This window comes from Microbacterium excoecariae (assembly GCF_011326725.1).
Taxonomy (GTDB): Bacteria; Actinomycetota; Actinomycetes; order Actinomycetales; family Microbacteriaceae; genus Microbacterium; species Microbacterium excoecariae.
Genome location: NZ_JAANCO010000001.1, coordinates 908,667 through 963,535, shown reverse-complemented (window position 1 = coordinate 963,535; position 54,869 = coordinate 908,667). Strand labels below are relative to the sequence as shown.

59 protein-coding genes and 1 tRNA gene (1 of these 60 only partly in view) are annotated in these 54,869 nt (G+C 72.7%); 18 read left to right on the top strand and 42 right to left on the bottom strand.

Annotated features, from left to right (window positions below; all coding sequences use genetic code 11):
• Positions 1-29: 29 nt before the first annotated feature.
• Positions 30-782, top strand: a complete 753-nt coding sequence (locus G8E01_RS04295; RefSeq protein ID WP_240921229.1) for a lysophospholipid acyltransferase family protein — start codon at positions 30-32, stop codon at positions 780-782.
• Here the strand turns inward: G8E01_RS04295 and G8E01_RS04290 are convergent, their stop codons facing one another.
• Positions 783-1,247 carry an OsmC family protein gene (locus G8E01_RS04290; RefSeq protein WP_166316336.1) on the bottom strand — a complete coding sequence of 155 codons (465 nt, stop codon included), beginning with the start codon at positions 1,245-1,247 and terminating at the stop codon, positions 783-785. It lies immediately after the preceding gene.
• Positions 1,248-1,280: 33 nt separating this feature from the next.
• Between G8E01_RS04290 and G8E01_RS04285 the strand changes: the two genes are divergently transcribed.
• Positions 1,281-2,282, top strand: a complete 1,002-nt coding sequence (locus tag G8E01_RS04285; protein ID WP_166316333.1) for an asparaginase — start codon at positions 1,281-1,283, stop codon at positions 2,280-2,282.
• A 10-nt stretch (positions 2,283-2,292) separates the two neighbouring features.
• Here G8E01_RS04285 and G8E01_RS04280 read toward each other — a convergent pair whose 3' ends face one another.
• From G8E01_RS04280 to prmC, 17 genes are all read right to left on the bottom strand, one after another.
• Positions 2,293-5,103, bottom strand: coding sequence for an FtsK/SpoIIIE domain-containing protein (locus G8E01_RS04280; protein ID WP_166316330.1), 2,811 nt, complete (start codon positions 5,101-5,103; stop codon positions 2,293-2,295).
• A 92-nt stretch (positions 5,104-5,195) separates the two neighbouring features.
• Positions 5,196-6,011, bottom strand: a complete 816-nt coding sequence (locus tag G8E01_RS04275) for a PP2C family protein-serine/threonine phosphatase (RefSeq protein WP_338100739.1) — start codon at positions 6,009-6,011, stop codon at positions 5,196-5,198.
• A gap of 126 nt (positions 6,012-6,137) precedes the next feature.
• The gene (locus G8E01_RS04270) at positions 6,138-6,836 is read right to left on the bottom strand and encodes a DUF5684 domain-containing protein (RefSeq protein WP_166316327.1); all 699 of its coding nucleotides are present in this window, start codon (positions 6,834-6,836) and stop codon (positions 6,138-6,140) included.
• 115 nt (positions 6,837-6,951) lie between these two features.
• Positions 6,952-7,707 carry a peroxide stress protein YaaA gene (locus tag G8E01_RS04265; RefSeq protein ID WP_166316324.1) on the bottom strand — a complete coding sequence of 252 codons (756 nt, stop codon included), beginning with the start codon at positions 7,705-7,707 and terminating at the stop codon, positions 6,952-6,954.
• 79 nt (positions 7,708-7,786) lie between these two features.
• Positions 7,787-8,050 carry a F0F1 ATP synthase subunit epsilon gene (locus G8E01_RS04260; RefSeq protein WP_155047754.1) on the bottom strand — a complete coding sequence of 88 codons (264 nt, stop codon included), beginning with the start codon at positions 8,048-8,050 and terminating at the stop codon, positions 7,787-7,789.
• 2 nt (positions 8,051-8,052) lie between these two features.
• Positions 8,053-9,498, bottom strand: coding sequence for a F0F1 ATP synthase subunit beta (atpD, locus tag G8E01_RS04255; protein WP_166316321.1), 1,446 nt, complete (start codon positions 9,496-9,498; stop codon positions 8,053-8,055).
• Positions 9,499-9,522: 24 nt separating this feature from the next.
• Entirely contained in the window at positions 9,523-10,422 is a 900-nt protein-coding gene (locus G8E01_RS04250) for a F0F1 ATP synthase subunit gamma (RefSeq protein WP_166316318.1), read from the bottom strand.
• A gap of 21 nt (positions 10,423-10,443) precedes the next feature.
• Positions 10,444-12,087: a F0F1 ATP synthase subunit alpha gene (gene atpA, locus G8E01_RS04245; protein ID WP_166316315.1), complete on the bottom strand. Its 1,644-nt coding sequence runs from the start codon at positions 12,085-12,087 to the stop codon at positions 10,444-10,446.
• Between the two features lie 56 nt (positions 12,088-12,143).
• Positions 12,144-12,926, bottom strand: coding sequence for a F0F1 ATP synthase subunit delta (locus G8E01_RS04240; protein WP_166316312.1), 783 nt, complete (start codon positions 12,924-12,926; stop codon positions 12,144-12,146).
• Positions 12,926-13,480, bottom strand: coding sequence for a F0F1 ATP synthase subunit B (locus G8E01_RS04235; RefSeq protein WP_205827212.1), 555 nt, complete (start codon positions 13,478-13,480; stop codon positions 12,926-12,928). Before G8E01_RS04235 ends, G8E01_RS04240 begins: the two co-directional genes overlap by 1 nt.
• Positions 13,481-13,513: 33 nt before the next feature.
• Positions 13,514-13,747, bottom strand: coding sequence for an ATP synthase F0 subunit C (atpE, locus tag G8E01_RS04230; RefSeq protein ID WP_166316309.1), 234 nt, complete (start codon positions 13,745-13,747; stop codon positions 13,514-13,516).
• A 43-nt stretch (positions 13,748-13,790) separates the two neighbouring features.
• Positions 13,791-14,567 (bottom strand): F0F1 ATP synthase subunit A, encoded by a 777-nt coding sequence (gene atpB / locus G8E01_RS04225; protein ID WP_166316306.1) that lies wholly within the window; start codon positions 14,565-14,567, stop codon positions 13,791-13,793.
• 191 nt (positions 14,568-14,758) lie between these two features.
• A complete protein-coding gene (locus G8E01_RS04220; protein WP_166316303.1) occupies positions 14,759-15,220 on the bottom strand; it encodes a Cg1360 family ATP-synthase-associated protein in 462 nt (153 codons plus the stop codon).
• Between the two features lie 55 nt (positions 15,221-15,275).
• Positions 15,276-15,728: a hypothetical protein gene (locus tag G8E01_RS04215; RefSeq protein ID WP_166316300.1), complete on the bottom strand. Its 453-nt coding sequence runs from the start codon at positions 15,726-15,728 to the stop codon at positions 15,276-15,278.
• Positions 15,729-15,731: 3 nt separating this feature from the next.
• Positions 15,732-16,895, bottom strand: a complete 1,164-nt coding sequence (locus tag G8E01_RS04210) for an MraY family glycosyltransferase (protein WP_166316297.1) — start codon at positions 16,893-16,895, stop codon at positions 15,732-15,734.
• Entirely contained in the window at positions 16,892-17,593 is a 702-nt protein-coding gene (locus tag G8E01_RS04205; RefSeq protein WP_205827378.1) for an L-threonylcarbamoyladenylate synthase, read from the bottom strand. Before G8E01_RS04205 ends, G8E01_RS04210 begins: the two co-directional genes overlap by 4 nt.
• Positions 17,594-17,606: 13 nt before the next feature.
• The gene (prmC, locus tag G8E01_RS04200) at positions 17,607-18,518 is read right to left on the bottom strand and encodes a peptide chain release factor N(5)-glutamine methyltransferase (RefSeq protein ID WP_166316291.1); all 912 of its coding nucleotides are present in this window, start codon (positions 18,516-18,518) and stop codon (positions 17,607-17,609) included.
• 137 nt (positions 18,519-18,655) lie between these two features.
• Here prmC and cysK point away from each other — a divergent pair, with 137 nt between their 5' ends.
• Positions 18,656-19,594: a cysteine synthase A gene (gene cysK / locus G8E01_RS04195; RefSeq protein ID WP_166316288.1), complete on the top strand. Its 939-nt coding sequence runs from the start codon at positions 18,656-18,658 to the stop codon at positions 19,592-19,594.
• A 26-nt stretch (positions 19,595-19,620) separates the two neighbouring features.
• Positions 19,621-20,184, top strand: coding sequence for a serine O-acetyltransferase EpsC (gene epsC / locus G8E01_RS04190; RefSeq protein ID WP_166316285.1), 564 nt, complete (start codon positions 19,621-19,623; stop codon positions 20,182-20,184).
• On the opposite strand, the gene G8E01_RS04185 is transcribed toward epsC, so the two are convergent.
• From G8E01_RS04185 to argS, 8 genes are all read right to left on the bottom strand, one after another.
• Positions 20,181-21,620, bottom strand: coding sequence for an amidase (locus G8E01_RS04185; RefSeq protein WP_166316282.1), 1,440 nt, complete (start codon positions 21,618-21,620; stop codon positions 20,181-20,183). The genes epsC and G8E01_RS04185 overlap by 4 nt on opposite strands.
• Positions 21,621-21,648: 28 nt before the next feature.
• Positions 21,649-22,728 carry a peptide chain release factor 1 gene (prfA, locus tag G8E01_RS04180; RefSeq protein WP_166316279.1) on the bottom strand — a complete coding sequence of 360 codons (1,080 nt, stop codon included), beginning with the start codon at positions 22,726-22,728 and terminating at the stop codon, positions 21,649-21,651.
• A gap of 10 nt (positions 22,729-22,738) precedes the next feature.
• Positions 22,739-25,015, bottom strand: coding sequence for a transcription termination factor Rho (gene rho / locus G8E01_RS04175; RefSeq protein WP_338100738.1), 2,277 nt, complete (start codon positions 25,013-25,015; stop codon positions 22,739-22,741).
• 218 nt (positions 25,016-25,233) lie between these two features.
• Positions 25,234-26,637 carry a threonine synthase gene (thrC, locus tag G8E01_RS04170; RefSeq protein ID WP_166316276.1) on the bottom strand — a complete coding sequence of 468 codons (1,404 nt, stop codon included), beginning with the start codon at positions 26,635-26,637 and terminating at the stop codon, positions 25,234-25,236.
• A 13-nt stretch (positions 26,638-26,650) separates the two neighbouring features.
• The gene (thrB, locus tag G8E01_RS04165; RefSeq protein WP_166316273.1) at positions 26,651-27,604 is read right to left on the bottom strand and encodes a homoserine kinase; all 954 of its coding nucleotides are present in this window, start codon (positions 27,602-27,604) and stop codon (positions 26,651-26,653) included.
• A 2-nt stretch (positions 27,605-27,606) separates the two neighbouring features.
• Positions 27,607-28,923 carry a homoserine dehydrogenase gene (locus G8E01_RS04160; RefSeq protein ID WP_166316270.1) on the bottom strand — a complete coding sequence of 439 codons (1,317 nt, stop codon included), beginning with the start codon at positions 28,921-28,923 and terminating at the stop codon, positions 27,607-27,609.
• Positions 28,920-30,356: a diaminopimelate decarboxylase gene (gene lysA / locus G8E01_RS04155; RefSeq protein WP_166316267.1), complete on the bottom strand. Its 1,437-nt coding sequence runs from the start codon at positions 30,354-30,356 to the stop codon at positions 28,920-28,922. The genes G8E01_RS04160 and lysA overlap by 4 nt, the downstream gene beginning before the upstream one ends.
• Before the next feature lie 119 nt (positions 30,357-30,475).
• On the bottom strand, positions 30,476-32,140 hold the full coding sequence (gene argS, locus G8E01_RS04150) for an arginine--tRNA ligase (protein WP_166316264.1): 1,665 nt from the start codon (positions 32,138-32,140) through the stop codon (positions 30,476-30,478).
• 35 nt (positions 32,141-32,175) lie between these two features.
• On the opposite strand from argS, the gene G8E01_RS04145 reads away from it, so the two are divergent.
• Entirely contained in the window at positions 32,176-32,916 is a 741-nt protein-coding gene (locus G8E01_RS04145) for an SGNH/GDSL hydrolase family protein (protein WP_166316261.1), read from the top strand.
• On the opposite strand, the gene G8E01_RS04140 is transcribed toward G8E01_RS04145, so the two are convergent.
• The 6 genes from G8E01_RS04140 to G8E01_RS04115 form a co-directional block, all read right to left on the bottom strand.
• On the bottom strand, positions 32,913-33,776 hold the full coding sequence (locus G8E01_RS04140; protein ID WP_205827211.1) for a CPBP family intramembrane glutamic endopeptidase: 864 nt from the start codon (positions 33,774-33,776) through the stop codon (positions 32,913-32,915). The genes G8E01_RS04145 and G8E01_RS04140 overlap by 4 nt on opposite strands.
• Positions 33,777-33,798: 22 nt before the next feature.
• Complete coding sequence (locus tag G8E01_RS04135) at positions 33,799-34,248, bottom strand: BLUF domain-containing protein (protein WP_166316258.1); 450 nt, start codon at positions 34,246-34,248, stop codon at positions 33,799-33,801.
• A complete protein-coding gene (locus tag G8E01_RS04130; RefSeq protein ID WP_166316255.1) occupies positions 34,245-34,469 on the bottom strand; it encodes a hypothetical protein in 225 nt (74 codons plus the stop codon). The genes G8E01_RS04135 and G8E01_RS04130 overlap by 4 nt, the downstream gene beginning before the upstream one ends.
• 78 nt (positions 34,470-34,547) lie before the next feature.
• Positions 34,548-34,620 (bottom strand) — tRNA-Arg (locus G8E01_RS04125).
• Positions 34,621-34,693: 73 nt separating this feature from the next.
• Positions 34,694-35,416 carry a tRNA (guanosine(46)-N7)-methyltransferase TrmB gene (trmB, locus tag G8E01_RS04120; protein WP_166316252.1) on the bottom strand — a complete coding sequence of 241 codons (723 nt, stop codon included), beginning with the start codon at positions 35,414-35,416 and terminating at the stop codon, positions 34,694-34,696.
• Between the two features lie 24 nt (positions 35,417-35,440).
• Complete coding sequence (locus tag G8E01_RS04115) at positions 35,441-36,283, bottom strand: DUF3097 domain-containing protein (protein WP_338100737.1); 843 nt, start codon at positions 36,281-36,283, stop codon at positions 35,441-35,443.
• A gap of 114 nt (positions 36,284-36,397) precedes the next feature.
• On the opposite strand from G8E01_RS04115, the gene G8E01_RS04110 reads away from it, so the two are divergent.
• From G8E01_RS04110 to G8E01_RS04100, 3 genes are all read left to right on the top strand, one after another.
• A complete protein-coding gene (locus G8E01_RS04110) occupies positions 36,398-38,146 on the top strand; it encodes a TPM domain-containing protein (RefSeq protein WP_166316246.1) in 1,749 nt (582 codons plus the stop codon).
• Positions 38,147-38,246: 100 nt separating this feature from the next.
• The gene (locus tag G8E01_RS04105; RefSeq protein ID WP_155047731.1) at positions 38,247-38,984 is read left to right on the top strand and encodes a PspA/IM30 family protein; all 738 of its coding nucleotides are present in this window, start codon (positions 38,247-38,249) and stop codon (positions 38,982-38,984) included.
• A gap of 82 nt (positions 38,985-39,066) precedes the next feature.
• On the top strand, positions 39,067-39,885 hold the full coding sequence (locus tag G8E01_RS04100; protein ID WP_166316243.1) for an arginase family protein: 819 nt from the start codon (positions 39,067-39,069) through the stop codon (positions 39,883-39,885).
• 19 nt (positions 39,886-39,904) lie between these two features.
• On the opposite strand, the gene G8E01_RS04095 is transcribed toward G8E01_RS04100, so the two are convergent.
• Complete coding sequence (locus G8E01_RS04095; RefSeq protein WP_166316240.1) at positions 39,905-40,375, bottom strand: SIP domain-containing protein; 471 nt, start codon at positions 40,373-40,375, stop codon at positions 39,905-39,907.
• A 35-nt stretch (positions 40,376-40,410) separates the two neighbouring features.
• Positions 40,411-40,875, bottom strand: coding sequence for a carboxymuconolactone decarboxylase family protein (locus tag G8E01_RS04090; RefSeq protein ID WP_166316237.1), 465 nt, complete (start codon positions 40,873-40,875; stop codon positions 40,411-40,413).
• 149 nt (positions 40,876-41,024) lie between these two features.
• Between G8E01_RS04090 and G8E01_RS04085 the strand changes: the two genes are divergently transcribed.
• The 8 genes from G8E01_RS04085 to G8E01_RS04050 all read left to right on the top strand — a co-directional run bounded on the left by G8E01_RS04085 (position 41,025) and on the right by G8E01_RS04050 (position 49,227).
• Positions 41,025-41,969, top strand: coding sequence for an alpha/beta fold hydrolase (locus G8E01_RS04085; protein ID WP_166316234.1), 945 nt, complete (start codon positions 41,025-41,027; stop codon positions 41,967-41,969).
• 21 nt (positions 41,970-41,990) lie between these two features.
• On the top strand, positions 41,991-43,505 hold the full coding sequence (locus G8E01_RS04080) for an ABC transporter substrate-binding protein (protein WP_166316231.1): 1,515 nt from the start codon (positions 41,991-41,993) through the stop codon (positions 43,503-43,505).
• A gap of 6 nt (positions 43,506-43,511) precedes the next feature.
• A complete protein-coding gene (locus G8E01_RS04075) occupies positions 43,512-44,462 on the top strand; it encodes an ABC transporter permease subunit (RefSeq protein ID WP_166316228.1) in 951 nt (316 codons plus the stop codon).
• Positions 44,459-45,322: an ABC transporter permease subunit gene (locus G8E01_RS04070; protein ID WP_166316225.1), complete on the top strand. Its 864-nt coding sequence runs from the start codon at positions 44,459-44,461 to the stop codon at positions 45,320-45,322. Before G8E01_RS04075 ends, G8E01_RS04070 begins: the two co-directional genes overlap by 4 nt.
• A complete protein-coding gene (locus G8E01_RS04065) occupies positions 45,319-46,107 on the top strand; it encodes an ABC transporter ATP-binding protein (RefSeq protein ID WP_166316222.1) in 789 nt (262 codons plus the stop codon). Before G8E01_RS04070 ends, G8E01_RS04065 begins: the two co-directional genes overlap by 4 nt.
• Complete coding sequence (locus G8E01_RS04060) at positions 46,104-46,889, top strand: ABC transporter ATP-binding protein (protein ID WP_166316219.1); 786 nt, start codon at positions 46,104-46,106, stop codon at positions 46,887-46,889. The genes G8E01_RS04065 and G8E01_RS04060 overlap by 4 nt, the downstream gene beginning before the upstream one ends.
• Before the next feature lie 51 nt (positions 46,890-46,940).
• On the top strand, positions 46,941-48,014 hold the full coding sequence (locus G8E01_RS04055) for an NAD(P)-binding domain-containing protein (RefSeq protein ID WP_166316216.1): 1,074 nt from the start codon (positions 46,941-46,943) through the stop codon (positions 48,012-48,014).
• 130 nt (positions 48,015-48,144) lie between these two features.
• Entirely contained in the window at positions 48,145-49,227 is a 1,083-nt protein-coding gene (locus tag G8E01_RS04050; RefSeq protein ID WP_166316213.1) for an FAD-dependent oxidoreductase, read from the top strand.
• A 9-nt stretch (positions 49,228-49,236) separates the two neighbouring features.
• On the opposite strand, the gene G8E01_RS04045 is transcribed toward G8E01_RS04050, so the two are convergent.
• From G8E01_RS04045 to G8E01_RS04020, 6 genes are all read right to left on the bottom strand, one after another.
• On the bottom strand, positions 49,237-49,527 hold the full coding sequence (locus tag G8E01_RS04045) for a Dabb family protein (protein ID WP_166316210.1): 291 nt from the start codon (positions 49,525-49,527) through the stop codon (positions 49,237-49,239).
• Positions 49,528-49,614: 87 nt separating this feature from the next.
• Complete coding sequence (locus G8E01_RS12695) at positions 49,615-49,869, bottom strand: glutaredoxin family protein (protein WP_338100736.1); 255 nt, start codon at positions 49,867-49,869, stop codon at positions 49,615-49,617.
• Positions 49,866-50,156 carry a rhodanese-like domain-containing protein gene (locus G8E01_RS04035; protein ID WP_166316204.1) on the bottom strand — a complete coding sequence of 97 codons (291 nt, stop codon included), beginning with the start codon at positions 50,154-50,156 and terminating at the stop codon, positions 49,866-49,868. The genes G8E01_RS12695 and G8E01_RS04035 overlap by 4 nt, the downstream gene beginning before the upstream one ends.
• 97 nt (positions 50,157-50,253) lie before the next feature.
• Entirely contained in the window at positions 50,254-50,352 is a 99-nt protein-coding gene (locus G8E01_RS04030) for a 30S ribosomal protein bS22 (protein ID WP_003792170.1), read from the bottom strand.
• A 132-nt stretch (positions 50,353-50,484) separates the two neighbouring features.
• A complete protein-coding gene (locus G8E01_RS04025; protein WP_166316201.1) occupies positions 50,485-50,685 on the bottom strand; it encodes a helix-turn-helix domain-containing protein in 201 nt (66 codons plus the stop codon).
• A gap of 125 nt (positions 50,686-50,810) precedes the next feature.
• Positions 50,811-51,215, bottom strand: a complete 405-nt coding sequence (locus G8E01_RS04020; RefSeq protein ID WP_166316198.1) for an ArsR/SmtB family transcription factor — start codon at positions 51,213-51,215, stop codon at positions 50,811-50,813.
• Positions 51,216-51,318: 103 nt separating this feature from the next.
• On the opposite strand from G8E01_RS04020, the gene G8E01_RS04015 reads away from it, so the two are divergent.
• Together G8E01_RS04015 and G8E01_RS04010 are read left to right on the top strand one after the other, a co-directional pair.
• Entirely contained in the window at positions 51,319-52,779 is a 1,461-nt protein-coding gene (locus G8E01_RS04015) for a TrkH family potassium uptake protein (protein ID WP_166316195.1), read from the top strand.
• Entirely contained in the window at positions 52,772-53,443 is a 672-nt protein-coding gene (locus tag G8E01_RS04010) for a potassium channel family protein (RefSeq protein ID WP_166316190.1), read from the top strand. Before G8E01_RS04015 ends, G8E01_RS04010 begins: the two co-directional genes overlap by 8 nt.
• A gap of 1 nt (position 53,444) precedes the next feature.
• Here the strand turns inward: G8E01_RS04010 and G8E01_RS04005 are convergent, their stop codons facing one another.
• Positions 53,445-54,140: a potassium channel family protein gene (locus G8E01_RS04005; protein WP_205827210.1), complete on the bottom strand. Its 696-nt coding sequence runs from the start codon at positions 54,138-54,140 to the stop codon at positions 53,445-53,447.
• Between the two features lie 22 nt (positions 54,141-54,162).
• On the bottom strand, positions 54,163-54,869 hold the 3' portion of the coding sequence (locus tag G8E01_RS04000) for a TrkH family potassium uptake protein (protein WP_338100735.1). The gene runs 640 nt beyond the window's last position; only the last 707 of its 1,347 coding nucleotides appear in the window; its start codon lies off the right edge, out of view — the gene reads right to left on this strand; the stop codon is at positions 54,163-54,165.

The following is a 54,869-nucleotide window of genomic DNA, read 5'->3' as shown; positions in this document are numbered from 1 at the left end:
GCGGCATGCGCGCGACGTACCCTGGAGGGATGACCGATTCGACGGGGAACCGCCCAGAGACGCCGAGCTGGGCGTACACCTTCGGCCGCATGGTCCTCGCGCCCGTCGCGCGAGCGCTCTACCGGCCGCAGGTCGAGGGCAAGGACCTCATTCCCCGCGAGGGGCCCGTGATCTTCGCGAGCAACCACCTCTCATTCATCGACTCGATCGCGATCCCGATCGCCGCCGCCCCTCGTCCCGTCCACTTCCTCGCGAAGGCGGAGTATTTCACGGGCGCGGGGCTGAAGGGCTGGCTGTCGCGCACGTTCTTCACGGCCGTCGGGGCCACTCCCGTCGAGCGCGGCGTCGGCCAGGCCGCGATGGACGCGCTCGACCAGCAGAAACGGATCCTCCACTCCGGCGCGGCGATCGCGCTCCACCCCGAGGGCACGCGATCGCGGGACGGGCGGCTCTACAAGGGGCGCACGGGCGTGGCATATCTCGCGCTCGAGACCGGCGCGCCCGTGGTTCCGATCGGGCTCATCGGCACCGACAAGGTCATGCCCGTGGGCCAGAAGCTGCCGTCGCTCCGCGAGCGCGTGACCGTGCGCTTCGGGGCGCCGCTCGACCTCGCACATCACGGCCCGGCGACCTCGGGGCGCGCCCGGCGCGGCGCGACCGACGAGATCATGGCGGCGATCCACGCGCTCTCCGGTCAGGAACTCGCGGGGGTCTACAACGAGCTTCCCGCGCAGGGCACGGTCGAGAAGATCAAGCGGGCCCTGCCGCACGAGCGTCGCTAATCAGGCGACGACGATCTCGGGGCGCACCTCGACGGGGAACGCGACGCTGTTCGCGATGAAGCACCACTCATGCGCGTCGTGGTGCGCGTCCGCCGCGGCCTGGCGCATTCCCTCCTCGGCGATCACCACGCGCGGCCGGAGGACCACGCGCGTAAAGCGCCCCGCGTGGCCCACCAGCTCCATCTCCCCCTCGGCCGCGTCCTCATAGCCCGTGACCACGACGCCGCGCGTCGTGGCCGCGTGCAGGTAGGACAGCAGGTGGCATTCGCTCAGGGCCGCCATGAGCATGTCCTCGGGGTTCCACTTCGCGGGGTCCCCGCGGAACGGGCGGTCGGCCGAGGCCTCGAGCTCGGGCTTCCCCGCCACGCGAATCGAGACGTCCCGCGCGTAGTCGCGGTATCCGCTCGTGCCGGTGCCGCGATCCCCCGTCCAGGTCGTCGTGACGGCGTATCGGTGGGTGCTCATGTCGCCACGCTAGCCCCGTTTAGGCTGGAGGGCGTGCCGACCGCAGAGACGTTTTCCTCCTCCGCCGCCGCCGCCGAGCTCGCCGTCGTCGAGCGCGGCGGCTTCGTCGAGTCCCGCCACGCCGGGTCCGCCATCGTGCTCGCCCCGTCGGGCGAGGTGATCGCGAGCCATGGGGATCCGCAGGCGCTGATCCTGCCCCGCTCCTCGCTGAAGCCGCTGCAGGCGATCGCGTGCGTCACGGCCGGCGCCACGCTGGAGGGCGAGAAGCTCGCCGCCGCGACCGCGAGCCACAACGGCACCGAACGACACGCCGATCTCGTGCGTCGCATGCTCGCGGATGTCGGCCTGACCGAGGACGCGCTTCTCTGTCCGCCGGCGTGGCCCGCCGACAGCGACGCGCGCGCCCGCCTCACGGCCGACCACGGCGAGCCATCGCGCCTGTTCCACAACTGCTCGGGGAAGCACGCCGCGATGCTCACGGCATGCCGCGCGTCCGGCTGGGACACCGCCACCTACCTCGACGCGGATCATCCGCTGCAGGTCCACATCCGCGAGGTGGTCGAACGCCTCACCGGCGACCGGATCGCGGGCTCGGTCATCGACGGCTGCGGCGCCCCCGTGCACGCGATGTCGCTCGAGTCGCTCGCACGCGGCCTGCACCGCGCCGGCACCTCCGCCGAGTCGTCGCCGTTCGCCCTGCACCGCGTCGCCGCGACCCTCCTGCGCGCGGTGCGCGAGAACGGGTGGGTCGTCGAGGGCCCGGGGGGCGACGACACCGCAACAATCGAACGCTTCGGGCTGTTCTCGAAGAAGGGCGCCGAGGGCGTGCAGGTGCTGGTCGCGCCGGACGGCACGACCGTGGCTCTGAAGATGCTCGACGGCTCGAACCGCGCTGGCTCCCTCGTCGCGCTCGCGCTGATGGCCCGCGCCGGCGTGGTCTCGGTGGCGGACGTCGCCGAGGCCGCCGCCGAGCGACCGGGCCTGCGCGTGCTCGGGGGCGGCCGCCCCGTGGGCGTGATTCGCGCGGTCGTGTAAGTCCCGCAGGTCACGGGAGCACGATCCGGCGGGGCGCCTCGCCGCCGCGACACAGCCAGGCCCGCGCCGCGCGCGGGCGGGCGTACGGCGGCAGCTCGCGCTCACCGAGCAGCACCCGCAGCTCCGTGGCGCAGTCCGCGCCGACCACGACGTCGGCCTCGCCGCGGACCTCCTGGAGCAGCGAGAAGCGGCGCTGCCAGCCCTCCTGGTCGCCGACGAGGACGAGCGGGCGCGGGTCCTCGCCCGCGATGTCCGCGAACCTGAGCCCCGGCGCCGTGTCGTCGACGGCGACGACGCGGACGCCGCTCCCCCACGCCGCGGCGAGGTCACGCGCGCGGCGCCCCGGCGCCCGCGCGATGAGGGCGGTCGCGCCCGCCGGGCGCCACGGCGCCGGGACGCGCTCCGGACGCTCGCGCTCGTCGCCCACCGGCGCGGCGAACTGGACCTCGAGCCCGTCCAGGGTGCCCCGCCCGGGGCCCCGGCCCGCCGCGAACAGCGCCCGCTCGCCGCCCGCCGCGACGTGTTCCTGCGCCGTCGGGAACGCGAGCACCGCCCGTCGCGGGAGCAGCTCGGCGGCGCGCGCGAGGGGGCCGACCAGGCGAGCGCCCGTGAGGACCACCGTCGTCCCCGTCTGACCCGCGTCGCGCACGATCTGATCGAGGCGCGCGGCCGCCGCCTGCGCGTACTCGGGCGGAAAGCGCTGCGGGAGGGCGTCGGCATCGTCGACGAGCAGGATGTCGGGCGGGCGAGCTTCGGCGCGCTCGAGCGCGTCCCAGGCCTCTTCCCGCCCCCGCGGCACCTCCACGACCGATCGGCCCGCCGCACGCGCGCGCGTCGCGATGTGCCGCGTGATCGATGTCTTCCCCGACGCCGCCTGCCCGAGGACGACGAGGCCGCGCTCCCCCGGCGCCAGCGCGAGGATGGGCTGGCGCTGCTCGCCGGGGTCGTCGGCAAGTGCGAGCTCGACCCGCCCGCGAGCCGGGGCGTCCTCCGACGGGCGCCAGACCCGCGGGAGGGGCGCGAGGAGGGGCCCGTCGGCCGGAACGCCCCGACCGTCGCGGTCGACGACCGCGCGGACGTCGGCCTCGCGCGTCAGCGCGAACCGCGCGCGCTCCGGGGCCGCGTCGCCCGCGCGCCGGACGAAGCCGACGCCGCGGAACCGGGCGGTTCCCGGCAGCTCGGCGGCCGCCTCCGTGCCGATGATCTGGGCGCTCTCGCGCCGCTCGGCGACGCGCAGCGCGATGCGGAGCGGGGCGTTCGCGAGCAGCGCGTCGCGCACCGTGCCGGACGCGCGCTGCGTCCCGAGGATCATGTGGATTCCGAGCGCGCGTCCGCGCGCGGCGATGTCGGTGAACACGGCGTGCAGGTCGGGGTGCTCCTGCAGGAGCGCGGCGAACTCGTCGACCACGATCACGAGACGCGCGAGGCCGGCCCGGGGATCGTCGACGTCGCGGGCGCCGGCCGACGCGAGGGCGCGTTCTCGCCGCCGGATCTCCGCGCCGAGACCCGCGACGGCCCGCCGCGCCCCTGTGCCGTCGAGGTCCGTGACGATGCCCGACACGTGCGGGATACCCGCGAGGTGGGCGAAGGCCGTTCCCCCCTTGAAATCGGCGAGCAGGAACACGAGGTCGCTCGCGGCGTGCGCCGCGGCCAGCGCCGTGATCCACGTCGTCAACAGCTCGCTCTTGCCCGCGCCCGTCGTCCCCACCACGACGGCGTGCGGGCCGTCTCGCACCAGATCGACGGCGACGACGCGGGCCGCCTCCCCCGGGACCGCGTCGCCGAGACCGATCGCCGCGCGCAGGCCCGCCGGCGCCGCATCGCGGTCGTGTTCCTCGGCGTCCAGGCGCGCGACGTGGCGCGCCGCGACGGGGCCGTCGGGCAGCGCGTCGTCCGCGACGACCTGGCGGCCGGCGAGCGCGCGGGCCACGTCCTCCGCCTGCGAGCGACCGATGCCCTCGAGCGCGAGCTCGACGTCGCCGTCGTCGGCGACGAGCCGGCCGACGAGACCGTCGCCGACCTCCACGAGGGTCCGGCACGCGTGCGGCACGGCGTCGCCCCGGTCGGCCCAGGCGATCACGGCCGCTCCGTCGGACCCGGCCGCCTCGCCCGCGCGCACGAGGACGAGGCCGGGGGCCTGCCCCTCGCCCCAGTGCGGCAGGCGCCTCGCCCAGGCCTCGTCTCGCGGCGCCGCGCAGAGCCGCAGCGCCTCGGGAGGGTGCCGCAGAGCGAGCTGGACGACGTACGCCCGCGCGACGGCGCGCGCGAGGACCGCCGGGCCGCGCACGCACACTCCTCCGCGCCAGTCCGCGACGACGGGTGCATCCTCGAGGGCCTGCGCGCGGGACCGCAGGGCCTCGCAGCGCTCCCCCTCGCCGCCGGTCACCCGCACGACGCTGCCCGTCGCCCCCGTGCCGAGCACGAGGGCGCCCGGGCGGCGCCAGGTCGCGCCGTCCTGCGCGGCGGCGCGCCACGCGTCGGGCGTCGCCTTGCGGAGCAGGCCACGCTCGTCGTCGTGTCGCCGAGAGATCTCGGCCGCCGCGCGCTCGGCCGCCGCCTCCAGCTCGCGGAGGGCGCGCGAGCGCGCCCTCCGCGCTCCGCGGGCCTGGTCGGCGAGACTAGCCAGGGCGATCGCCGGCCCGAGCGCCGCGAACCACAGCAGGTACGCCGAGCCGAAGACCTGCCACATGACGACGGCGCCGACGACGGGAACGAGGGACGCGATCAGAGGAAACGGTCGCCGGCCCGGCGGATCCGGGAGATCCGGTAGCACAATCGGCTCGGCGAGGCGCGAAGTCAGGGGCGAGGGCTCGGACGGCATGCGTCCAGTTCATCGGTGCCCGCGCCCGGGCACGCGGCGCGCGGCGCGCGGTGGGGACAATCCCCGCGATATTCGGCGTGGGGACGAGGCCGTCAGGCCTCGGATGCCCCCGCGAACTCCTCGACGTCGACGACGATGATCGAGACGTTGTCGCGGCCGCCGTTCTCGAGCGCCGCGGTCATCATCTGCTGGACGGCGTCGGCCGGATCCGCGTGCTCGTGGAGAAAGTGGAGGATGCCGTAGTCCGTGAGCTCCTTCGTCAGCCCGTCGGAGCAGATCACGTAGCGGTCGCCCTGCTGCACGTCGACGCGGACGTAGTCGGGGGTGACGGCCTCGGTGGGGCCGACGGCGCGCGTGATGACGTTGCTGTACGGGTGGGTCTCGGCCTCCTCTTCGCTGAGGCGGCCCGCCGCGACGAGTTCCTGCACGAGGGAGTGATCAGTCGTGACCTGCATGAGCTGGTCACCGCGCTGCAGGTACACGCGCGAGTCGCCCACGTTCAGCGCGACGAAGGTGGGCCCGTCGTCTGTCTCGTCGAGATAGATCCCGGTGAGCGTCGTGCCCGTGCCCTCGTCCGTCGCGTCCGGGTGGTCCGTGATGTCGTGCACGGCGAGCGTCAGGGCCTCGTCGATGGCCTCGGGAGACACGGCGCCCCGTTCGGCCACCGGCCCGAGCCGCCCCACCACGCTCTGGCTCGCGATCTCGCCGCCCACGTGGCCGCCCATACCGTCGGCGACGACGAACAACGGGAAGTGCGCGAGGAACGCGTCCTGATTGTTCTCGCGCTTGCGCCCGGGGTCGGTCTGGCCCGCCCAGCGAACAGCAAGCGGCGTCCCGTCCGCGAGCGTGACCGAGTGACGGTGCGTCTCGGGTCGCTCAGGCGCGGCGGGGGTGATGTCGTCGGGCACGGGGGGCCTTTCGGGGCGCTTCGCACCGCGGACCGCGCGGCGCGTCTACTCAGTCTATGTGCAGAACGTGCGGAACACGGCGAGGACCCCACCGACCGGGCGTCGGAGGGGTCCTCGCCGTTCGCGCTACTGCTGAGGCGGGGCAGGCGGTGCCGGGGGCGCGGGCGGTGCCGGGGGCGCGGGCGGTGCCGGGGGCGCCGGCGGTTGCGAGCCCGCGGGCGGCTGCTGCGCCGGCGGCTGCTGCGCCTGCGGCGGCGCGTAGCCGGGCTGCTGCGGAGCGTACCCGGGCTGGGCGTAGCCCGGCTGGGCGGGCGAAGCGACGGGCTGGGCGGGGATTCCGCTCCACGCCGTGCGGTCGCCGAGGAAGCCGTTCGTCGACCAGGAGGCCGCCGGGACGCGATAGGCGTCCCAGCGCGAGCTGTCGAAGGCCATGATGCCAAGCCACACGATCGGCAGGAAAATGTAGAGCACGACCCACGCCGGCTGCTTACCGAGCTTGAGGCCAATCCGGTACGCGGCCATGGCGGCGAGGACCGCGACGAAGAGCGAACCGATCCATCCGATGTAGTTGATGATCGGAATCACGCCGGCGAACGTGAAGAAGGTCAGCCACGGGTTGATGTCGCCAAGCTTGAAGAAGACCATGCCGTTGTAGAACGGCACCCAGGCGCGCCACCGGCCCTCGACGCCGGCCTTGTCGAACAGCTTCATGAGGAACCACGCCGTGAGCACGTAGCCCAGCGCGGCAAACAGAAGCGATCCCACGATGACCGCCACCATCACCGCGGCGAATGCGCCGCCGTACGGGTCGTAATACGGATCCATGATCTTTCCCCCTCCGATGGAACGCGCCCGCGCGCGTCTCTGGGTTCCAGACTAGCGATCCCGGCGCGGGCGGCGCGAGGGGATTGCCCCCGCCCCGCCGCGGCTCGCGCGCCCCTCAGCGCTCCCCCGCGACGAGGAGCGTTTCGCCCGGCGCGCCCGCCCGCAGCGCGAACCCGTGCGCGGCGCCCCACGCGACGAGCTCCCCGAGCGTTCCCACGCGCGCGGCCGTCTCGGCCAGCGCGCGCACGAACAGCCCCTTGGTCTTCTTGTTGAAGTGGTTCAGCGCGCGCACCGCGCCGCCCGGGCCCTCCTCGACGACGCGCACGAAGGTCTGCTCCGCGCCGGCCGGCACGGGGGCAAGGTCGCGATAGGCCTCTGACCGCAGGTCGACGACGGGCCCTGCGAGGCCGCGCAGGCCACCCGACGCGGCGTGCGCCCAGTGGCGCTTCGCCGGCGGCAGACCGGGCAGACGATGACCCGCGGAGAGGCGGAACGCGGGCAGCGGATCCGCGGCTCCGACGGGGCCGAGGAGGGCGGTCTGGATGAGCACGTGGTCGGCGAGCCACGCCCGCGCGCGTTCGGACAGCCCGGGCGCGTCGAGCGCGTCGTACAGGACCCCCGTGAAGCGGTCCATCGCGGGCATCGTCGGCGACGTGCGCAGGCGCGCGTTGGGCTCCGCGTCCTCCGCCTGCCGGGGCGTCAGGCGCAGAGCCCGCGCCATCTCGGCCGGATCCGCCGCCAGCGCGGCCAGCCCCGCGACCGCCTCCTCGCGCTGGGGCGTCAGCGAGGGCAACGCAAGAGCGCCGAGATCCAGCGGCGCGCCGGATCCGCCCGGGCGCTTGGTCTCCGAAGGCGGCAGGAGGATCTTCACGGGGACGAGGTCCTTTCGTCGGGGCACACACGAGCGGGGCGGGGATCTGTGCGATCCCCGCCCCGCTCGTGAGGGTGAGTCAGGCGACCAGGCGCGCCTCGCCGGCCACGATGTTGAGGTCGTTTCCGATCTCCATCGAGACGAAGCCGTCCGACGCGTCGGCGATCACCTTCGTGCCGTCGGCCTGGGTGATGCGGACCTGGCCCTCGGCGAGGACCGCGAGCGTCGGCTCGTGACCGGCCATGAAGCCAATCTCGCCCTCGACCGTCTTGGCCACCACGAGGGTCGCCTCGCCCGACCACACCTCGGCCTCCGCCGAAACCAGGCTCACGTTGAGCGCCATGATCAGGCGTTCTCCTTCTGGATCCGCGCCCAGTTGGCCTCGACGTCGCCGATGCCACCGACGTTGAAGAAGGCCTGCTCGGCAACGTGGTCGAAGTCGCCCTTGACGATCGCGTCGAACGACTCGATCGTCTCCTTGAGCGGGACGGTCGAACCCTCGACGCCCGTGAACTTCTTCGCCATGTACGTGTTCTGCGAGAGGAACTGCTGGATGCGGCGTGCACGCGACACGACGATCTTGTCCTCCTCCGACAGCTCGTCGACACCGAGGATCGCGATGATCTCCTGCAGCTCCTTGTTCTTCTGCAGGATCTGCTTCACGCTCGTCGCGACGCGGTAGTGGTCCTCGCCGAGGTAGCGGGGGTCCATGATGCGGCTCGTCGACGTGAGCGGGTCGATCGCGGGGTACAGACCCTTCGACGCGATCTCGCGCGACAGCTCGGTCGTCGCGTCGAGGTGCGCGAAGGTCGTCGCCGGGGCCGGGTCGGTGTAGTCGTCCGCGGGGACGTAGATGGCCTGCATCGACGTGATCGAGTGACCGCGCGTCGAGGTGATGCGCTCCTGCAGGATGCCCATCTCGTCCGCGAGGTTCGGCTGGTAGCCGACCGCCGAAGGCATGCGACCGAGCAGGGTCGACACCTCGGATCCCGCCTGCGTGAAGCGGAAGATGTTGTCGATGAAGAGGAGAACGTCCTGCTTCTGCACGTCGCGGAAGTACTCGGCCATCGTGAGTCCCGTCAGCGCGATGCGCAGACGCGTTCCCGGCGGCTCGTCCATCTGGCCGAACACGAGGGCCGTCTTGTCGAAGACACCCGCCTCGTCCATCTCCGCGATCAGGTCGTTGCCCTCACGCGTGCGCTCGCCGACACCGGCGAACACCGACACGCCGCCGTGGTCCTGCGCGACGCGCTGGATCATCTCCTGGATGAGGACGGTCTTGCCGACGCCCGCACCGCCGAACAGGCCGATCTTGCCACCCTGCACGTACGGCGTGAGGAGGTCGATCGACTTGATGCCGGTCTCGAACATCGTCGTCTTCGACTCGAGCTGGTCGAAGTTCGGCGCCTTGCGGTGGATCGGCCAGCGCTCGGTGACCTCGAAGGTCTCGCCCTCGGCGAGGTTCAGCGGGGTGCCCGTGACGTCGAAGACCTTGCCCTTGGTGATGTCGCCGACCGGGACCGAGATGGGCTCGCCCGTGTCGCGCACCTCCTGGCCGCGGACCATTCCGTCCGTCGGCTTGAGCGAGATCGCGCGGACCATGTCGTCACCCAGGTGCTGAGCGACCTCAAGCGTGATCTCCGTGGACTGCTCGCCCATCGTGATCGTCGTCTTGAGCGCGTTGTAGATGTCGGGCAGCGAGTCGTGGGGGAACTCGATGTCGACGACCGGGCCCGTGACGCGCGCGACGCGCCCGACGACCGCGGTGGTCGTGTCAACCGTGGTGGTCATGAATTTCGTCTCTTTCCTGGGGTTCTAGGACGCCAGAGCGTCCGCGCCGCCGACGATCTCGGCGATCTGCTGCGTGATCTCGGCCTGGCGCGCGTTGTTGCGCAGGCGGGTGTAGTCGGTGATGAGCTTGTCCGCGTTGTCCGACGCCGACTTCATCGCCTTCTGCGTCGCGGCCTGCTTGGCAGCGGCCGACTGCAGGAGCGCGTTGAAGATGCGGCTACGGATGTAGACGGGCAGGAGCGCGTCGAGCACGTCGCCGGCCTCCGGCTCGAACTCGTACAGCGGGTACGTCTCTCCCGATGCCTGGTCGCCCGAAGCATCTGCCTCGACGACCTCCAGAGGCAGCAGGCGAACCGACTCGGGCGACTGCGTCATCATGCTGACGAAGCGGTTGTAGACCACGTGGATCTCGCCCACGCCGCCCTCCGCCTCGTCGGCCGAGTACGCCTCGATGAGGGCGTCCGCGATCTCGGTCGCCGTCTGGAAGGTCGGCGTGTCCGCCTCCCCGACCCAGTCGGCCGCCGCGGTCATCTGCCGGAACTGGAAGTAGCCGACCGCCTTGCGACCGAAGAGGTAGAAGACGACCTCCTTCCCCTCCGATCGCAGCAGCTCGGCGAGTTCCAGCGCCTCCTTGATGACCTGCGAGTTGAACGCGCCGGCCAGGCCGCGGTCGCTCGTGAGCAACAGCACGGCCGAGCGCGTCACCTGCTCCGGCTCCCGCGTCAGCGGGTGGTCGATCGAGGTGTGCGTCGCGACGGCGGACACCGCTCGCGTGACCGCGCGGGAGAAGGGCGACGACGCGCGCACGCGCGCCATCGCCTTCTGGATCCGCGAAGCCGCGATGAGCTCCATCGCCTTCGTGATCTTCTTGGTGGTCTGAGCAGAAGAGATCTTCTGCTTGTACTCCCTGAGTTGTGCGCCCATGATGCGTCTTCCTCGCGGGCGTTACGCCTTGCGGCCCTTGACGATCTGCTCCTGGCTAACGTCCTCGTGACCCGCGGCGGAGACCTCCTCGTGACCCGGCGCGCCGATGCCCTGGGCACCGCTGGCCTGGAACTCCAGGACGAAGGTGTCGATCGCCTTCTCCATCTCGGCCACGACGTCGTCCTCGAGCTTGCCCGACGCGCGCAGCGCGTCGAGAACCCCGGTGTTGCGTCGCATGTAGTCGAGCAGCTCGCGCTCGAACCGCAGGACGTCCTCGACCTCGATCGTGTCGAGCTTGCCGTTGGTGCCGGCCCAGATCGAGACGACCTGCTCCTCCGCCGAGTACGGCGAGTACTGCGGCTGCTTGAGGAGCTCGGTGAGGCGGGCGCCGCGCGCCAGCTGGCGGCGCGAGGCGGCGTCGAGGTCGGACGCGAACATCGCGAAGGCCTCGAGCGAACGGTACTGGGCGAGCTCAAGCTTGAGCGTTCCGGAGACCTTCTTGATGTGCTTCAGCTGCGCGTCGCCACCGACACGCGAGACCGAGATACCCACGTCGACCGCGGGGCGCTGGTTCGCGTTGAACAGGTCGGACTGCAGGAAGATCTGGCCGTCGGTGATCGAGATCACGTTCGTCGGGATGTAGGCCGAGACGTCGTTGGCCTTCGTCTCGATGATCGGCAGGCCGGTCATCGAGCCCGCGCCCAGCGCGTCCGAGAGCTTCGCGCAACGCTCGAGGAGGCGCGAGTGCAGGTAGAACACGTCACCGGGGTACGCCTCGCGTCCCGGCGGACGGCGCAGGAGGAGCGACACGGCGCGGTAGGCCTCGGCCTGCTTCGTCAGATCGTCGAAGATAACGAGGACGTGCTTGCCCTGGTACATCCAGTGCTGGCCGATCGCCGATCCCGTGTAGGGCGCGAGGTACTTGAAGCCGGCCGGGTCGGACGCGGGGGCCGCGACGATCGTCGTGTACTCCATCGCGCCGGCGTCCTCGAGCGCGCCCTTGACGGAGGCGATCGTGGAGCCCTTCTGACCGATGGCGACGTAGATGCAGCGGACCTGCTTCTCGGGGTCGCCCGACGCCCAGTTGTCCCTCTGGTTGATGATCGTGTCGATCGCGATCGCCGTCTTGCCCGTCTGGCGGTCGCCGATGATCAGCTGGCGCTGCCCGCGGCCGACGGGGATCATGGCGTCGATCGCCTTGATGCCGGTCTGCATCGGCTCGTGGACGCTCTTGCGGTCCATGACGCCGGCGGCCTGGAGCTCGAGCTCGCGGTCGCCCTCGATGCCCGTGATCTCGCCGAGTCCGTCGATCGGCGCGCCGAGCGGGTCGACCACGCGGCCGAGGTAGCCCTCACCCACCGGGACCGACAGGACCTTGCCCGTGCGCGTGACCTGCTGGCCCTCCTCGATGCCCGAGAACTCGCCGAGCACGATCGTGCCGATCGAGTGCTCGTCGAGGTTCTGCGCGAGGCCGAGCGTGCCGTCCTCGAAGCGGATGAGCTCGTTCGCCATGACGCCGGGGAGGCCCTCGACGTGAGCGATGCCGTCGGCCGCGTCCGTGACGGTGCCGACCTCGCTCGCGCCAGAACCGGTGGGCTCGTAGGCGGAGACGAAGTCCTTCAGCGCGTCACGGATGACGTCGGGGCTGATGGTGATGTCTGCCATTGTCTTCCTTCGTTGTGCGGGGCCTCGTGGGCCCCCGTGCTTCCCGGGGGAAGCGTTCAGCCTGCGAGCCTCGACCGGAGATCGGCGAGGCGGGACGAGATGCTGCCGTCGATGACGTCGTCGGCGATCTGGACGCGGATGCCGCCGACGACCTCCGGGTCCACGACCGCGTTGATCGTGACCGGCGTGCCGTACGTGCGGGACAGCGAGGACGCGAGGCGATCCCGCTGCGCATCCGTGAGGGGCGTCGCCGTGTGCACCGTGGCCACCGAGCGGCCGCGCTGGGCGGCGACGATCGCGATGGCCCGCTCGAGCGCCTGGCGGACCCTGCGCTCGCCCGGCTGCTCGACCACCGAGCGGGCGATCAGCAGGGCGCCGGCGCCGACGGATCCCTGCAGGATCCGCTCGACGAGGTCGCCCTTCTTGCCCGCGTCGCCGAGTCGCGCGCCGAGCGCGAGCTCGAGCTCGGGGTTGTCGGCGATGACGCGCGTGACCTGGAAGAGCTCGCCCTCCACGTCGGCCGTGTCGGCCTGGGCGGCGGCACGGATCGCGAGCTCCTCGATACCGGCGACGAGGTCGGCGGCGCTCGACCACCTTTCGGCGGCGACCGCGACGAGAAGAGAACGGGCGGAATCGGACAGGGATCCGAAAACGCGCCCCACGAGCGCGGTGCGGGCACCGGGCTCGGCAGCGTGATCGGCGAGCGCGCCGCCCAGTGCCGGCGATTGGCCCGCGGCACGCGCGGCGGCGAACAGCTCGCGCGCCGTGTCGAGGTCGACCGGCGTCGTGGCGAGCGCGGACGCGCTCGCCACGAGCGCCTGAGTCGTCGCGCTACCCACTACTTCGCCGCCTTCTCGGATGCCTCGAGATCGGCCAGGAAGCGGTCGACCACGGCCTGCGCCTTCTGGTCTTCCGTCATCGACTGACCGATGACGTTGCCCGCGAGGTCGAGGGCGAGCGTGCCGACGTCGCCGCGGAGCGACACCATCGCCGCCTGGCGCTCGGCCTCGATCTGCGTGTGCGCAGAGGCCACGATCCGCTCGGCGTCGGCCTGGGCCTGCGCCTTGGCCTCCTCGACGATCTTCTTGCCGTCGACGTGCGCGGCCTCGCGGATCTCGCCCGCCTCGCGGCGCGCGTCGGCGAGCTGCTGCGTGTACTCGGCCAGCGCGGCCTCGGCCTGCCGCTGGGCCTCGTCGGCCTTCTCGATGTTGCCCTCGATGGCCGCCGAACGCTGGTCGAGCACCTTGTTCAGCCGCGGAAGCGCGACAAACACCACGACGCCAACGATGATGACGAAGCACACCGCCGACCAGATGATGTCGTATACCGCCGGGAAGAGGGGGTTCTGCGTCGCCCCCTCCTCAGCCGCGACAGTGACAAGAGCGTTCAGCATCCTGTCTCCTTACTTGTGGGTCGCGGGAAGGGATTAGCCGAAGATGAACGGCGTGGCGATGCCGATGAAGGCGAGGATCTCGATGAATGCCACACCGATGAACATCAGGGTCTGCAGGCGGCCGGCGAGCTCCGGCTGACGCGCCGTCGACTCGATCGTCTTGCCGACGACGATGCCGAGGCCGATGGCCGGACCGATGGCCGCGAGGCCGTAGCCGATGGTCGCGATGTTGCCGGTGATCTCGGCGAGAACCGTCGTAGCGTCCACTGGTTATTTCCTTTCGTAGGGCGAACAGCCGGGCGGCTGATCGTCAGTGCTCTTCCGCAACCGCGAGCTGGATGTAGACCGCGGTGAGGATCGTGAAAACGTACGCCTGGAGGAAGGCGACGAAAATTTCGAACAGGGTGAAGGCGAAGCCGAGGGCGAGCGAACCCACCGAGAGCGGCGTCAGCCAGTTGAAGCTGAGGAGGAAGAAGTGCGTCGCCGCGAAGAACAGCACGAGCATGAGGTGCCCGACCATCAAGTTCAGCAGGAGTCGCAGCGTGAGCGAGACCGGGCGGAACACGAAGGTCGAGATGAACTCGATCACCGAGATGATCGGGACGAGATAGCCCGGGACCCCGCCAGGGACCAGCGAGTTCTTCATGAACCGGCCGAAGCCGTGTCGGCGGATGCCGGCGTAGATGAAGGTCACGTACGCGATGACGGCGAACAGGAGGGGGACGCCGATGACGCTCGTACCGGCGATGTTCATTCCCGGGATCACGCCCGTGATGTTCATGAAAAGGATGCCGAGGAACATCGCCGTGAGCAGCGGGACGAAACGCTTGCCATCCTTGCGACCGAGGACCTGGAAAACCACGCTCTCGCGCACGAACCCGAAGAGCAACTCGAGCAGTTGCTGGCCGCGGCCCGGGACGACGCGCATCTTGCGCGTGCCGAACACGAGGATGATCACCAGGACAGCGGTCGCGATGACCTGCGCCAGGTTGATCCGCGTGAACTCGAAGGGAGTCCCCTCAAAAAGGATCGCCTCGGGGAAGAACTCCCCGATCGAGGGCGGGTGGAACTCGACCTCGTCGGCCATCGGTGCGATCGTGCTCGCCTGAGTCAACGCATGGCTCCAGCTTCTCGCGCAGACCCGGGGGACTGCGTGGGTATGTGGTGGTGAGAGGGCGTTCGCTGCGATCCCGGCGCCTCAATGTGCCGGTCGTATCCGCAGGACCAAGGACAGCCTACCAAAGATGGTCGGCGTGTTTTGACAGCGTGTAGAAGTCGCTACGCGCGATCGTCCTCGTCGCCCGGTAAGGACACGTCGCTCGCGGCGGGGATCCGCATCTTGGCGATGACGATGACGTCGGCGACGAGCGAGGCGACGGCGGCGGCGACGAGCGCGCCGTACAGGACGCCGGGGACGACCCAGCCCATCCCGAACAGCACGTTGAGCGCGACGATGAGGACGACGAGCTTCAGGAGGAAGACACCCATAAAGACGCCGAAGAAGATGACGGGGTAGTTCGGCGAGCCGAAGTAGCGGTTGGCGAACAGGATGCTCGCGGCCGACAGCGCGGGGAACGCGAACCCGATGACGGCGCCCGCCAGCCCGCTGAGCAGCCCGGCGGATCCCGCCACGGCGAACCCGATCCCGGCCGCGCCGACGAGGATCACGGCGCACGCGATCGCGCTCCACACGAGGACCGATCGCATGATCGGGTTGCTGGATACGGGCGAGGGGGCCATCGCGGTCTCCTGGGCGGGTGTCGTGGAGCGGCGGGGCGGGTCGTGCCCTGCGCTCCTAGGAGCGTATCCCGTGCCCGCCTGTGGATGCCCTGACGCGCACCGGGACCCGGAGCCTGCCGGCGATCGCGACGTCCACCGCGAGGCTCGCCACCGCGACGGCCACGAGGGGCCAGAAGAACGCCTGCGGCACGACGGGGAACAGGCCCACGACGACCGCGAGGATCGCGGCGAACAGCAGCGCCTTAGCCACGACCGCGGCAAGGCACGCGCCGAACAGCGCGGCGGGGAAGCGTCCCGTCCCCCGCGCGCGCCCCGAGAGGACGAGCGCGAGGGTCGTGGTCGCCGGGAACACGGCGGCGGCTCCCGCCCCGGCGAGCGCGCTCCACGCGCCGGCGGGGCCGGCCAGGGCACCCGAGACGACGGCGCCGACGACCCCCGACGCGACGATCGCGCACGCGCCGATCACCCAGACGCCACCGTTGGGCGTTCCCCGCAGCGAGGGCGCCACGCGTCAGCCCGCCTTCTCGGGCGCGCGCGCGGCGCGCCGCGAGGGCACGAACGCCAGCACGAGGCACGCGGCGATGCCGATCACGCCGAACGCAACGGCGAACCAGTACTCGCCGAACCAGTGCCCGCCGAACCAGTTGGCGCCCGTGAAGAGATACATCAGGAGGACGGTCAGCGAGACGATCGCCGTCCAGGCGTAGAAGATCAGCACCGCGTCGCGGTCCGAGTGCCCCATGTCGAGCATGCGGTGGTGGAGGTGCTCGCGGTCGGGGGAGAACGGCGACTTGCCGCGGCTCATGCGGCGCACGACGGCCAGGCCGAAATCGAGCAGCGGCAGGAGCACGACGATAAGCGGGAGGAGGATCGGCAGGAGCGTCCCGAGGATCTGGGATCGGCCGGTCATGTCCGGATCCAGGGCGGCGGGCGGCAGCTGGCCCGTGATCGCGATCCCACTGGTCGCCATGAGCAGACCGAGCACGAGCGCGCCCGTGTCGCCCATGAACATCTTCGCGGGGTTCCAGTTGATGGGAAGGAAGCCCAGGCACGCGCCGACGACGACGGCCGCGATGAACGTCCCGAGGTTCGCGTAGCTCGTCGCCCCCGCGTCGCGCACGAGGATGTACGAGTAGACGAAGAAGACGCCGTTCGCGATGAGGCAGACGCCCGCGACGAGGCCGTCGAGGCCGTCGATGAAGTTCACGGCGTTCATGACGACGACGATCGAGAACATCGTGAGCAGAATGCTGACCCAGCCCGACCACACGGCGATGCCGCCCACGGGGAGCGCGTAGATCTGGACCCCGCCGCCGATGGCGACGATGCCCGCGGCGAGGAACTGGGCGCCGAGCTTGAGCATCCAGTCGAGGTCCCAGAGGTCGTCGGCCACGCCGACGAGCGCGATGAGGAAGGTCGCGGCCAGGATCGACCAGACCACGCGCGGCTCGACCCAGAAGATGTCGAAGTAGTCGACGGTGCGCGAGACGAGGAAGGCCACGACGATACCGAGGAACATCGCGACGCCGCCGAGGCGGGGCGTCGGGCGCGTGTGCACGTCGCGCTCGCGGACGGGCGGGTGCAGCCGGTAGCGCAGCGCGATGCGCCACACGACGACGGACAGGACGAAGGTGACCGCGGCGGTCAAAAGGATCGTGAGGAGGTAGAGCCTCACTCGCCGGCGTCCTCGCCCTGGTGCGGATCCGGATCCGCCTCGAGCAGATCGCCCAGCACCTCGCGCAGGCGCTCGCGCGAGACCGCGCCCTCGCGGAGGACGCGCACGGCGCGCTCCCCGCGGCCCGGCAGAAGCGACGTCGCGTCGACGATCGTCGACGCGACGCCCGTCGAGACGGGCCCGTCGTCGAGGTAGACGGCGGCGGAGTCGCCGAGCATCCCCCGCGCCGAGTCGACGTCGACCGCGGCGTCCTGGCCCGTGAGGTTCGCGCTGGACACGGCCAGCGGCCCGGTCTCCGCGAGGAGCTCGAGCGCCAGGGCGTGATCGGGCTGGCGCACGGCGACCGTACCGTGCGTCTCGCCGAGGTCCCACGTGAGCGAGGGTTGGGCGGGCAGCACGATCGTGAGGCCGCCCGGCCAGAAGGCCTCGACGAGCGCCGTTACCTCTGCCGGGACCGACTCCACGAGCGCAGCGAGGGCGTCGACCGACCCGACGAGGACGGGAGGCGGCTGCTGCCTCGTGCGCCCCTTGGCGTCGAGGAGGCGCTGCACGGCCGCCGGGTTGAAGGCGTCGGCCGCGACGCCGTACACCGTGTCGGTCGGCAGGACGACGACCTGTCCGCGGGCGATCGCCTGGCGCGCCTGGCGCATCCCGGGGAGCATCTCGTCGCGGTTGCGGCAGTCGAAGACGGGGGACATCACGGACTCGATTCTACGTTCGCCCGCCCGCGGATCCCGTCTCCGCGGGTCGAAGAGCCGTCGTCACGCGGTCTCGACCCGTCAGATCGCGGTGCGTCGCGGCGGCGTCCCACCCGTCGCCCGCCAGGATTCCGCGGATCGCCTCGCCCTGCCACTCGCCGTGCTCGAGGACGAGGGATCCGCCGGGCCGCGCGAGCCGTCGACCCACGCGGCTGATCACGCGCACGACATCGAGGCCGTCCGCGCCGCCGTAGAGCGCGGCCGCAGGATCGTAGCGCCGCACCTCCTCGTCGCGCGGGATGGCGTCGTCCGGCACGTACGGCGGGTTCGAGGCCACGACGGCGACGCGACCGGCGAGGTCGGCGCCGGCGTCCGCGAGGTCGCCGTGGCGCAGGTCGACGCGCGGGGCGAGCGCGTCGACGTTCCGGCGGGTCCACACGATCGCCTCGTCGGAGCGCTCGACCGCGACGACGCGCGCGTGCGGCACCTCGGTGGCCATGGCGAGCGCGATGGCACCGCTGCCGGTGCCGAGGTCGATCGCGATCGGCTCGGGCTCCGCGGCGGCGCGCAGCGCCCCGATCGCGATCTCGGCCAGGAGCTCGGTCTCGGGCCGCGGGACGAAGACGCCCGGACCGACCCGCAGCATGAGGTGACGAAACGGCGCGAACCCCGTGATGTGCTGCAGCGGCTCGCGCGCCGCCCGCCGGCGGACGAGGTCCACGAGGCGCGCGTGCGCGGCGGCGTCCAGGGCGTCCCCGCGGATCGCCGCGGCCTGAACGGATCCGCGCGACGTCTCGGGCCCGAGCACCCACGCCACCAGCATCTCGGCGTCGACGACGGGATCCGGGACGCCGGCGCGGGCAAGGACGTCGGCGGCGCCGCGGAGGGCCTCGCGCAGGGGCACGCGATCGGGGGTGTCGGTCACACCCGCGAGCCTATTGCCCCTCCCCCGATGAAATCCTCCGTCACAGACCGGCCCGCTGCCCCGCGATCCCCCCTAGGCTGACGACAGGTCCGCCGGTTCGCCCGGATCCCTCACCCGAACCCCGAGGAAGGCACACCATGTCCGCGATCCACTCCGACATCACGAGCACGTTCGGCGGCACGCCGCTCGTGCGGCTCAACCGCGTGACCGAGGGCGTCGGCGCGAACGTCCTCGGCAAGCTCGAGTTCTTCAACCCCGGTTCGAGCGTCAAGGACCGCCTGGGGGTCGCCATCGTCGACGCCGCCGAGGCGTCCGGCGAGCTCCCCGCCGGCGGCACGATCGTCGAGGGCACCTCGGGCAACACGGGTATCGCGCTCGCGCTCGTGGGCGCCGCGCGCGGCTACAAGGTCATCCTCACGATGCCCGCCTCCATGTCGAAGGAGCGCCGCGTGCTGCTGCGCGCCCTCGGCGCCGAGCTCGTGCTCACGGAGCCCGCCAAGGGCATGAACGGGGCCGTCGAGGAGGCCAAGCGCATCGTGGCCGAAACGCCCGGCGCGGTCCTCGCCCGCCAGTTTGAGAACGACGCCAACGTGCAGATCCACCGCACGACGACGGCCGAGGAGATCCTCGCCGACACGGACGGCGCCGTCGACATCTTCGTCGCGGGCGTCGGCACGGGCGGCACGATCACGGGCGTCGGCCAGGTCCTCAAGGAGAAGGTCCCCGGCGTGCAGATCGTCGCCGTCGAGCCGACCGACTCGCCGCTGCTTAGCGAGGGCACGGCCGGCCCCCACAAGATCCAGGGCATCGGGGCGAACTTCGTCCCGGCCATCCTCGACCGCGACGTCATCGACGAGGTCATCCAGGCGCCGCTCGACAAGGCGGTCGAGACCGCCCGCGACCTCGCCTCGAAGGAGGGCATCCTCGGCGGCATCTCGGCGGGCGCCAACGTGTGGGCCGCGCTCGAACTGGCCCGCCGCCCCGAGAACGCGGGCAAGAACATCGTCACCGTGATCTGCGACACGGGCGAGCGCTACATCTCCACGTTCCTCTGGGAGCACCTGCAGGACGACTGACCCCTGACAGGACTCGCACCTCTTCTATGGCACTGCACCTCCGCGAGGACCTCGAAGCCGCGCGCCGCCGGGATCCGGCCGCGCGCGGCTTCGTCGAAGTCGCGCTTCTGTATCCCGGCCTGCACGCCATCTGGGCCCACCGCGTCGCGAGCGCGCTCTGGCGGCGCGGCCTGCGCTTCCCGGCGCGGGCGCTGTCCCAGCTCGTGCGCTGGCTGACGGGCATCGAGATCCACCCGGGCGCCACGATCGGGCGCCGCTTCTTCATCGACCATGGGATGGGCGTCGTCGTCGGCGAGACCGCCGAGGTCGGGGACGACGTCATGCTGTACCACGGCGTCACGCTCGGCGGCCGCTCGCTCGAGAAGGGCAAGCGCCACCCCACGCTCGAGGACGGGGTCGTCGTCGGCGCAGGGGCGAAGGTGCTCGGTCCGGTCGTGATCGGCGCGCGCAGCGCCGTCGGCGCGAACGCCGTCGTCACGCGCGACGCGCCGCCCGACAGCGTCCTGCTGGGCGTGCCGGCGAAGGTCCGCGCCCGCGGGCCCCACGAGCGCACCCGCGACCTCCTCAGCGCCCCCGAGTACCAGATCTAAGTCCACAATTCTCCGACAAGTCCGCCCGGATTCCGGGCGGACTTGTCGGAGAATTGTGGATATGGGAGGGGGCCGCGGGCGTCTTCCAGCTGCCGCGCGAGCTGGAGGATGCGCTTCTCGCTGCCCGGGCGCCCGACGAGCTGCACGCTCCACGGCCGGCCCTCGCCGCCGACCGGCACCGTGATCGCGGGGAGCCCCGCGACGTTCACGAAGCTCGTGTGCGGCGCGTAGCTGCACTGGCGGGCGAAGTTCTCCTCCGGGGTCACGCCCGCGTACCAGCCGACGGGCCGCGGCGGCAGGGCGAGAGCGGGCGTGAGCACCGCGTCGAACCCGGCGAAGTCCGCGATCGTGCGCCGCTCGAACGCCGCCTGGCGCTGCTGCGCCGCGAGGATCTCCGCGGCGCCGAGGGCGCGCCCCTCCCGGACCAGCCACGCCGTGAGGGGCTCCGCGAGCGCGTCGAGGTCGCCATCCGCAATCGGGATCCGCGCCGCCGACGCGCGCCACAGCGTGAGGAACATCTCGGGGTAGCCCTCGGGCCGCCACGCCGCGTCGACGACGTCGTGGCCGGCGCCGCCGAGGATCCGGATCGCCCGGTCGAACGCCCCGCGCGCGGCGGGGTGGAGATCGGTCGAGGTCCAGCCGTCCCACGGCGTCGCGAGCGTGACGCCGATCCGCGAGCGCGGCGGATCCTGGCGCGCCGCGGGCGCGAACGGCCCGTCCCCGGGCGGTCGCGTCGCGAAGTGGTGGGGCCCGGCGGCGACGAGCGCGTCGAGGAGGATCGCCGCGTCCTCGGCGCTCCTCGCGATCGCGCCCGCCGTCGAGAGGCCGCCCGGCGTCTCGAGCCCGTTTGCGAACGGGAGCCGGCCCCGCGAGGGTTTGAGCCCGACGACGCCCACGGTCGCCGCGGGGATGCGGATGGACCCGCCGCCGTCGGAGGCCGGCGCCGCGGGCAGCATGCCGGTCGCGACGGCCACGGCCGCGCCCCCGCTCGACCCGCCGGCGCCCGTCACCGGATCCCACGGGTTCCGCGCGGGCGGCGCGACGGCCGACTCGGTGTATCCCGTCAGCCCGAACTCCGGCGTGTTCGTCTTCCCGATGCTCACGGCGCCCGCCGCGTCGAGGGCCGCCGCGAGCGGATCCGAGACCTCCGGCACGTGACCGGCGAACGCCCGGGAGCCGTACCCCGTTTCCACGCCCGCGCGCGCCGTGAGGTCCTTGTCCGCGAGCGGGACTCCCCAGAGCGGACCGGCCGGCGCGCCGCGCTCGAGCGCCCGCGCGCGCTCGAGCGCGCGGTCGCCCATAACGCGCACGAACGCGCCGAGTGCGGCGCCCTCCTCGGCGCGCGCGAGGGCGGCGCTGACCGCCGAGGTCGGCGTGGCCTCCCCCGCGGCGAGGGCCGCGATCAGCTCGGCGAGGGGGCGTTCCGGAAGCACCATGCCCCCAGTCTGCCGCGCGCCGGGCCGCTCAGGCCTGGTCGCCCACGGCGGCGAGGCGCTCGGCCTCGTCGGCCTCGATGCAGCTCGTGATCACGGCCTCGAGCGCGCCGTCCATGACGGCGTCGAGGTTGTAGGCCTTGAAGCCCGTCCGGTGATCCGCGATCCGGTTCTCGGGGAAGTTATAGGTGCGGATCCGCTCCGAACGGTCCATTCCCCGGATCTGGCTCTTGCGCGCGTCGGCAGCCACCGCCGCGAGCTCCTCCTGCTGCTTGGCCAGGAGGCGCGCCCGGAGCACGCGCATGGCCGCCTCGCGGTTCTGGAGCTGGGACTTCTCGTTCTGCATCGACACGACGATCCCCGAGGGGACGTGCGTGATGCGCACGGCCGAGTCGGTCGTATTGACCGACTGCCCGCCGGGGCCCGACGAGCGATACACGTCGATCTTCAGGTCGTTCTGGTTGATCTCCAGCTCGCCCGGCTCGTCCACCTCGGGGAACACGAGCACGCCCGTCGTCGAGGTGTGGATCCGCCCCTGCGACTCGGTGGCGGGCACGCGCTGGACGCGGTGGACGCCGCCCTCGAACTTGAGGTGCGCCCACACCCCCTGCGCGGGGTCGTTCGAGGACCCCTTGAACGCCACCTGCACGTTCTTGTAGCCGCCGAGGTCCGAGGCGTCCGACTCGATGATCTCGGTCTTCCAGCCGCGCGCGGTCGCGTACTGCGAGTACATGCGAAGCAGATCGGCGGCGAACAGCGCGCTCTCCGCACCGCCCTCGCCCGCCTTGATCTCCATGATCACGTCGCGCGCGTCGTCGGGGTCGCGCGGGACGAGCAGCCGACGCAGGCGCTCCTGCGCCTGGGCGAGCTGCTCCTCGAGCGCCGGGACCTCGTCCTGGAACGCCTCGTCCTCCCGCGCGAGCTCGCGGGCGGCCGCGAGGTCCTCCCCCGCCGACACCCACTGCTCGTGGGCGGCGACGATCTTCGAGAGCTCGGCGTAGCGGCGGTTGACGCGGCGGGCGCGCGCGGCGTCGGCGTGCACCGCCGGGTCGGAGAGTTCCTCCTGGACCCGGCGGTGCTCGTCGATCAGCGACTGAACGGATTCGAACACGTGCGGCCGATCAGCGGATCTCGTTGTCGTGGCCGGAGCCGCGACCCCCGCCCGTCGGCATGCTCTTCTGCATCTGCACGAGGAACTCGACGTTGGAGCCGGTCTCCTTGAGCTTCTCGAGGATCACGCCGAGCGCGTGCTGCTGGTCCATGCCGGCGAGCGCGCGGCGCAGCTTCCACGTGATCTGCACCTCGTCGGAGCTGAGCAGCATCTCCTCGCGGCGCGTCGAGGACGCGTTGACGTCCACGGCCGGGAAGATCCGCTTGTCCGCGAGCTGGCGCGACAGGCGCAGCTCGGAGTTGCCCGTGCCCTTGAACTCCTCGAAGATCACGTCGTCCATCTTCGAGCCGGTCTCGACGAGCGCCGTCGCGAGGATCGTGAGGGATCCGCCGTTCTCGATGTTGCGCGCCGCGCCGAAGAACTTCTTCGGCGGGTACAGGGCCGACGCGTCCACGCCGCCCGAGAGCACGCGGCCCGAGGTGGGCGCGGAGACGTTGTAGGCACGGCCGAGGCGCGTGATCGAGTCGAGCAGCACGACGACGTCGCGGCCCAGCTCGACGAGGCGCTTGGCCCGCTCGATCGCGAGCTCGGCGACCGTCGTGTGGTCCTCGGCGGGACGGTCGAAGGTCGAGGCGATGACCTCGCCCTTCACCGAGCGCTGCATGTCGGTGACCTCTTCGGGGCGCTCGTCCACGAGGACGACCATGAGGTGCGCCTCCGGGTTGTTCTGCGCGATCGCGTTCGCGATCTGCTGCAGGACGATCGTCTTGCCCGCCTTGGGCGGCGCGACGATGAGGCCGCGCTGACCCTTGCCGATCGGCGCGACGAGGTCGATGATCCGCTGCGTAAGCTTCTCCGGCGCGGTCTCGAGGCGGAGGCGCTCCTGCGGGTACAGCGGCGTGAGGCTCGAGAACTCCACGCGGCCCGCGGCGTCGTCGACCGAGAGGCCGTTGACCGAGTCGACCTTGACGAGCGCGTTGTACTTCTGGCGCCCGCCCTGCTCGCCCTCGCGCGGCTGCTTGATCGCGCCGACGACCGCGTCGCCCTTGCGGAGGTTGTACTTCTTCACCTGGCCGAGCGAGACGTACACGTCCTGCTGACCCGGGAGGTAGCCCGTCGTGCGCACGAAGGCGTAGTTGTCGAGCACGTCGAGGATGCCCGCGATCGGGATGAGGACGTCGTCCTCGTGGATCTCCGGCTCGAACTCGTCCTGGCCGCCGCGGCCGCGGCCGCGCTTGCCCCGCCCGCGGGCGTCGGCGTTCTGGTCGGCGTTCTGGCGCGAGCCGTTCTGACCGTTCTGGCGCGAGCCGTTCTGGCCGTTCTGGCCGTTCTGGCGCGAGCCGTTCTGGCGCGACTCCCCCGCGGCGTCCTCGCCGTCGCCGTCCTGGCCCGACTTCTTGCGGCGGTTGCGCGAGCGGCTGCGGCGGCTCCGGCCCGAGCCCTCCTGCTCGTCGTCCGCGCCCTCGGATCCCTCGGCGGGGCCCTCGGCGTCGGCCTTCTCGGTCCCGGCGGGCGCCTCGGCGTCGCCGAGCTCCTGCGCGGGCTTGACGGTCGGGGCCACCTCACCGGCGGACTCCTTCTCCGCGGCCGGCGCGGCCTCGGCGGCCGGCGCCTTCTCGGCGGCGGGGGCCGTGTCCTCGGCCGACGTCTTTTCGGACGTTGCCTCGGCGGCCGGGGTGGCTGCCTCGGCCGTCTCGGCGGCCGCGGGCGCCTTCTTCGCGCGGCTGCGGGAGGGCTTCTTCGCCGCCGGCTTCTCCTCGGCGGCCGGCTCCGCGGGCGCGTCGGTCGCCGCGGCGGCGTCCGCCTGCGGCGCGTCCTCGGCCGGCTCCTCGGCCTTCGCCGGGGCCTTCTTCGCGCGGCTGCGAGCCGGCTTCTTCGCCGCCGGCTTCTCCGCCGCGGGCTCGCCCTCGGCGGCGTCGGCCGCGGGGGCCTCGCCAGCCGCTGCGGCCTCGGCGGCCGCGGCAGCGGCCTTGTCGGCCTCGATCTGCGCCTTGGTGCGGCGCGGCGCGCGCTTGCGCGGGGCGGCGGCGGGCGCCTCCTCCGCGGCGGGCTGCTCCGCGGCGGGCGCGGCGGCGGGCTGGTCGGCGGCAGACTCGGCCGTGCCGGCGTCGGCGGCCGCGGCCTCCTGCGCCGCGGCGGCGGACGCCGTCGTGGCGCGGCGCGGCGCGCGCTTACGCGGCGCGCGCTTCGGCGAGGTCGCCTCCTCGGCGGCCCGGATCGCCTGCGCGATGTCGTCCTGGTGCTGCTGTGCGGCGGCGTCGCCGCCGTTCTCGGTGGTGGATGCCACGAGTGCTCCTTGCGTTAGGGATGTCAGAGCCGATCCGCACAGGGAAACGGATCCGCGCCGAGACACGGCGCGGTGACCACCCGGTTGCTCTTCGCGGGCAGAACGCTCACGAGGGACCGTCGGGGATCCGTGCGGGGCTTCGCAGAGTTGCGACGGAGGTGAAAGAGTGTGTGCGACGAGGCACCCTCCGCTGTGCCCTCACTGTATCACCCGGCCGGTCAGCCGAGCGCGCGGTCGCGAATGAAGGCGGCCAGCACCTCCGCGTCGTCAGGGAGCGTGGTCACGTGCTGCGGGGCGTCGAGCATCTCGCGCACCTCCGGCCCGTACTCCAGCTCGATCCCGAGCGCCTCGCGGATCGTCTCCGCGAACTTCTGCGGCTTGGCCGTCTCGAGCACGAGCATCGGCACGCCGTCCTCGACGTGCTCGCGCGCGACCTTCACGCCGTCGGCCGTGTGGGGGTCGATGATCTCGCCGACCGCGTCGTGCACCTGGCGGATCGTCGCGAGCCGGTCGGCGTGCGTCGAGGTCCCGCTCGCGAAACCGAACTCCCCTGAGAGCCGCGGCAGATCGGATCCGATGTCGAAGGATCCGTCCTCGTCCAGCTGCGCCCAGGCCGCCACGACCCGCTCCGGGTCGCGCCCGAACAGCTCGAAGATGAAGCGCTCGAGGTTCGACGCCTTGGAGATGTCCATCGACGGGCTCGAGGTCGCGAGCGTCTCGGCGGCCGCGCGGGGGCGGTACACGCCCGTCGTGAAGAACTCGTCGAGGACGTTGTTCTCGTTCGTGGCGAGCACGAGCCGCGCGAGCGGAACGCCGAGGCGCGCGGCGTAGAAGCCCGAGAGGATGTTGCCGAAGTTGCCCGACGGCACCGTCACGGACACGGCCCGCGGGCCGGACTCGTCGGTCGCGCGCAGCCACGCCCAGACGTAGTAGACGACCTGCGCCGTGATGCGCGCGAGGTTGATCGAATTCACCGCGCCGAGGTGGTTCTCCTGCTTGAACACGACGTCGCCCGCGAGGCGCTTGACGAGGTTCTGGCAATCGTCGAAGACGCCCTCGACGGCGATGTTGTGGATGTTTTCGTCGTCGAGGGAGAACATCTGCGCGCGCTGGAACGCGCTCATGCGCCCCTTCGGCGACAGCATGAACACCGAGACGCGGTCCTTGCCCCGCAGGGCGTGCTCGGCGGCGGATCCCGTGTCGCCCGATGTCGCGCCCAGGATGTTGAGAACGGATCCGCTCCGCTCCAGCTGGTACTCGAGCACCTGGCCGAGGAACTGCATCGCCATGTCCTTGAACGCGAGGGTGGGTCCCTCGGACAGGCCGACGAGGGTCAGCCCGCCGTCGAGCGGCGTGAGCGGCACGACCTCGTCCGGGAAGCCGGCGTACGCGTCGCGCGTCATGCGCTGAAGGTCGGCGCGCGGGATGTCGGTCGCGAACAGGCCGATGACCTCGGCCGCGAGCTCGGCGTAGGAGAGGGCCCGCCACGACTCGAGCGTCTCGGGCGAGACCTCGGGCATCTCGGCGGGCACGGCGAGGCCGCCGTCGCGCGCGAGACCCTCGATCAGCGCCTCGGAGAACGTCATCGGCTCGCCGCCGCCACGGGTAGAGATGTACTGCATGGGGGTCCTCACGTCACGATCCGTCACCGACAGGCTCCATTCTTGCGTCGATCTGGTCGCGCACGGTGCCGCCGAGGAAGTCGACGGCGAGCATCAGGGCGGTCCAGGATCCGTCTGTCGCCGCGCGCGCGACCTCGGCCGCCTCGAGGCGCCCGCCCGGGCCGTCGGCAAGCACGAGGACGCTGGGGCCCGCGCCCGACACGACGGCGGCGAAGCCGCGCTCGCGCAGCGCGCCCACGAGGGCGAACGTCTCGGGCATCGCGACGGACCGCGACTCCTGGTGCAGCCGGTCCTCGGTCGCCGAGAGCAGCAGGTCGGGGCTCTGCGTGAGCGCCGCGATCAGCAGGGCCGAGCGCGAGACGTTGAACACCGCGTCCTCGCGCGAGACCTCGGGGCCGAGGACGCTGCGGGCCGTGGACGTCGACATCGTGCGGTCGGGGACGAACACGACGGGCGCGACGCCGCGGTGGACGAGGAGCTTCTTGTGCTGCGGGGCGCCGTTCTCGGTCCACGCGATCGTGAGCCCGCCGAACAGCGCGGGGGCGACGTTGTCGGGGTGCCCCTCGAGCTCGGTCGCGAGCCGCAGCAGGTCCGTGTCGTTCAGCTCCGCGCGCCCCGCGAGGAGACCCCGCGCGGCGAGGACGCCCGCGGCGACCGCGGCCCCAGAGGAACCCATCCCCTTGCCGTGCGGAATGCCGTTGCGGGCGAGGATCCGCAGGCCGGGCGCCGGCACGCCGACCGACTCGTAGCAGTAGCGGATGGTCCGAGCGATGAGGTGAGACTCGTCGCGCGGGATCTCCTCGGCACCGGATCCCGACACCTCGATCTCGAGCTGACCCGGGGCGAGCGCCGTCACCTCAAGCTCGTCGTACACGCTGAGCGCGAGCCCCAGGGTGTCGAATCCCGGGCCCAGGTTCGCGCTCGTGGCCGGGACGCGCACGTGCACCGTGCGCGGTGCGGTGGTCATCGTCAGTCGCCCTCGACGCGCAGCACGCTGACGACGCGCTCGACGACGTCGGACGCGTCGAGCCGCGCGACCGCGTCGCTGAGCGCCTGCTCGCGCGCGCGGTGGGTGCCGATGACGAGGCGGGCGCGCGAGGCGCCGTCCGCGTCGTGCGACAGCGTCTGCTCGATCGTCGCGACCGAGACGCCGCCCTCCGCGAGCAGGCCCGCGACGGTCTGGAGCACGCCGTGCTCGTCGGTGACCTCAAGCGTGATCTGGTAGCGGGTCGTGATGCGCCCGATCGGCGCGACCGGCTGGTCGCCGCGCGCCGACTCGCCCACGCCGACGCCGCCCGCGATGTGGCGGCGCGCGGCGGAAACGACATCGCCGAGGATCGCGGACGCCGTCTGGACGCCGCCGGCGCCGGCGCCGTAGAACATCAGCGGCCCGGCGGCCTCCGCCTCGACGTAGACCGCGTTGTTGCCGCCGTGCACGCTCGCGAGCGGGTGCTCGCGGCTGACGAGCGCCGGGTACACGCGGACCGAGATCGCCTCGGGCTCGTCGCCCTCGGCGGGGAGGCGCTCGCAGGTGGCGAGCAGCTTGATGACGAAGCCCGCGCCGCGCGCGTTCTCGATCATGTCGGCGTCGACGCCGGTGATGCCCTCGCAGTGCACGGCCTCGAGCGGCACGTTCGTGTGGAACGCGAGGCTCGCGAGGATCGCGGCCTTCTGCGCGGCGTCGTGCCCCTCGACGTCGGCGGTCGGGTCGGCCTCCGCGTAGCCGAGCCGCTGGGCGTCGGTGAGGACCGCGTCGAAGGCGGCGCCCTCCTTGTCCATGCGGTCCAGGATGTAGTTCGTCGTCCCGTTGACGATCCCGAAGATGCGGTCGACGCGGTCGCCCGCGAGCGAGTCCTTGAGCGGACGGATGATCGGGATCGCCGCGGCGACGGCGGCCTCGTACGAGACGGATGCGCCCACCTGGTCGGCCACGTCGAAGATCTCGGCGCCGTGCGTCGCGAGCAGGGCCTTGTTCCCCGTCACGACGTCCGCCCCCGAGCGCAGCGCGTCGAGGATGAGCGTGCGCGCGGGCTCGATGCCCCCCATGAGCTCGATGACGATGTCGCTGCCCACGATCAGCTCGTGCGCCTCAGTCGTGAACAGCTCCCGCGGGAGGGCGACGTCGCGCGGGGCGTCCACGTCGCGCACGGCGATGCCCGCGAGCTCGAGGCGCGCGCCCGTGCGCTCCTCCAGCTCGTCGGCGCGCTCGATCAACAGGCGCGCGACCTGGGATCCCACGGAACCGGCGCCAAGCAGCGCGACGCGCAGGGTGCGGTGATCGATCATTTCTCTCCCTTGGTCGGGGCGGGGGCGGCCAGGCCCGCGTCGCGGGCGAGCAGATCGTCGATCGTCTCGCCGCGCACGATGACGCGCGCCTCGCCGCCGCGCACCGCCACGACGGGCGGGCGCGGGACGTGGTTGTAGTTGCTGGACATGGCCGCCGAGTAGGCGCCGGTGGCCGGGACCGCCACGAGGTCGCCCGGCGCGACGTCGGACGGCAGGAACTCGTGGTCGACGACGATGTCGCCCGATTCGCAGTGCATCCCGACGACCCGCGCGAGCGCCGGATCGCCGTCGCCGGCGCGCGAGGCGATGCGCGCGGAGTACTGGGCGCCGTAGAGCGCCGTGCGCGGGTTGTCGCTCATGCCGCCGTCCACGGCGACGTACAGGCGGGTGGCCGACGACTCGCCCGCGGCGACCTGGACCGGCTTGGTCGTGCCGACCTCGTACAGGGTCATGCCCGCGGGGCCGACCACCGAGCGCCCCGGCTCGAACGACAGCGTCGGCAGCGCGATGCCGCGCGCCTGGCACTCGGCGGCCACGGCGTCGACGATGCCGTCGGCGAGCTCCTCGATGGGCGCGGGGTCGTCGGCCCGGGTGTACGCGATGCCGAACCCGCCGCCGAGGTTGAGCACGGGCACGGGCCCCGACGCGGCGAGGCGCTCGTGCAGCTCCAGCACGCGCGCGGCGGACTCCCGGAAGCCGTCGACGCCGAAGATCTGCGAGCCGATGTGGCAGTGCAGGCCCGAGAACTCGACGTGCGCCAGCTCTCGGATCCGCGCCACGGCGCCCTCCGCCTCCTCGAGCGAGAAGCCGAACTTCTGGTCCTCGTGCGCGGTGGCGAGGAAGGCGTGGGTGTCGGCGTGGACGCCGCTGCGCACGCGTACGAGCACGCGCTGCGGCCGGCCGAGCCGCTCCGTGATGGCGGCGAGGCGCTCGATCTCCAGCGGGGAGTCGACGATGATCGTGCCGACGCCCACCTCGACCGCGCGCTCGAGCTCGGAGGCACTCTTGTTGTTGCCGTGGAAGCCGATCTCGCCGGCGGGCACGCCCGCGGCGAGCGCGGTCTCGAGCTCGCCGCGCGAGCAGACGTCGACGCCGAGGCCCTCGGCGCGCACCCATCGGGCGATCTCCGCCGACAGGAACGCCTTGCCGGCGTAGTACACGCGGGCCGCGCCGCCGTGACGCGCGGCGGCCGCCTGGAACGCGGCGCGGATCCGCGCGGCCCGGGCGCGCACCTCGTCCTCGTCGATGAGGACGACGGGCGTGCCCCAGCGCGCCGCGAGCGCGGTGACGCGGATCCCGGCGAAGGTCATCTCGCCGTCCGCCTCGCGCCGCGCGCCGGCGGGCCAGACGCCCTCGGCCAGGTCGTTCGCGTCGGTGGGAACGGCGAGCCAGGCGGGCGCGAGCGGGTGGGCGGGAACGGGCGAGGTGACCATCGGGGAGGCGGACCTTTACGGGTTCATGACGTGGAGCCTCGGAGGCGCGAGGGCGCCGCCGATGCCCCGAGTCTAGGGGATCCGCGCGGGCGCTTCGGGTCGCGCGCCCGCCGCGCGAATCACATCCGCTCGGGCGCGGTCACCCCGAGCAGCTCGAGGCCGTTGCGCAGCACCTGGCCGGTCGCGTCGTTCAGCCACAGGCGGGTGCCGTGGACGTCGTCGATCTCCTCGTCGCCCTTCGGCGTGACGCGGCACGTGTCGTACCACCGGTGGTACAGGCCCGCCAGCTCCTCGAGGTAGCGCGCGACGCGGTGCGGCTCGCGCACCTCGGCCGCGAACGCGACGACGCGCGGGAACTCCTGCAGCGCCCCGAGCAGGGCCGCCTCGGTCTCGTCGACGAGCAGCTCGGGCCGGAACACGGCGCGCGTCACCCCCGCGTCCGCCGCGTTGCGGCCGACGTTGACAGTGCGCGCGTGCGCGTACTGCACGTAGAAGACGGGGTTGTCGTTCGTCCGCTTGCGCAGGAGCTCCGGATCCAGCGACAGCGGCGAGTCGGCGGGCGAGCGCTCCAGCGAATAGCGCAGGGCGTCCGTGCCGATCCAGTCGCGCAGGTCGTCCAGCTCGATGATGTTGCCCGCGCGCTTGGACAGCCGGGCGCCGTTGATCGAGATGAGCTGGCCGATCAGGACCTCGATGTCCTTCTCGGGGTCGTCGCCGGCGGCGCCCGCGAGGGCCTTGAGGCGGTGCACGTACCCGTGGTGGTCGGCGCCGAGGAGGTAGATCTTGTGGCGGAAGCCCCGGTCGCCCTTGTTGAGGTAGTACGCGGCGTCCGCGGCGAAGTACGTGTACACGCCGTTGCCGCGCCGGATGACGCGATCCTTGTCGTCGCCGAAGTCGGTCGTCTTGACCCACACCGCGTCGTCCGCGTCGTAGACGTGGCCCTGCTCGCGCAGGCGGTCGACGGCGCGGTCGATGAGGCTCGGCTCGCCGCTGTCCGCGGCGTGCAGGATCCGCTCCGAGAAGAACACGTCGAAGTGCACGTTGAACTTTTCGAGCGACTCCTGGATGTCGGCGAGCTGGAAGCCGTACGCGAGGTCGCGCACGACGGTCTCGCGCTCGGCCGGGTCCAGGTCGAGCACGCCGGGACGCTCCGCGGCGACCCGCTCGCCGAGGTCGGCGATGTACGAGCCCGGGTACCCGCCCTCGGGCGTGGGCTCGCCGAGCATGGCGGCCACGACGCTCGCGCCGAAGCGATCCATCTGCGCGCCGGCGTCGTTGATGTAGTACTCCCGGGCCACGCGCGCGCCGGAGGCCTCGAGCAGGCGCCCGATCGCGTCGCCGAGAGCGGCCCAGCGCGTGTGCCCGATGTGCAGCGGGCCGGTCGGGTTCGCGCTGACGAACTCGAGGTTGATGCTGTTTCCGGCCTGCGAGTCGTTGCGCCCGTAGGCGTCCCCCGCCTCGACGATGGTCTTCGCCAGGGCGCCGGCGGCCGCGGCGTCGAGCCGCACGTTGATGAAACCGGGGCCCGCGACCTCGACCGAGGCGATCCCCGGCGTCGACGCCAGCGCCGCGGCGATGTCCTGCGCGAGCTCGCGCGGCTTCGTGCCGAGCCGGCCCGCGAACTTCATGGCGGCGTTGGTCGCCCAGTCGCCGTGGTCGCGGTTGCGGGGGCGCTCCACCGTGATGTCAGACGCGTCGACGGTGAGAGTCTCGCCGGGGCGCTTCGCCTCGGCGATCGACGCGAGGACTTCGGCGAGAGCGGAGGCGAGGGCATCGGGGTTCATAGGGCCCCCATCCTAGAACGACCTAGGCTTGGAGCATGCCCCGGACCGCCGCACGCCTCGCCGCCCTCGCCGCGACCGTGGCCGCCGTCGCGGCCACCGCCGCGTGCTCCCCCGCCGGGACTGGGGCGACAGCCGCCGCCGACGGGCGTGAGCTGTCGGGGGACGGCTCCCCCGCCCTCCTCGTCTTCGGCGACTCGTGGACGAACGGCATGGCCGCCACGAGCGCCGAGAACCGCTACGCCGCGCTCACCGGGGAGGCGCTCGGCTGGAAGACGACGGTCGACGGCGAGAACGGCAGCGGATACCTCCACGAGGGATCCGCCGGCGGCACCTACGGATCCCGGCTCGCGCGCCTCGCCGCGACCGACGACTTCGACGTCATCGTGATCCAGGGATCCATCAACGATCGCAAGGACGCCCTCGCGGGGCTCGACGGGGCGGCGGAGGCCGTGTGGGACGGGTTCGCGGAGCGCTTCCCGGACGCCGAGATCGTGGTGCTCGGCCCCGCGCCGCACGTGCTCCCCGTCGAGGAGAAGATCGAGCGGATCGACGAGATCCTCGCCCGCGCCGCGGCCGCGGACGGCCTCACCTACGTCTCGCCGCTCGCGGACGAGTGGATCACGCCGGCGAACTACGACACCGTGATCGACACCTCCGAGCAGGGCGCGAACCACCCGGGCGACGCGGGGCACGCGTACCTGGCCGAGGTGCTCGCGGACGACCTCGCGGCGCTCTTTCCCGACCTCGTCGCCGTGCCCGTCGAAGCGGCGCGCTAGGACCGCGGCGACACGAGGAAGAGGCCGTCCAGCGCGCCGGGGTTGTGCGCGTGCACGAGGACGAGGAAGACGACGGCGTCGAACAGCAGGTGCACGGTGACGACGTACGCGAGCGAGCGGGTGCGCAGGAAGATGACGGCCTGCAGCAGTGCGAAGGGGATCGTGAGCGCCGGACCCCAGGCGCGGTACCCGAGCTCCCACAGAAACGACACGAATACGACGGCCTGCAGGGCGTTCGCGGCGAGGTCGGACAGGTGGCGCCGGAACAGGACGAACACTGTGCAGATGAAGAACAGCTCGTCCCATATGCCGACGGCGCCGACCCCGACGAACAGGCGCGCGATGAGCCCGGCGTCGTCCACGACGGGCCAGTTTCGGTAGACGCCGCTCTCGACGAAGTAGAACGGCAGGATCAGCCACCCGAGGGCGATCACGGCCGCGAGCCATCCCCACTGCCAGCGCCGCCAGGATCCGCCGCCGCGCCACGGGAAGCGGATCGCGCGATCGCGAAACACGAACCGCGACACGGCGTACGGCGCCGCGACGGCCGCGCCGAGCGCGACGCCGAATCGCGCGATCGACGCGTCGTCGAGCTGGGCCTCGAGCGGGATCGAGCTCGCGATCACGAGCCCGAGCGCGACGAGCGCGAGGTCCCGCGCGAGGCTCGGCCCCTCCCCGCGCGGCGCGGCCGCGACGAAGCCCGCGCGGCCCAGCACGCCGGCGAGGGCAACGCCCGCGACGAGCAGCGCGTATCCCAGGGGGCGGTTCTCGAACGGCAGGAGCGCGACCGCGGCGGCCGCGACGACCGCGGCCGGCCCGAGGGAGGGCGACAGGTGCGGGCGGCGCGCGACGGAGGGCATGAGCCCACCGTACGGGGCCCGATCAGGCCGCGCGGCGTGCCTGGCGGACGCGGAACCAGAGGCTCAGCTCGCGCACCGCGCGGGCGACAAGCGCCGGATCCTCGAGGTTGTCCAGGTCGTCGAAGGTGTTGCGGAAACCCACCGGCGCCGGCGCGGTCGGCGCCGTGATGGGCTCATACCCCATCGTCCAGTCCGCGAACGTGCGGGCGGGAGCGGTCCCCTCGACGAGCACCCGCACGCGGGTGTGACGCGGATCCCGGCTGATGCGCGCCATGAGGGCGCGCACGCCCGCCTCGTCTCCCTCGATGACCTGCACGAAGCTGCCGGCCCGGAACAGGAGCATGCCCGTGATGCCGGCCCGCGCGTTCGCCTCCCGGCTCTGGGCGAGGAGCGCCGCGAGCGCCAGGTCGTCGAACGGCCGCACCGCCACGCTCGAATAGGCCAGGGAAAACACGGGGCCGGAACTCGTCATGCGTCAGCCGCCTCCGCGGAATCGTGCTGCACGACGGCGTCCATCGCCGCGCGCAGGGTCGAGTAGGAGCCGATCAGTTCGGTCAGCACGTCGCGCGCGGCGAACGTGCCGTCGCTTCCGGCGTCGACGCATCCGAGGAACGCCCCGGGCCTGCTGGCGACGTAGAAGCCGTCATCCACCCTGGCCCACACGACATGCGCCGCGTCGCCCTCTTCCGTCATAACCGCCCCCGTCGTCATTACTCGCCCATACGGATCTCGCCCCGGGTCGCATGCACGACCCGGGGCGAGAAATCCACGTGCCCCCGGAGGGATTCGAACCCCCGACCTTCGGTACCGGAAACCGGCGCTCTATCCCCTGAGCTACGGAGGCGGACGAACCGACACTACCAGCCGCGACCGGCTTCGCCCGCATCGGCGCCGGCCCGGGCGCGCCCGGGCGCGCGTCAGCGCGCCACGCGGCGGTACGTCAGGTCGCGGATCGCGCGCCCCTTGTCCAGACCCTTGCGCTCGAACGCCGTCATCGCGCGCCCGTCGAAGCGCTCGGCCCACTCGCCGTCGTAGGCGCGCGCGAACTCGGGAGCGTCGTCCATGACCTCGCGCATCTGGAGCGCGTAGTCCTCCCAGTCGGTCGCGAGCCGCAGCACGCCGCCGTCTCGGAGCGCGCGCCCGACGACCGCGCCGAAGCCCTCCTTGATCATGCGGCGCTTGTGATGACGCGTCTTGTGCCACGGATCCGAGAAGAAGATCCACACCTCGTCAGCCGCGCCCTCCGGCAGGAGGGTCTCGAGCACCTCGGGCGCGTTCGCCTCGACGACCCGGAGGTTGTCGATCCCGGCCCGGTCGGCGTCGAGCATCGTGCGCGCGAGGCCGCCGATGTACACCTCCACGGCGAGGAAGTCGGTGTCGGGTCGGGCCGCGGCCGCGCTGACGATGGCGTGCCCCTGGCCCGACCCGATCTCGACGACGAGGGGCGCCGTGCGGCCGTATTCCTCTGCGGGAATGAACCGCGCGTCGGGGTGCACGGACGTCGAGGCGTGCTCGCGCGGCACGTCGAACCGGTACCGGGGCGACAGCTCCTCCCAGGCGCGCTCCTGCCCCTCGGACATGCGCCCGCCGCGGCGGACGAAGGAGAGCGGCGACGTGCGGTGGGTACCCGGCTCAGACATGCCCCCAGCGTACGGGGCCGCGCCTCAGCTCTCCCCGACCGTCACGAAGTCGATGAGCTCCTCGACGCGGCCGAGCAGCGCCGGCTCGAGGTCGCGGAACGTCGTCACGCGCGCCAGGATCCGCTGCCAGGCGAGGCCGATGTCCTCGGCCGACTCCGCCGGCCAGCCGAGCCCGCGGCAGATCCCCGTCTTCCAGTCCTGCCCGCGGGGCACCACGGGCCACGCCCGGATCCCCACGGCCTGCGGCTTGACGCACTGCCACACGTCGACGTACGGGTGCCCCACGATGCGCAGGTGCGCGCCGTGCGGACCGCGGAGGATCCCCTCCGCGATGCGGCTCTCCTTCGAGCCCGGCACGAGGTGATCGACGAGGACCCCGTAGCGCCGCCGGGGCCCCGGGGGCTCCGCCGCCAGCAGCTCGTCCAGGTGGTCGAGGCCCGCGAGGAACTCGACGGCGACGCCCTCGGCGCGCAGGTCCGCGCCCCACACCTTCTCGACGAGCTCCGCGTCATGCTTGCCCTCGACGAGGATCCGACTCGGGAGCGCGACGCGGGCGCGGTCGTCGGCCGCGGCGAAGGATCCCGACGCGGTGCGGGTGCGGCCCCGCGGCGCCTGGCGCGGGCGCTCGAGGATAACGGGCTCTCCCTCGAGGAGGAAGCCGCCGCCCAGGGGGAACGCGCGGCGGCGCCCCTTCCCGTCCTCCAGCTCGACGGTGCCCGCCTCGACACGCGTGACGGCCCCGCACCACCCGTCACCGACGACCTCGACGACGAGGTCGAGCTCGGCGGGGATCGTCCGGGAGGTCTTCGTTCCGCGCGTGCGCCAGCCGGGGGCGAGGACGTCGGATCCGTATCGGTCGGAGTTCACCCACCCAGGGTAGGCAGGGGCCGGGGCGCACATCGCGCGCCCCGGTGTCGCCGCGTGTCGGGGATGGTTCGTAGGATCGACGCGTCGGCAGATCGCCGCGCGAGGGGGAAACGCATGCGTCGTCTTGTCATCGGGCTGGCCGCGCTCCTGGGCGCGCTCGCCCTCGTCTCCGGGGCGGCCGTGAGCGCGACGGCGACGCCGCCCGTCGCGCTCGGGGCCGGGTACGTCGTCGATGACGCGGGAGTCCTGTCGGCAGACGAGCTCTCGTCCGCCGAGGCGCGGCTCGACGAGCTCGCCGCGGGCGGCGAGGCCGAGCTGTGGGTCGTGTTCGTCGACACCTTCACGGATCCGTCCGACGCCGGCGCGTGGGCCGATCAGACCGCCGAGGCCGGCGGGCTCGGCAGCGGTCAGTACCTGCTGGCCATCGCCACCGAGGGCCGCCAGCTCTACCTGTCGGCGCCGGCCGACGGCGCGCTGTCCGAGGCCGAGCTCGTGGCCATCGAGACCGCCGCGGCGGGCCCCGCCGGCGACGGGGAGTGGGCCCAGGCGGCCGCCGCGGCCGCCGACGCGCTCGCCGATCGGACCACCCCGAATCCGCTGTGGGGCTGGGCGATCGGCGCCATCGTCGTGGCCGCGGCTCTCGCCGTGGCCGGCCTCGTCCTGTTCTCGCGCGGGCGCGCCGCGCGGCGCCGGAAGGCGGCGCAGGAAGAGAGCGCGGCCGAGCTCGCGCGGCTTGAGACCCGCGCGGCCGAGCTCCTCGTCGAGATGGACGACGCGGTGCGCACGGCCGGCCAGGAGCTGGGCTTCGCGATCGCGCAGTTCGGGCAGGAGGCGACCGCGGAGTACGCGACCGCGCTCCGAGAGGCGCGCGACGATCTCGCCGCGGCGTTCGAGATCCGCCAGCACCTCGACCGGCCCGAGGCGACGCCCGGTACCAGGGCGGACGAGCTCGAGCGCATCATCGCGCTCGTGACCGCGGCCGACGAGAGCCTCGACGCGCACGCGGCCGGCTTCGAGCGGCTGCGCGGCATCGAGCGCCGCGCGCCGGAAGTCCTCCGCACGATCGCGGCGGAGCTCGACGAGGCAGGCGCCCTCCCGGGACGCATCGCCGCCGAGGTCGAGCGGCTGACCGCCGCGTACGACTCCCCCGCGCTTGCCGACGTCGCCGACGACGCCGAGGAGGCCCGCGCGCGCCTCGCCTTCGCGCGGGCCGCGCTGGCGGAGGCGCAGAGGCATCTCGACGCGGGCGAGGCCGCCGAGGCCGCGCTCGACATTCAGGACGCCGAGCAGGCGCTCGGCCAGGCCCGTGAGATGGCCGACACGGTGCGCGCGCTGGCCGATCGCCTCGCCGAGGCGGAGCGCCGCGCGGCGGAGGAGGCGCGGCAGGACCGCGCGGAGTTCGCGCGGATCTCCGAGCAGGCGGCCGTGCGGATCCAGAGCGCCGACGGCTACCTGGCGGCGCGGCGCGGGGCCGTGAGCGCGGAGCCGCGCCAGGCGATCGCCGAGGCGCGCCGCGCGCTCGACGCGGCACACGGGCAGCTCGTCGCGGGCGAGACCGACGCGGCGCTCGCCCAGGCCCGACGCGCGCTCTCGCTGGCGGATCACGCGTCGGCGGCCGCGCACCGCGACGTGGCGGGCTTCCGCGCGGGCGGACCCGGACCCTCGGGCGGCGACCAGCTCCTCGCCGGCATCCTCGGCGGCATCATCGGGAGCTCGCTGTCGGGGTCCTCCCGCCGAGGGTCGGGCTGGGCATCGTCGTCGCGCTCCGCGTCGCGCTCGCGTTCCCGTTCGCGTTCCCGCTCGCCCCGAGGCTTCGGCGGGGGCGGCCGGCGCGGGCGATCGGGCGGCGGACGCCGCTTCTGACCCGCCGGCGCGGACCCATAGCCGACGCATAACCGGCGCTCCTAGACTGCGAGTGCCCCCGACAATCCAACGACGCAGGACCCCTTCGAAAGGCGCCACCATGAGCAAGCAGTCCATTTTCGGGCGGATCTCGACGCTGATCCGCGCCAACGTCAACTCGCTGATCGACGAGGCCGAGGACCCGCAGAAGATGCTGGACCAGCTCGTCCGGGACTACACGAACAACATCGCCGACGCCGAGGCCGCGATCGCCGAGACCATCGGCCAGCTGCGCCTGCTCGAGCGCGACGCCGAGGAGGACCGCAAGGCCGCGGCGGAGTGGGGCAACAAGGCCCTCGCGGCGAGCCGCAAGGGCGACGAGCTGCGCGCCGCGGGCGATGTCGCGGGCGGCGACAAGTTCGACAACCTCGCGAAGGTCGCGCTGCAGCGCCAGGTCCAGACCGAGAACGAGGTGCGCGCGGTCGAGCCGCAGATCCAGCAGCAGCAGGTCGTCGTCGACAAGCTCAAGGACGGCCTGAACGGCATGAAGGTCAAGCTCGAGCAGCTGAAGGGCAAGCGCAACGAGCTCGTCTCGCGCGCGAAGATCGCCGAGGCGCAGAACAAGGTGCACGACGCCGTCAAGTCGGTCGACGTCATGGACCCGACGAGCGAGCTGGGTCGCTTCGAGGAGAAGGTGCGCCGCCAGGAGGCGCTCGCGGCCGGCAAGGCCGAGCTGGCCTCGTCGAGCCTCGACGCGCAGTTCGAGTCGCTCGAGGACGTCGGAGAGCTCACCGAGGTCGAGGCCCGCCTCGCCGCCCTGAAGTCGGGGGGCACCTCCGGCTCGATCACCGCGGGCTGAGCTCACGACAGGACGGGCGCCACCCCTATCCGGGCCGGCGCCCGTCTTGTCGTTTTGGCCACACAGGACGGATGATCGGAACATGACTCGGTTCGTTGTCGTCCCGCAGTGGCAGGGGTCCCCGTCGACCCGCGCGATGTCCCTCATTGACGGCGCCGAGGCGATCGCGGGCGATCTGCCCCGCTCCGCCGTCCAGCGCGTCGAGGTGCCGTTCGAGGCTGGCGAGCGCCTCGACACCGGCGTGCGGCGTGCCAGCGCGCTCCGGCGGCTACGGGAGCGCCTCGACGAGGCCCTCGCGGCGGAGCCGGAGGGGCCCGTTGTGACGATCGGCGGCGACTGCGGCGTCGCCGTCCCCGCGGTCGGCCGCGTCGCGGGCGACGACCTGGCCGTGGTGTGGTTCGACGCGCACGGCGACCTCCACACCCCCGACAGCTCCCCCTCCGGCGCCTTCGCGGGCATGGCGCTCGCGGGGGTGCTCGGCCGCGTGCCGGGCGGGCTCTCGCTGGCGCCGGGCGCCGTCGCCCCCTCCCGGGTCGTGCTCGCCGGAGCCCGGGCGCTGGAGGACGCCGAGCGCGAAAGCGTCGCCGAGAGCGGGATCCGCCACGTCGGCACCGACCGGGTCGTGGAGGACCTCACCGCCGCGGTCGCGGCCACCGGCGCGCGCCGCCTCTACGTGCACGTGGACCTGGACGTCCTGGACCCAGCGCACATCGCGGGCGTGCAGGACGCGCAGCCGTTCGGGCTCGCCGCCGCCGCGCTCGTCGACGCGATCGCCGCGGTCCGCGAGGTGGCGCCCCTCGCGGGGGCGTCGGTCACGGGGTTCGCGCCGCGCACGCCGGAGGCCGCGGTCGACGACCTCGGAACCATCCTGCGCGTCGTCGGGGCGCTCGCGCGCCCCTAGCCGTGTCCCGCGAGGGCGCTCAGACGTAGGCCGCGAGCGCGTCGCGCACCGTGATGTGCTCGCGCGCGACGCCGCGCCGCGACGTGAGGTGCTCGACGATGTCGGCCGTCGCGACGTATCCCCCGAGCAGCGTGACGCGGGTCTCGGCCGCGGCGTCGTCGCAGAGCGTCTCGTCGGCGTACGCGATCGCGGCGCGCGTCATGGCCTCGCCGGGACGGCACAGCGCCGCGGATCCGGGCGCGCCGCGCCGCGAGGCGCGGTCGAGCCAGGTCACCTGCATGCGCGCGGGCGCCGCGATGCGGCCGATCCACGACGCGTCCGGCACCTCGACGAATACGCGACCGCTCGCGCAGAGCGGGAGGGTCGCGAGGAGGGTCTCGAGCTCGACGAGCGTCGTCTCGTCGGCCACCACGAGGTACTGCGCGCGCGCGTGACGGCGGGCGCGGCACGCGTCGCCGTCGTGCGTCGGGAGCGAGGTCGGAGCGGTCATGATGCTCCCACTATACGCCCGAAGGAAAGGCTTGCCTAACCGGTCGCGGGCGGGACGGGGTACCGGCCCGCGATGGTGAGGCGGTTGAACGCGTTGATCGAGATCGCGAGCCAGCTCACGCCGACGTACTCGGGCTCGGAGAGCACGCTCCCCACGCGGTGATAGACGTCGTCCGAGACGCCCGCGCGGTGGATGAAGGTGTGGGCCTCGGTCAGCTCCAGCGCCGCGCGCTCGCGATCCGAGAACACCCCGGACTCGCGCCAGGCGGGGAGCTGGGAGACGTCGTCGGCGGAGATGCCGGCGGCGCCGGCGCGCTCCATGTGTACCCGCACGCAGTACGCGCAGCCGTTCAGCTGGGACGCGTGGAGCATGATCAGCTCCTTGAGCCGGTCGTCGATCCCGGCGTCGCGGGCGATGCGCCCCACCTCCCGCGAGAACTCGTCGAGGGCCTTGTAGGCGGGCTTCGCCGACCGGGCCAGGTGCACGCGCGTCTCGGTCATACGAGAACCCTACTCGGACCCGCGCCGAGGGGGCCAAAAATCACTGTGCACGATAGATGCACAAAGAATCAGACTTTGTGATCAAGATGTGAAAGAAATCTTGCGCGACATGTCGCCGGATTTCGCAGCGGCTCGCGCGAGGCTCCACAATGGTCACGCTCCGGGACACCTCCCGGACCCACCCCGAGGATCCCATGGTCACCCCCTCTTCTGCCGACGAGTTCGCCTTCCTGCCGGATCAGGCTCGCGAGCTCGGCGTCGTCGTTGCGCCGGCGTCGCGCGACGCGGTCGCGCTCGGCGACGGCCGGACCCTGTCGGCGCTGCGATACGGCCGGGGAGAGGTGCGCGTCGCGTTCCTCCACGGCGCCGGCCTCAACGCCCACACGTGGGATCGCACGGCGCTCGCGCTCGGCGAGCCCGCCGTCGCGCTCGACCTGCCGGGCCACGGCGAATCGAGCTGGCGCGCGGACGCCGACTATGCCCCCTCCGCGCTCGCACCGGACGCGGCCCGCGCGATCGAGGCCTGGGCGAGCGCTCCGGCCGTCGTCGTCGGGCACTCCCTCGGCGGGCTCGCGGCGATCGCGCTCGCGGCCGAGCGCCCCGACCTCGTCTCCCACCTCGTGCTCGTCGACATCGCGCCGGGCGCGGGGAGCGACGGCGCGGCGGGCCTTCGGGCCTTCTACGAGCGGCTCGCGTTCGACTCGATCGACGACGTCCTCGACCACGCGCAGGCGTTCGGCCTCGGCGGCGACCGGGACCAGGCCCGGCGCGGCGTCCTCCTCAACACGCGCACGCGCGCGGACGGATCCGTCGAGTGGAAGCACCACATGGCGCGCCTGATGTCCCCCGCCGCGCCAGACGAGCGCCCCGCCGCGACAGACCACGGCGCGCTCCGCGACCAGCTCGCGGCGATCGCCGCGCCCGTCACGCTCATCGCGGGCACCCGCGGGTTCCTCGGCGAGGGCGACCTCGCGGCATTCCGCGCCGCCCGGCCCGGCGACGCCGTGCACCTGATCGACGCCCCGCACAACGTGCAGGACGTCGCCCCCACCGACATCGCGCGGGTCATCCGCGCGATCCTTGGACGCGCCTAGGCGCTCACGAAGGGACCCCCGATGGCCTCCCCCGCCCCCCGCCATGCCCGCCGCGCCGCGGCCGCCGTCCTCGCCGCGTCGGCGCTCGCCCTCGCGTCCTGCTCCGCGCCGGGCGACGAGGCGACGCAGGACGCCTCCGGGGCCACGCTCGAGGTCGGCCTCGTCCTCGAGCCGACCAACCTCGACATTCGACACACCGCCGGCGCCGCCCTCGAGCAGGCGCTCATCGGCAACGTCTACGAGGGGCTCGTCGCCCGCTCGGGCGCCGACATCGTGCCCGCGCTCGCGACCGAGTGGTCCGTCTCGGACGACGGCCTCGAGTACACGTTCACGCTCGCCGGCGACGTCACCTTCCACGGCGGCCAGGACATGACGGCGGACGACGTCGTGGCGTCGCTCGAGGCCGTCCGCGGCGACGAGACGGCGATCGGCCACGACGAGCTCGCGGGCGTCGCCGAGGTCGCGGCGATCGACGAGGGCACGGTCCGGGTCGCGCTCGCCGAGCCCGACCAGGGCTTCCTGTTCGCGCTGACGGGCCCCGCCGGGCTCGTGCTCGACGCGGACGACGAGACGGACATGCTCTCGGACGCGAACGGCACCGGCCCGTTCGCGCTGGAGAGCTGGAACCAGGGCGACAGCATCGTCCTCGCCCGCAACGACGCGTACTGGGGCGACCCGGCCGGCGTCGCCGAGGTCGTCCTGCGCTATATCCCGGAGCCCACCGCGCTCGTCGCGGCTGGCCTCGACGGATCCCTCGACGCGCTCACCGGCATCGACGCGGAGCTCGCGCCGCAGCTCGAGGGATCCTTCGCGGTGACGTCGGGGCCGACGACCGACAAGTTCATCCTGGCGTTCAACGAGGAGGCGGCGCCGCTCGACGACGTGCGCGTGCGGGAGGCCCTCCGCCTCGCGATCGACCACGACGCCATCGTCGAGGTCGTCGGCGCCGGCGTGACGCAGTTCGGCCCCGTGCCCGAGCTGGATCCGGGATACGAGGACCTCTCGGACACGATCGCCTACGACCCCGAGCGCGCCCGCGACCTTCTCGCCGAGGCCGGCGTCGAGGACCTCTCGCTCGAGCTCACCATCCCGTCGGCCTACGGCACGACGGTCTCGACGCTGCTCGTGTCGGCCTTCGCCGACATCGGCGTCGAGCTGGAGGTCTCCCCCGTCGAGTTCTCCACGTGGCTCCAGGACGTCTACACGAACCACGACTACGAGCTGAGCTACGTCAACCACGTCGAGCCGCGCGACTTCTCGACGTGGACGGACGCGGACTACTACTACGCGATCGCGGACGACGAGGCGCGCGCGGAGATCGCCGACACCTACGCGGAGGCCATGCGCGAGACGGATCCGGACGCCTCGGCCGCGCTCATCGCCGACGCCGCTCGGCTCGTCGCGGCCCAGCACCCCGCGGACTGGCTGTACACGCGCGAGGACGTCGTCGCGGTCGCCACGGGCGTCGAGGGCTTCCCCACGAGCGAGACCAGCACGCGCCTGCCGCTCGCGGGCGTCAGCGTCGCGGGGTCCTGATCCCCCGTGGCGCGATACGCCCTCACGCGCGCGGCCCTGCTGGTGGTGGGCCTCGCCGTCGCGAGCGCGCTCATCTTCTTCACGCTCCGGGTACTGCCGGGTGACGTCGCCCAGATGATCCTCGGCACGGAGGGCACCCCCGCGCAGGCCGAGCGGATCCGCCAGCAGCTCGGCCTCGACCGCCCGGCGTGGGAGCAGTACGCCGACTGGGTCGGGGCGCTCCTGCGCGGCGACCTCGGCACCTCGCTGGTCACGGGCACGCCCGTGGCCGCCGAGATCGCCGACAAGGCCGCCGTGACCCTCCCGCTCGGCGTGCTCTCGCTCCTCATCGCCCTCGCGATCGCCGTGCCGAGCGGGATCGCCTCGGCCGTCTACCGCCGGCGCGCCATCGGCCAGGCGATCAGCGTGGGCGCGCAGCTGACCGCCGCGGTGCCCGTCGTGTGGGCCGGCATGATGCTCGTGGTCGTCTTCGCCGTCTGGCTCGGCTGGCTGCCCGCGCAGGGCTTCCCGCGGGAGGGATGGGCGGATCCGGAGGCGGCGCTCGCCGCGCTCGCGCTGCCCGCCCTGACGATCGGCGTGGTCGAGGGCGCCATGCTTCTGCGGTTCGTGCGCAGCGCGACGCTCGCCGCGGCGGGCGAGGACTTCGTCCGCACCGCCGCCGCGCAGGGCCGTACGCGCACGCAGGCGCTCGTCCGCCAGGGCCTGCCGACGGTGGGCCTGTCGATCGTGACGGTCCTCGGCCTGCAGATCGCGGGGATCCTCGTCGGCGCCGTCGTCATCGAGCAGGTGTTCGCGCTGCCCGGCATCGGGCGCATGCTCGTCGCCGACGTCGGCGCGCGCGACCTCGCGAAGGTGCAGGGCGAGCTGTTCGTCCTCACCGGCGTCGTGCTCGTCGTCGGGTTCGCGGTCGACCTCCTGCACCGCGGGATCGACCCGCGGCAGAGGGAGCGCTCGTGAACGCCGCCACCCGCCTCCTGCGCATCCCGACGGGCCGCGCCGCCGCCATCGTCCTCGCGCTCGTGCTCATAGTCGCCGCGGTCTCGCTCCTGTGGACGCCGTTCGACCCGCGCACGACCGACGCCTACGCGACGTGGAGCGCGCCGTCGTGGCCGCACGTCCTCGGCACCGATCAGACGGGGCGCGACATCGCCTCGCTTCTCATGGCCGGCGCGCGCACGACCGTGCTCGTCGCCGTCGGCGCGGGGCTCGTCGCGACGATCGTCGGCGTCGTCCTCGCGTCCCTCGGCGCGCTCACGGCGCGCCCCGTGCGCGAGGCGGTCGCTGTCCTGATCGACATCCTCATCGCCTTCCCCGTCCTCCTCATCGCGATGATGATCTCCGCCGTGTGGGGCGGATCCCTGTGGGTCGTCGTGTGGAGCGTGGGAATCGGCTACGGCGTCAACATCGCCCGCGTCGCGCGCATCGAGCTGCGCCGGCTCGGCCACGCCGACTACGTGCTCGCCGCGCGCGCGGCGGGGCTCACGCCCGGACAGGTGCTCGCGCGCCACCTGCTGCCCGGCGCGGCGCCCGTGTTCATCGTCCAGCTGTCGTGGTCGATGGCGGCGGCCGTGCTCGCGGAGGCGGGCCTGTCCTATCTCGGGTTCGGCGCCCCCGTCACGCAGCCGAGCTGGGGCCTGCTCCTCAGCGAGCTGCAGGCCTACATCGCCGTGCACCCCGCCAGCGTGCTCGCCCCCGGCATCGCGATCACCGCGACGGTGCTGAGCCTCAACCTCCTCGGCGACGCCCTGCGCGAGGCCACCGACCCCACCCTCGGCGCCCGGCGCCGCGTGGCGCACGTCCCAGAGGTCGTCGCATGAGCCTCGTCGTGACCGACCTGCGGGTCGAGATAGGCGGCGACGTCGTCGTCGACGGCGTCTCGTTCGCCGTCCCCGACGGCGGGCGCCTCGGGCTCATCGGCGAGTCGGGCTCCGGCAAGTCGCTGACCGCCCTGGCGATCCTCGGCCTCCTTCCGGACGGCGCGGTCGCGAGCGGATCCGTGACCTGGCGCGGGCAGGAGATCCTCGGGATGCCGGACCGGCAGCTCGCGCGCGTGCGCGGATCCGAGCTGGCCGTCGTGTTCCAGGAGCCCTTGACCGCGCTCAACCCGATCCGGACCATCGGCCGCCAGATCGCCGAGCCCCTGCGCATCCACGGCGGCGCATCGCGGCGGGCCGCGCGCGCCGAGGCCGTGCGGCTCGCCGCGCGGGTCGCGCTGCCGGATCCGGAGCGCATCGTCCGCCGGTACCCGCACGAGCTGTCGGGCGGCCAGCGACAGCGCGCGGCGCTCGCGATGGCCCTCGCGGCGGGGCCGAACCTCCTCATCGCGGACGAGCCGACGACGGCGCTCGACGTGACCGTGCAGGCCGAGGTGCTCGCCTTGCTGGGCGATCTCGTCGCGCACGAGGGCATGGCCCTCGTGTTCATCACGCACGACCTGGCCGTGCTCGCGCAGGTCGCCACGCACGCCGTCGTCCTCGCCGGCGGCCGCGCGGTCGAGTCGGGCGCCGTGGCGGAGCTCCTCGCGCGCCCCGCCCACCCCGTCACGCGCGGACTCGTGCGCGACGCGACGGCATCGCTCTGGCGCCCGGAGGGATCCGCATGACCGACGTTCTGCTCGAAGCGCGCGGCCTCGCCCGGGCGTACCCCGGCGACCGGCCGCACCCGTTCGCGCGGCGGGCGCGCGCATGGGCCCTTAACCCGACCGACCTCGCGGTGCGCGGCGGCGACGCCGTCGGCATCATCGGCGAGTCCGGATCCGGGAAGTCGACGCTCGTGCGCCTTCTCACGGGGCTCGACCGGCCGACCGCGGGCACGGTCGCGTTCGACGGGCGCCCCGTCGACGCCGCGGCCTCCGCCCGGTCGCTGCGCTGGCTGCGCCGCCGCACGGGGATCGTGTTTCAGGATCCGCACGGCTCGCTCGACCCGCGCATGAGCGTCGGGCGCATCGTCGGCGAGCCCCTCTGGGCGCTCGACGTGCCCGGCGACCACCGGGCGAGGGTGCGGGAGGTGCTCGCGCGGGTGGGGCTCGACGCCGCCGCCGCGGACCGTTACCCGCACGAGTTCTCGGGGGGCCAGCGCCAGCGGATCGCGATCGCGCGGGCGATCGCGCACCGCCCGGACCTGCTCGTGGGCGACGAGCCGCTCTCGGCGCTCGACGTCACGGTCCGCGCCCAGATCCTCGACCTGCTCGCCGAGCTGCGGCGCGAATCGGGCCTGACGCTTCTCGTGGTCAGCCACGACATCGGCGTCGTCCAGAACCTCTGCGACGAGACGGTCGTCATGCACGCGGGCGCGGTCGTGGAGCACGGGCCGACCACCCAGGTCCTGCTCCACCCGCGCGAGGCCTACACCCGGCGGCTCATCGCGTCGATCCCGACGATCTAGGACTGTTCCATTCACGGGAATGAATCTCGGTCCGGGGCGGTTCCGGATCCCGTGACCACCTTCGCCGACGTCGTCGTGATCGGGGCCGGCCAGGCCGGCCTTTCGGCCGCCCATCACCTCGCGCGGTCCGGCTTCCGCGCCGCGGGAGACGGCGGATCCAGCCCCACCTTCGTCGTGCTCGACGCGGCGGACGGACCGGGCGGCGCCTGGCGGGAGCGCTGGGAGTCCCTCACCGTGGCGACGCTCAACGGCATCTTCGCCCTCCCCGGGGCCGACGCGCCCGCGCTCGATCCGTCCGAGCCGAGCCGAGACGCGGTGCCGCGCTACTTCGCGGAGTTCGAGGCCGCTGAGGGCCTGCCGATCGTGCGCCCCGCGCGCGTGACGCGCGTGGAGGAAGACGGCGCGGGCGGCCTCGCCGTGCACACCGCCGGCGGGCTCTGGCGCGCGCGGGCGATCGTGAACGCCACGGGCACGTGGGACAACCCGCTCCGCCCCTCCCTCCCCGGATCCGACCGCTTCGCGGGGCGACAGCTCCACACGCGGGACTACCGGTCGCTCGAGGAGTTTCGCGGCGCGCGGGTCGCGATCGTCGGCGGCGGGATCTCTGCCATCCAGCACCTCGAAGAGGTCTCGCGCGTGGCGGACACCCTCTGGTACACGCGGCAGGAGCCCGTCTTCGCGGACGGTCCGTTCCGCCCCGAGACGACGGGTCGCGCCACGATCGCGCGCGTCACGGCGGACGCCGAGGCGGGACGGCCGGTCACGAGCATCGTCGGCTACACGGGCCTGACGTGGTTCCCCGCGGCGCGCGCGGCGCGCGATCGGGGCGTCCTCGTCCGGCGCGAGATGTTCGTCGGGATGACCGAGCGGGGCGTCGTCGAGGCCGACGGCTCCGCCACCCGCGTCGATCACGTGCTCTGGGCCACGGGGTTTCGGCCCGCGCTCGGGCACCTGGATCCGCTCCACCTCACGGGCCCCGCGGGCGGCATCCCGGTCCAGGGGACCCGGGTGGCGACGGATCCGCGGATCCACCTCGTCGGCTTCGGCCCCTCGCAGTCGACGGTCGGGGCGAACCGCGCCGGCCGGCTCGCGGCGCGGGACCTCCGCGCGCTGCTCGGCGCGTGAGGCGGATCCGCACGCGGCAGACACCCGGACATCCGGCGAGACGCGTCGAGACGTGAACACCTGGCAGACGCGTCGTGACGGGCTGGTGAAGTGGCCGGGGTACGGGCGCGGGCCTGCCTACGGTGAGAGGGTGAACAACGCGTACGATGTCGCCGTCGTCGGCGCCGGCATCGTCGGGCTCGGCCACGCCGCCGCCGCGCACGCGCGCGGTCTCCGCACCGTCGTGGTGGAGCGCTCGCCTCGCGCGCGCGGAGCGACCGTGCTCGGGTCCGGGCACGTCGGCACGACGCTGCACGTCGACGCGCATCGCGCTCTCGCCGCCCGCACGCGCGAGCTTTTCCTCTCCTACGCGCCGCGGGCCCGGTTCTGGCTCGCGCGCCGCGGCACGCTCGCGGTCGCGACGGCGGACGACGAGCTCGAGGTGCTGCGCGGGGCCGGCGCGGGACGGATCCTCAGCGAGCGCGAGGTGACGGACCTCGCGCCCGTCGCGGGCGCCATCGGCGGCGCGCTCTACCGCGACGACATGCAGCTGAACCCCCGCGAGATGGCGCCCGCCTTCGCCGCCTGGCTTGCCACGGAGGGCGTCGACTTCCGGTGGCGCACGACGGCGCTCGGCGCGGATCCCGGCTCCCTCGCGACCTCGCGGGGCGACATCCGCGCGGACAACATCGTCTTCTGCATCGGGGCCGACCTGGAGTCGCTGTGGCCCGACCTCGCGGCCCGGCACGGCGTGCGCCGCCGGGCCACCGACATGATGCTCGCGACGGGCGTGGGCCTGGAGTTTCCCGTCATCACCGGATCCACGATGCTGCGGCACGAGGTCTTCCGGGAGACCCCCGCGCACGCGGACCTGCTGTCGCGTTTCGAGCGCGAACGGCCGGACATCATCGACCTGGGCGTCGGGCAGACGTACGCGGAGGTGTCGGGGCTCGGCGTGCTCATCGGGGCGGCCCACCGGGACGAGGACGACGCCTGGCCGTTCCAGGAGGAGGTCGCCTTCGACGTCCTCTCGCGCGAGGCGCGGCGCCTGTTCGGCCAGAAGCGGCTCGACGTCCGTCAGCGCTGGCGCGCCGTGGCCGCGGCGGTTCCGGGCGACACCCTGCGCGCCCGAGCGGGCGACGGGATCCACGTGTCCGCGGCGGGCGGCGACAGCGCGATGAGCATGGGGCTCGCCCTCGGCGAGACGGTGCTCGCCGACCTTTACGGCCCGTAGGCCCGGGGCCTAGAGGTGAATGTCGATGGCGGCGCGGGACGACTTGAAGGTGCCGATGAACTCCGCGACGGCGACGTGCGCGGGGTGGGTCGCGTAGACGGCGAGCGCGTCGGCGTCGTCGAAGTCGGCGACGAGCGCGAAGTCGTAGTTGCCCTCGATTTCCACGGCGTTCGCGCCGACCGTCATGGCACGCAGGCCCGGGACGACCCCGACGAGCGCCTCCAGCCGCTGGGCGGCCTCCGTGATCGACGCGTTCTTGTCGTCGGCGTCGACGCCGAACATCACGATGTGGCGGATCATGCGGGCTCCCTCGTCGGAACGGTTTCCCTCATCGTAGGGCGCGTCCGCTCGCCGCACCACGCGGGCGCGCGGGCGGCCGCGTGCCGCTCATCCCCCGAGCGCGCTGCGGAGCCGGTCGGGGGCGACGCGCCAGTGCGCGTGCAGCTGCCCGTCGATCAGCACAACCGGGATCTTCTCCCACCACGCGTCGTAGAGTTCGGGGTCGTCGAGGATCGACAGCTCCGTCACCTCGACGCCGTCCGCGACGGCGTCCGGCAGATCCGCGATCGTGAGGTCGACGACCTCGCGCGCGACGTCGCACAGGTGACAGTCGGGCTTGCTGATGAGCGTGAGCGCGGTCACCGCTCGACCTCGTAGCCCGCCTCGATCCACGCGGCCGTCCCGCCGGCGACGTTCGTGGCGTCGTACCCGCGGGGCTCCAACGCCGCCGCGGCCTGCGCCGAGCGACCGCCGAGGTGGCAGATGACGTCGAACTCCGGGGGAAGCTCGTCGAGCCGCGCGCCGAGCTCGGAGAGGGGGATGTTCACGGCGCCCGGCACGCGTCCGGCAGCGAATTCGTCGGCCTCGCGCACGTCGATGAGAGGGGTGTTCTGACGCGCCTTCAGCTCGGCGACGGTGATCTCCTGCATGCGTCCATTCTCCCGCACGCCGCGGGGGACGGATCCGCCCGGACACAGCGAAGCGCCGGTCCACCGCGGTGGACCGGCGCTTCGCATATCGCGCCAGTTACTTCTTGTTGCGGCGCTGGTGGCGCGTCTTGCGCAGCAGCTTGCGGTGCTTCTTCTTCGCCATGCGCTTGCGGCGCTTCTTGATGACAGAACCCACGTCGAACCTCGCTATGTCTGGGGCTTGGATGCCGGGCACGGACAGGTGCCGGCGTCCGAGTACGGGCACGGCAGAAAAAGTGCCTCGTTCTACCTTACACTGTGCCGCCGCGCGGGCGAACTCGGCGTGCTCTCAGCCTGCGTGCGCCTGCCCCGCGTCGGGGTTCTGCAGCATCTCGGTGACCGCGCTCTCGGGCACGCGGTAGCTGCGGCCGAACCGCACGGCGGGGAGCTCGCCGGCGTGCACGAGGCGATAAACGGTCATCTTCGACACGCGCATGATGTCGGCGACCTCGGCGACGGTCAGAAACCGCACATCGGGCATCTGGGCCATCGTGTACTCCCCCGGGATATTGGTGCTTCCTGTTTACCTTAGGGGCAGATCGAGCCCCGTGTAAACCCGCGTGACGCGTGTGAAACCGCGGATCCCCGCGGGGCCGTCGCCGGCGGCGCGCGCCGCTACGCGCCGAGGCGCTTCAGCGCCGTCTGCACGACGGCCGCCGTCCGACCGAGCGACTCGGCGAACTTCGTCGCGGGCTCCGGGAGCGGCGCGTAGATCGACTGCGTCGCCTCCGCCGCGAGCTCGCTCTCGTCCACGAAGAAGGGCACGAGCCAGTCGTCCACTTCCTCCAGCGGCCCCGGCTCGATCCGGTAGTAGCGGTGCTGGCCCTCCTCGCGGACCGTGACGAGCCCGGCCTCGCGCAGCACCTTGAGGTGCTTGGAGACCGTCGGCTGGCTCACGCTGAGGTCCGCCACGATCTGCGACACACTGGTGCCGCCGTCCGACTGCGGGTCGCGGCGGAGCAGGAGCTGGAGGATCTCGCGCCGGGTGCCGTCGGCGATCACGTCGAAGATGTCGGCCATAGCCGACAGCGTATGGCATGCCGGGCATATTCGACACGGTGCGCGGGCCGCCGCGGCGGTACGATGGCGGCTGTCCCGCAGGCCAACGAGAGGCGCATCCGCGATGCCAGGCACTCCTGCCGCGAACGCCGCCGCACCGTTTCGGCGGATCCCCGGCGCGGTCTGGCACTGGTTCCGGGTCATGACCACGCACTCACCGTCGCGCTTCGCGCTCAGCGTCTTCATCGCCCTGGTGCTGCTGTTCACCGCGCTCCTGTCGCTGCCGATCGCGTCGACGACCCGCGAGGTCACCCCGCTCGCCGACGCGCTGTTCACGGCCGTGTCGACAATCTGCGTCACGGGGCTCACGAGCGTCGACATGTCGGCGCACTGGTCCCCGTTCGGCGACGTCGTGCTCTTCGTCGGCGTCAACATCGGCGGCATGGGCGCGCTCACGCTCGCCTCCCTCCTCGGCCTCGTGATCTCGAAGCGCATGGGGCTGCGCGCCAAGCTCATCGCCGCGGGCGACACGAACCCCCTGCGCGCACACGGCGGCGCGGTGAACGAGTCGCAGGCGGTGCGGCTCGGCGAGGTCGGCATGCTGCTGCGCACCGTCGCCCTGTCGACCGTCCTCATCGAGCTCGCGGTGACGCTCCTCATCTTCCCGAGCGTCGCCGCGAAGTACCCGTGGTTCGACGCGCTCTGGATCGCGCCGATCTACGCGGCCATGTCGTTCACGAACACGGGCTTCACCCTCAACGACGGCGGCATCGCGGTCTTCCAGCACGACTACTTCTTTATGAGCGTGATCATGCTGAGCGTGTTCGTCGGTAGCGTCGGCTTCCCCGTCATCTTCGCGCTCTCCCGCCACATCACGAACCCCCGCAAGGCGACGCTCCTGCGGCCCTCGACCTGGGCCCTGCACGTCAAGCTCACGCTCATCACGACGACGATCCTGCTGTTCGCGGGCGCCGGCACCTTCCTCATCCTCGAGTACGGCAACCCCGGCACGTTCGGGCGCATGAACGCGTGGGACACGATCTTCCAGTCAGTGTTCCTGTCGACAATGACGCGCTCGGGCGGCTTCTCCGTCGTCGACATCGGCGAGCTGTACGGATCCAGCATGGTCGTCGGATCCATGCTGATGTTCGTGGGCGGCGGATCCGCGTCCACGGCCGGCGGGATCAAGGTGACGACGCTCGCTGTGCTCGCGCTCGGCGTGCTGTCCGAGGCGAAGGGTCGGCAGTCCGTCGAGGCGTTCGGGCGGCGGATCCCCTCGGACGTGCAGCGCGTGGCCGTCGCGGTCCTTGCGTGGGGGGCGACGATCGTCGCCGTCGCGACCATCGTCATCGCGCAGATCACGCACGCGCCGATCGCCCAGGTGCTCTTCGACGTCATCTCCGCCTTCGGCACGGTCGGCCTGTCGACCGGGCTGACGGAAACTCTCCCGGACCACGCGCTCTACGTGCTCGCGGTGACCATCTTCATGGGCCGCGTTGGTACAGTCACACTGGCCGCGGCGGTCGCCGCGACCTCCCGCACGCAGCACTATTCGCTTCCCGTCGAAAGGCCGATCGTTGGTTGAGCAGATCCGCAGCGACGCCCCCGTCCTCGTGATCGGGCTGGGCCGCTTCGGCGCCGCCTGCGCCGGGGAGCTCGACCGCCTCGACCGCGACGTCCTCGCGATCGACGCGAACCTCGGCCTCGTGCAGAAGTGGGCCGAGCGCGTCACGCACACCGTCCAGGCCGATGCGCGCAGCCTCGAGGCGCTCAAGCAGATCGGGGCGCAGGACTTCCAGGTCGCCGTCGTCGCCACGGGATCCTCGATCGAGGCGTCGGTGCTCATCACGGCGAACCTCGTCGACCTCAAGGTGCCGCAGATCTGGGCCAAGGCGACGTCGCAGTCGCACGGCAAGATCCTCTCGCGCGTCGGCGCGAACCACGTCATCTACCCCGAGCGCGAGGCCGGAGAGCGCGTCGCGCACCTCGTCAGCGGCCGGATGCTCGACTTCATCCGGTTCGACGACGACTTCGTGCTCGCGAAGATGTTCCCGCCGAAGTTCATCCGCGGCGCCACCCTCGCCGACACGAGCGTGCGCAGCAAGTACAACGTCACGGTGGTCGGGGTCAAGGCGCCGGGCAAGCCCTTCCGGTACGCCGAGGCGAAGACGATCGTCACCAACCACGACCTCATCATCGTCTCGGGCACGAACGAGGACGTCGAGCGCTTCAGCTCGCTCGATCGCTGACCTACCGCAGCTGCGCGAAGCGCTCGACCTTCTTCGTCGGGCCGATGACGAGCACCGTGTCGCCCTCGCGCAGGACGGTCGCGGTGTCCGCGTGCTCCCATGCGCCCGCCGGATCCCGGCGCGCCGCGATCGTGACGCCGTGGCGCTCCCGCAGGTGCGTCGCCCCGAGGGCCGTGCCGTGGAGCTCGCTCGGCGCGCTCACCTTCACGAGGGCGTACCCCTCGTCGACCTCGAGGTAGTCCTTCGCCGCCCCGCGCACGAGGTGCGCCACGCGGCGCCCCATGTCCTTCTCCGGGTAGATGACGTGGTGCACGCCGAGCTGCTCGAGGATCCGCCCGTGCTGCTCGTCCGTCGCCTTCGCCCAGATCACGGGGCCGTCGAGCTGCAGGAGCAGCGACGCGGCGAGGATCGAGACCTTGAGGTCCCCGCTGATGGCGATGACCGCGCGATCGAACTCGTGCACCGCGAGCTGCCGGAGCACCTCCTCCTTCGTCGCGTCGGCGCGCACGACCTGCGTGAGGCGGCCGTTCATCTCCTGCACGCGGTCCGGGTCCGCGTCGATTCCGAGCACCTCGGTGCCCGACGCCATCAGCTCGAGGGCGACGGATCCGCCGAAGCGGCCGAGCCCGATCACCACGACGGAGTCGGCCTCGGCGATGCGCCGCGAGCTCTCGCCGAACGACAGAAAAGATCCCATAGTGCGTGTCTCCTTGTGCGCCTCAGCCGATGGCCGGGCGTTCCTTGGGCAGTTCGTAGGCGACCCGGCGCTCCCGCAGGGCGAGCGCGGATCCGAGGGTGAGGGGGCCGAGGCGGCCCATGAACATGAGCGCGACGAGCAGCAGCTGCGCCGCGTCGGGGAGGTCGGCGGTGATGCCCGTGGAGAGCCCGACGGTGCCGAACGCCGACACCGCCTCGAACAGCACCGTGTCGAGGTCGAAATCGGTCATCGCGAGGATCGCGAGCGTCACGCCGGTCACGGCGGCGAGCGCGAGCAGGACGACGGAGATCGCCTGGCGGTGCACCCCGCGGGCGAGGCGCTTGCCGAAGATGTTCACGGCGAGCCCGCCGCGCAGCTCGGTCCAGAGGATGAAGAAGAGCACGGCGAAGGTCGTCACCTTGATGCCGCCCGCGGTCCCCGCGGGTCCGCCGCCGATGAACATGAGGATGTCCATGACGAGCCACGTCTCGTCGTGCATCTGGCCGATGTCGACGCTGTTGAATCCCGCCGTGCGGGTCTGCACGGCGTGGAAAAAGCCCCCGAGGATCCGCGTGCCGTAGCCCTCGCTCCCCAGGGTGTCGGGGTTCGACCACTCCATCGTCGTGATCGCGAGCGTAGAGACGACGAGGAGCGCGGCCGTCACGATCAGGACGATGCGGGTGTTCATCGTCCAGTGCAGCGGCGTGCGCAGCTCGCGGCGCAACTGCC

Bases quoted from the DNA above. Each gene is read 5' to 3' on its own strand.
- G8E01_RS04295 (WP_240921229.1), top strand. From the start codon at position 30: ATGACCGATTCGACGGGGAACCGCCCAGAGACGCCGAGCTGGGCGTAC.
- G8E01_RS04290 (WP_166316336.1), bottom strand. From the start codon at position 1,247: ATGAGCACCCACCGATACGCCGTCACGACGACCTGGACGGGGGATCGC.
- G8E01_RS04280 (WP_166316330.1), bottom strand. From the start codon at position 5,103: ATGCCGTCCGAGCCCTCGCCCCTGACTTCGCGCCTCGCCGAGCCGATT.
- G8E01_RS04270 (WP_166316327.1), bottom strand. From the start codon at position 6,836: ATGGATCCGTATTACGACCCGTACGGCGGCGCATTCGCCGCGGTGATG.
- G8E01_RS04260 (WP_155047754.1), bottom strand. From the start codon at position 8,050: ATGGCGCTCAACGTGAGCCTGGTTTCGGCGGAGGCCGAGGTGTGGTCG.
- atpD (WP_166316321.1), bottom strand. From the start codon at position 9,498: ATGACCACCACGGTTGACACGACCACCGCGGTCGTCGGGCGCGTCGCG.
- G8E01_RS04250 (WP_166316318.1), bottom strand. From the start codon at position 10,422: ATGGGCGCACAACTCAGGGAGTACAAGCAGAAGATCTCTTCTGCTCAG.
- atpA (WP_166316315.1), bottom strand. From the start codon at position 12,087: ATGGCAGACATCACCATCAGCCCCGACGTCATCCGTGACGCGCTGAAG.
- G8E01_RS04235 (WP_205827212.1), bottom strand. From the start codon at position 13,480: ATGCTGAACGCTCTTGTCACTGTCGCGGCTGAGGAGGGGGCGACGCAG.
- atpB (WP_166316306.1), bottom strand. From the start codon at position 14,567: ATGGCCGACGAGGTCGAGTTCCACCCGCCCTCGATCGGGGAGTTCTTC.
- G8E01_RS04220 (WP_166316303.1), bottom strand. From the start codon at position 15,220: ATGGCCCCCTCGCCCGTATCCAGCAACCCGATCATGCGATCGGTCCTC.
- G8E01_RS04205 (WP_205827378.1), bottom strand. From the start codon at position 17,593: ATGTCCCCCGTCTTCGACTGCCGCAACCGCGACGAGATGCTCCCCGGG.
- cysK (WP_166316288.1), top strand. From the start codon at position 18,656: ATGTCCGCGATCCACTCCGACATCACGAGCACGTTCGGCGGCACGCCG.
- epsC (WP_166316285.1), top strand. From the start codon at position 19,621: ATGGCACTGCACCTCCGCGAGGACCTCGAAGCCGCGCGCCGCCGGGAT.
- G8E01_RS04185 (WP_166316282.1), bottom strand. From the start codon at position 21,620: ATGGTGCTTCCGGAACGCCCCCTCGCCGAGCTGATCGCGGCCCTCGCC.
- thrC (WP_166316276.1), bottom strand. From the start codon at position 26,637: ATGCAGTACATCTCTACCCGTGGCGGCGGCGAGCCGATGACGTTCTCC.
- thrB (WP_166316273.1), bottom strand. From the start codon at position 27,604: ATGACCACCGCACCGCGCACGGTGCACGTGCGCGTCCCGGCCACGAGC.
- G8E01_RS04160 (WP_166316270.1), bottom strand. From the start codon at position 28,923: ATGATCGATCACCGCACCCTGCGCGTCGCGCTGCTTGGCGCCGGTTCC.
- lysA (WP_166316267.1), bottom strand. From the start codon at position 30,356: ATGGTCACCTCGCCCGTTCCCGCCCACCCGCTCGCGCCCGCCTGGCTC.
- argS (WP_166316264.1), bottom strand. From the start codon at position 32,140: ATGAACCCCGATGCCCTCGCCTCCGCTCTCGCCGAAGTCCTCGCGTCG.
- G8E01_RS04145 (WP_166316261.1), top strand. From the start codon at position 32,176: ATGCCCCGGACCGCCGCACGCCTCGCCGCCCTCGCCGCGACCGTGGCC.
- G8E01_RS04140 (WP_205827211.1), bottom strand. From the start codon at position 33,776: ATGCCCTCCGTCGCGCGCCGCCCGCACCTGTCGCCCTCCCTCGGGCCG.
- G8E01_RS04135 (WP_166316258.1), bottom strand. From the start codon at position 34,248: ATGACGAGTTCCGGCCCCGTGTTTTCCCTGGCCTATTCGAGCGTGGCG.
- G8E01_RS04130 (WP_166316255.1), bottom strand. From the start codon at position 34,469: ATGACGGAAGAGGGCGACGCGGCGCATGTCGTGTGGGCCAGGGTGGAT.
- trmB (WP_166316252.1), bottom strand. From the start codon at position 35,416: ATGTCTGAGCCGGGTACCCACCGCACGTCGCCGCTCTCCTTCGTCCGC.
- G8E01_RS04110 (WP_166316246.1), top strand. From the start codon at position 36,398: ATGCGTCGTCTTGTCATCGGGCTGGCCGCGCTCCTGGGCGCGCTCGCC.
- G8E01_RS04105 (WP_155047731.1), top strand. From the start codon at position 38,247: ATGAGCAAGCAGTCCATTTTCGGGCGGATCTCGACGCTGATCCGCGCC.
- G8E01_RS04100 (WP_166316243.1), top strand. From the start codon at position 39,067: ATGACTCGGTTCGTTGTCGTCCCGCAGTGGCAGGGGTCCCCGTCGACC.
- G8E01_RS04095 (WP_166316240.1), bottom strand. From the start codon at position 40,375: ATGACCGCTCCGACCTCGCTCCCGACGCACGACGGCGACGCGTGCCGC.
- G8E01_RS04090 (WP_166316237.1), bottom strand. From the start codon at position 40,875: ATGACCGAGACGCGCGTGCACCTGGCCCGGTCGGCGAAGCCCGCCTAC.
- G8E01_RS04085 (WP_166316234.1), top strand. From the start codon at position 41,025: ATGGTCACGCTCCGGGACACCTCCCGGACCCACCCCGAGGATCCCATG.
- G8E01_RS04080 (WP_166316231.1), top strand. From the start codon at position 41,991: ATGGCCTCCCCCGCCCCCCGCCATGCCCGCCGCGCCGCGGCCGCCGTC.
- G8E01_RS04065 (WP_166316222.1), top strand. From the start codon at position 45,319: ATGAGCCTCGTCGTGACCGACCTGCGGGTCGAGATAGGCGGCGACGTC.
- G8E01_RS04060 (WP_166316219.1), top strand. From the start codon at position 46,104: ATGACCGACGTTCTGCTCGAAGCGCGCGGCCTCGCCCGGGCGTACCCC.
- G8E01_RS04045 (WP_166316210.1), bottom strand. From the start codon at position 49,527: ATGATCCGCCACATCGTGATGTTCGGCGTCGACGCCGACGACAAGAAC.
- G8E01_RS04035 (WP_166316204.1), bottom strand. From the start codon at position 50,156: ATGCAGGAGATCACCGTCGCCGAGCTGAAGGCGCGTCAGAACACCCCT.
- G8E01_RS04025 (WP_166316201.1), bottom strand. From the start codon at position 50,685: ATGGCCCAGATGCCCGATGTGCGGTTTCTGACCGTCGCCGAGGTCGCC.
- G8E01_RS04020 (WP_166316198.1), bottom strand. From the start codon at position 51,215: ATGGCCGACATCTTCGACGTGATCGCCGACGGCACCCGGCGCGAGATC.
- G8E01_RS04015 (WP_166316195.1), top strand. From the start codon at position 51,319: ATGCCAGGCACTCCTGCCGCGAACGCCGCCGCACCGTTTCGGCGGATC.
- G8E01_RS04005 (WP_205827210.1), bottom strand. From the start codon at position 54,140: ATGGGATCTTTTCTGTCGTTCGGCGAGAGCTCGCGGCGCATCGCCGAG.